This is a genomic window from Curvivirga sp. (assembly GCF_965219885.1).
GTDB lineage: Bacteria > Pseudomonadota > Alphaproteobacteria > UBA8366 > Aestuariispiraceae > Curvivirga.
Window position 1 is genome coordinate 404226 of the sequence record NZ_CBDCOT010000007.1, and the last position, 57182, is coordinate 461407.

Annotated in this window: 58 protein-coding genes, 1 tRNA gene and 1 riboswitch (2 of these 60 cut by a window edge); of the genes, 35 read left to right on the plus strand and 24 right to left on the minus strand. The window is 42.5% G+C overall.

Going from position 1 to position 57182, the window contains the following annotated elements; all coding sequences use genetic code 11:
• The 11 genes from xdhA to ACOQOA_RS02035 all read left to right on the plus strand — a co-directional run.
• Positions 1-391, plus strand: partial view of a xanthine dehydrogenase small subunit gene (gene xdhA, locus ACOQOA_RS01985; RefSeq protein ID WP_420546988.1) — the end only. Its footprint begins 1082 nt before the window's first position; 391 of the gene's 1473 nt are visible here — the last part of the coding sequence; the start codon falls outside the window, past its left edge; the stop codon is at positions 389-391.
• Entirely contained in the window at positions 384-2720 is a 2337-nt protein-coding gene (gene xdhB, locus ACOQOA_RS01990) for a xanthine dehydrogenase molybdopterin binding subunit (protein WP_420546989.1), read from the plus strand. Before xdhA ends, xdhB begins: the two co-directional genes overlap by 8 nt.
• A 31-nt stretch (positions 2721-2751) precedes the next feature.
• Positions 2752-3792, plus strand: coding sequence for a xanthine dehydrogenase accessory protein XdhC (gene xdhC, locus ACOQOA_RS01995; protein WP_420546990.1), 1041 nt, complete (start codon positions 2752-2754; stop codon positions 3790-3792).
• A 3-nt stretch (positions 3793-3795) separates the two neighbouring features.
• On the plus strand, positions 3796-5373 hold the full coding sequence (locus ACOQOA_RS02000) for an ABC transporter ATP-binding protein (RefSeq protein ID WP_420546991.1): 1578 nt from the start codon (positions 3796-3798) through the stop codon (positions 5371-5373).
• Positions 5363-6436: an ABC transporter permease gene (locus ACOQOA_RS02005; protein ID WP_420546992.1), complete on the plus strand. Its 1074-nt coding sequence runs from the start codon at positions 5363-5365 to the stop codon at positions 6434-6436. Before ACOQOA_RS02000 ends, ACOQOA_RS02005 begins: the two co-directional genes overlap by 11 nt.
• Positions 6437-6454: 18 nt before the next feature.
• Positions 6455-7372, plus strand: coding sequence for an ABC transporter permease (locus ACOQOA_RS02010; RefSeq protein ID WP_420546993.1), 918 nt, complete (start codon positions 6455-6457; stop codon positions 7370-7372).
• Positions 7373-7471: 99 nt separating this feature from the next.
• Positions 7472-8548, plus strand: a complete 1077-nt coding sequence (locus ACOQOA_RS02015; RefSeq protein WP_420547110.1) for a BMP family ABC transporter substrate-binding protein — start codon at positions 7472-7474, stop codon at positions 8546-8548.
• A gap of 177 nt (positions 8549-8725) precedes the next feature.
• Positions 8726-10051, plus strand: a complete 1326-nt coding sequence (guaD, locus tag ACOQOA_RS02020) for a guanine deaminase (RefSeq protein WP_420546994.1) — start codon at positions 8726-8728, stop codon at positions 10049-10051.
• 46 nt (positions 10052-10097) lie between these two features.
• Entirely contained in the window at positions 10098-11129 is a 1032-nt protein-coding gene (locus ACOQOA_RS02025; protein WP_420546995.1) for an adenosine deaminase, read from the plus strand.
• Positions 11130-11138: 9 nt separating this feature from the next.
• Positions 11139-11684, plus strand: a complete 546-nt coding sequence (gene sigZ, locus ACOQOA_RS02030; RefSeq protein WP_420546996.1) for an RNA polymerase sigma factor SigZ — start codon at positions 11139-11141, stop codon at positions 11682-11684.
• A 68-nt stretch (positions 11685-11752) separates the two neighbouring features.
• A complete protein-coding gene (locus ACOQOA_RS02035; RefSeq protein WP_420546997.1) occupies positions 11753-12454 on the plus strand; it encodes a glutathione S-transferase family protein in 702 nt (233 codons plus the stop codon).
• A 49-nt stretch (positions 12455-12503) separates the two neighbouring features.
• Here ACOQOA_RS02035 and ACOQOA_RS02040 read toward each other — a convergent pair whose 3' ends face one another.
• A complete protein-coding gene (locus tag ACOQOA_RS02040; protein WP_420546998.1) occupies positions 12504-13493 on the minus strand; it encodes a sensor domain-containing diguanylate cyclase in 990 nt (329 codons plus the stop codon).
• A gap of 93 nt (positions 13494-13586) precedes the next feature.
• Entirely contained in the window at positions 13587-14489 is a 903-nt protein-coding gene (locus ACOQOA_RS02045) for a LysR family transcriptional regulator (protein ID WP_420546999.1), read from the minus strand.
• Between the two features lie 213 nt (positions 14490-14702).
• Here ACOQOA_RS02045 and ACOQOA_RS02050 point away from each other — a divergent pair, with 213 nt between their 5' ends.
• The 6 genes from ACOQOA_RS02050 (at position 14703) to ACOQOA_RS02075 (ending at position 22517) form a co-directional block, all read left to right on the plus strand.
• Positions 14703-15911, plus strand: coding sequence for a urate hydroxylase PuuD (locus ACOQOA_RS02050; RefSeq protein ID WP_420547000.1), 1209 nt, complete (start codon positions 14703-14705; stop codon positions 15909-15911).
• A 110-nt stretch (positions 15912-16021) separates the two neighbouring features.
• The gene (locus ACOQOA_RS02055; RefSeq protein WP_420547001.1) at positions 16022-17776 is read left to right on the plus strand and encodes a sensor histidine kinase; all 1755 of its coding nucleotides are present in this window, start codon (positions 16022-16024) and stop codon (positions 17774-17776) included.
• A gap of 17 nt (positions 17777-17793) precedes the next feature.
• Entirely contained in the window at positions 17794-19158 is a 1365-nt protein-coding gene (locus tag ACOQOA_RS02060) for a sigma-54-dependent transcriptional regulator (RefSeq protein ID WP_420547002.1), read from the plus strand.
• Between the two features lie 301 nt (positions 19159-19459).
• Entirely contained in the window at positions 19460-20467 is a 1008-nt protein-coding gene (locus ACOQOA_RS02065) for a C4-dicarboxylate TRAP transporter substrate-binding protein (RefSeq protein ID WP_420547003.1), read from the plus strand.
• A gap of 86 nt (positions 20468-20553) precedes the next feature.
• Complete coding sequence (locus ACOQOA_RS02070; RefSeq protein ID WP_420547004.1) at positions 20554-21189, plus strand: TRAP transporter small permease subunit; 636 nt, start codon at positions 20554-20556, stop codon at positions 21187-21189.
• Positions 21189-22517 (plus strand): TRAP transporter large permease, encoded by a 1329-nt coding sequence (locus tag ACOQOA_RS02075; protein ID WP_420547005.1) that lies wholly within the window; start codon positions 21189-21191, stop codon positions 22515-22517. The genes ACOQOA_RS02070 and ACOQOA_RS02075 overlap by 1 nt, the downstream gene beginning before the upstream one ends.
• A gap of 59 nt (positions 22518-22576) precedes the next feature.
• On the opposite strand, the gene ACOQOA_RS02080 is transcribed toward ACOQOA_RS02075, so the two are convergent.
• Positions 22577-23284 (minus strand): NAD(P)H-dependent oxidoreductase, encoded by a 708-nt coding sequence (locus tag ACOQOA_RS02080; protein ID WP_420547006.1) that lies wholly within the window; start codon positions 23282-23284, stop codon positions 22577-22579.
• Between the two features lie 117 nt (positions 23285-23401).
• Between ACOQOA_RS02080 and ACOQOA_RS02085 the strand changes: the two genes are divergently transcribed.
• The 3 genes from ACOQOA_RS02085 (at position 23402) to yghU (ending at position 25125) form a co-directional block, all read left to right on the plus strand.
• The gene (locus ACOQOA_RS02085; protein ID WP_420547007.1) at positions 23402-23776 is read left to right on the plus strand and encodes a hypothetical protein; all 375 of its coding nucleotides are present in this window, start codon (positions 23402-23404) and stop codon (positions 23774-23776) included.
• 71 nt (positions 23777-23847) lie between these two features.
• A complete protein-coding gene (locus ACOQOA_RS02090) occupies positions 23848-24198 on the plus strand; it encodes a hypothetical protein (protein ID WP_420547008.1) in 351 nt (116 codons plus the stop codon).
• A gap of 93 nt (positions 24199-24291) precedes the next feature.
• Positions 24292-25125, plus strand: coding sequence for a glutathione-dependent disulfide-bond oxidoreductase (gene yghU, locus ACOQOA_RS02095; protein WP_420547009.1), 834 nt, complete (start codon positions 24292-24294; stop codon positions 25123-25125).
• Positions 25126-25179: 54 nt separating this feature from the next.
• Here the strand turns inward: yghU and ACOQOA_RS02100 are convergent, their stop codons facing one another.
• Complete coding sequence (locus ACOQOA_RS02100; RefSeq protein WP_420547010.1) at positions 25180-25785, minus strand: TetR/AcrR family transcriptional regulator; 606 nt, start codon at positions 25783-25785, stop codon at positions 25180-25182.
• An 88-nt stretch (positions 25786-25873) separates the two neighbouring features.
• On the opposite strand from ACOQOA_RS02100, the gene ACOQOA_RS02105 reads away from it, so the two are divergent.
• Entirely contained in the window at positions 25874-26719 is an 846-nt protein-coding gene (locus ACOQOA_RS02105; RefSeq protein WP_420547011.1) for a sterol desaturase family protein, read from the plus strand.
• A gap of 162 nt (positions 26720-26881) precedes the next feature.
• Complete coding sequence (locus tag ACOQOA_RS02110) at positions 26882-27715, plus strand: prolyl oligopeptidase family serine peptidase (protein WP_420547012.1); 834 nt, start codon at positions 26882-26884, stop codon at positions 27713-27715.
• Between the two features lie 5 nt (positions 27716-27720).
• Here the strand turns inward: ACOQOA_RS02110 and ACOQOA_RS02115 are convergent, their stop codons facing one another.
• Positions 27721-28212: a hypothetical protein gene (locus ACOQOA_RS02115; RefSeq protein ID WP_420547013.1), complete on the minus strand. Its 492-nt coding sequence runs from the start codon at positions 28210-28212 to the stop codon at positions 27721-27723.
• Between the two features lie 144 nt (positions 28213-28356).
• On the opposite strand from ACOQOA_RS02115, the gene ACOQOA_RS02120 reads away from it, so the two are divergent.
• A complete protein-coding gene (locus ACOQOA_RS02120; RefSeq protein WP_420547014.1) occupies positions 28357-28761 on the plus strand; it encodes a DUF1801 domain-containing protein in 405 nt (134 codons plus the stop codon).
• A gap of 9 nt (positions 28762-28770) precedes the next feature.
• On the opposite strand, the gene ACOQOA_RS02125 is transcribed toward ACOQOA_RS02120, so the two are convergent.
• Together ACOQOA_RS02125 and ACOQOA_RS02130 are read right to left on the minus strand one after the other, a co-directional pair.
• On the minus strand, positions 28771-30963 hold the full coding sequence (locus tag ACOQOA_RS02125) for a caspase family protein (RefSeq protein WP_420547015.1): 2193 nt from the start codon (positions 30961-30963) through the stop codon (positions 28771-28773).
• A 256-nt stretch (positions 30964-31219) separates the two neighbouring features.
• Positions 31220-31555 carry a winged helix-turn-helix transcriptional regulator gene (locus ACOQOA_RS02130; RefSeq protein WP_420547016.1) on the minus strand — a complete coding sequence of 112 codons (336 nt, stop codon included), beginning with the start codon at positions 31553-31555 and terminating at the stop codon, positions 31220-31222.
• Positions 31556-31669: 114 nt separating this feature from the next.
• Here ACOQOA_RS02130 and ACOQOA_RS02135 point away from each other — a divergent pair, with 114 nt between their 5' ends.
• Both ACOQOA_RS02135 and ACOQOA_RS02140 read left to right on the plus strand, forming a co-directional pair.
• On the plus strand, positions 31670-32353 hold the full coding sequence (locus ACOQOA_RS02135) for a glutathione S-transferase family protein (protein WP_420547017.1): 684 nt from the start codon (positions 31670-31672) through the stop codon (positions 32351-32353).
• A gap of 10 nt (positions 32354-32363) precedes the next feature.
• Positions 32364-32825 (plus strand): SRPBCC domain-containing protein, encoded by a 462-nt coding sequence (locus ACOQOA_RS02140; protein ID WP_420547018.1) that lies wholly within the window; start codon positions 32364-32366, stop codon positions 32823-32825.
• A 30-nt stretch (positions 32826-32855) separates the two neighbouring features.
• Here ACOQOA_RS02140 and ACOQOA_RS02145 read toward each other — a convergent pair.
• The 4 genes from ACOQOA_RS02145 to ACOQOA_RS02160 all read right to left on the minus strand — a co-directional run bounded on the left by ACOQOA_RS02145 (position 32856) and on the right by ACOQOA_RS02160 (position 34631).
• A tRNA-Thr gene (locus ACOQOA_RS02145) sits at positions 32856-32931 on the minus strand.
• A 129-nt stretch (positions 32932-33060) separates the two neighbouring features.
• Positions 33061-33633, minus strand: coding sequence for a flavodoxin family protein (locus tag ACOQOA_RS02150; RefSeq protein ID WP_420547019.1), 573 nt, complete (start codon positions 33631-33633; stop codon positions 33061-33063).
• A 52-nt stretch (positions 33634-33685) separates the two neighbouring features.
• Positions 33686-34474 carry a GDSL-type esterase/lipase family protein gene (locus tag ACOQOA_RS02155; RefSeq protein ID WP_420547020.1) on the minus strand — a complete coding sequence of 263 codons (789 nt, stop codon included), beginning with the start codon at positions 34472-34474 and terminating at the stop codon, positions 33686-33688.
• Positions 34437-34631, minus strand: a complete 195-nt coding sequence (locus ACOQOA_RS02160) for a hypothetical protein (protein WP_420547021.1) — start codon at positions 34629-34631, stop codon at positions 34437-34439. Before ACOQOA_RS02160 ends, ACOQOA_RS02155 begins: the two co-directional genes overlap by 38 nt.
• Positions 34632-34663: 32 nt before the next feature.
• Here ACOQOA_RS02160 and ACOQOA_RS02165 point away from each other — a divergent pair, with 32 nt between their 5' ends.
• The 6 genes from ACOQOA_RS02165 (at position 34664) to ACOQOA_RS02190 (ending at position 39176) form a co-directional block, all read left to right on the plus strand.
• Positions 34664-35005 carry a winged helix-turn-helix transcriptional regulator gene (locus tag ACOQOA_RS02165; protein ID WP_420547022.1) on the plus strand — a complete coding sequence of 114 codons (342 nt, stop codon included), beginning with the start codon at positions 34664-34666 and terminating at the stop codon, positions 35003-35005.
• Positions 35006-35202: 197 nt separating this feature from the next.
• Positions 35203-35436: riboswitch (cobalamin riboswitch) on the plus strand.
• Positions 35437-35615: 179 nt separating this feature from the next.
• Positions 35616-36410 (plus strand): DUF4198 domain-containing protein, encoded by a 795-nt coding sequence (locus ACOQOA_RS02170; RefSeq protein WP_420547023.1) that lies wholly within the window; start codon positions 35616-35618, stop codon positions 36408-36410.
• A gap of 26 nt (positions 36411-36436) precedes the next feature.
• Positions 36437-37051 (plus strand): cobalt transporter CbiM, encoded by a 615-nt coding sequence (gene cbiM / locus ACOQOA_RS02175; RefSeq protein WP_420547024.1) that lies wholly within the window; start codon positions 36437-36439, stop codon positions 37049-37051.
• A gap of 16 nt (positions 37052-37067) precedes the next feature.
• Complete coding sequence (locus tag ACOQOA_RS02180) at positions 37068-37685, plus strand: cobalt ABC transporter permease (protein WP_420547025.1); 618 nt, start codon at positions 37068-37070, stop codon at positions 37683-37685.
• A 5-nt stretch (positions 37686-37690) separates the two neighbouring features.
• Positions 37691-38488, plus strand: a complete 798-nt coding sequence (cbiQ, locus tag ACOQOA_RS02185) for a cobalt ECF transporter T component CbiQ (RefSeq protein ID WP_420547026.1) — start codon at positions 37691-37693, stop codon at positions 38486-38488.
• Positions 38472-39176 carry an energy-coupling factor ABC transporter ATP-binding protein gene (locus tag ACOQOA_RS02190; protein WP_420547027.1) on the plus strand — a complete coding sequence of 235 codons (705 nt, stop codon included), beginning with the start codon at positions 38472-38474 and terminating at the stop codon, positions 39174-39176. Before cbiQ ends, ACOQOA_RS02190 begins: the two co-directional genes overlap by 17 nt.
• 50 nt (positions 39177-39226) lie before the next feature.
• On the opposite strand, the gene ACOQOA_RS02195 is transcribed toward ACOQOA_RS02190, so the two are convergent.
• From ACOQOA_RS02195 to hemC, 3 genes are read right to left on the minus strand one after another with little or no spacing between them, the layout of a single operon-like run.
• Positions 39227-40441 (minus strand): heme biosynthesis protein HemY, encoded by a 1215-nt coding sequence (locus ACOQOA_RS02195; protein WP_420547028.1) that lies wholly within the window; start codon positions 40439-40441, stop codon positions 39227-39229.
• Complete coding sequence (locus ACOQOA_RS02200) at positions 40438-42672, minus strand: uroporphyrinogen-III synthase (RefSeq protein ID WP_420547029.1); 2235 nt, start codon at positions 42670-42672, stop codon at positions 40438-40440. Before ACOQOA_RS02200 ends, ACOQOA_RS02195 begins: the two co-directional genes overlap by 4 nt.
• Positions 42665-43582, minus strand: a complete 918-nt coding sequence (hemC, locus tag ACOQOA_RS02205) for a hydroxymethylbilane synthase (protein WP_420547030.1) — start codon at positions 43580-43582, stop codon at positions 42665-42667. Before hemC ends, ACOQOA_RS02200 begins: the two co-directional genes overlap by 8 nt.
• A gap of 157 nt (positions 43583-43739) precedes the next feature.
• On the opposite strand from hemC, the gene tsaD reads away from it, so the two are divergent.
• The gene (tsaD, locus tag ACOQOA_RS02210) at positions 43740-44789 is read left to right on the plus strand and encodes a tRNA (adenosine(37)-N6)-threonylcarbamoyltransferase complex transferase subunit TsaD (RefSeq protein WP_420547031.1); all 1050 of its coding nucleotides are present in this window, start codon (positions 43740-43742) and stop codon (positions 44787-44789) included.
• A gap of 12 nt (positions 44790-44801) precedes the next feature.
• Complete coding sequence (locus ACOQOA_RS02215; RefSeq protein WP_420547032.1) at positions 44802-45797, plus strand: NAD(P)H-dependent glycerol-3-phosphate dehydrogenase; 996 nt, start codon at positions 44802-44804, stop codon at positions 45795-45797.
• Positions 45798-45803: 6 nt separating this feature from the next.
• Here ACOQOA_RS02215 and ACOQOA_RS02220 read toward each other — a convergent pair whose 3' ends face one another.
• From ACOQOA_RS02220 to ACOQOA_RS02250, 7 genes are all read right to left on the minus strand, one after another.
• A complete protein-coding gene (locus ACOQOA_RS02220) occupies positions 45804-46388 on the minus strand; it encodes a hypothetical protein (RefSeq protein WP_420547033.1) in 585 nt (194 codons plus the stop codon).
• Positions 46389-46500: 112 nt separating this feature from the next.
• On the minus strand, positions 46501-47424 hold the full coding sequence (locus ACOQOA_RS02225) for an Hsp33 family molecular chaperone HslO (RefSeq protein WP_420547034.1): 924 nt from the start codon (positions 47422-47424) through the stop codon (positions 46501-46503).
• A 147-nt stretch (positions 47425-47571) separates the two neighbouring features.
• Positions 47572-48489, minus strand: a complete 918-nt coding sequence (gene argF / locus ACOQOA_RS02230) for an ornithine carbamoyltransferase (RefSeq protein ID WP_155156886.1) — start codon at positions 48487-48489, stop codon at positions 47572-47574.
• Positions 48490-48493: 4 nt separating this feature from the next.
• Positions 48494-49702: an aspartate aminotransferase family protein gene (locus ACOQOA_RS02235; RefSeq protein WP_420547035.1), complete on the minus strand. Its 1209-nt coding sequence runs from the start codon at positions 49700-49702 to the stop codon at positions 48494-48496.
• Between the two features lie 166 nt (positions 49703-49868).
• Positions 49869-50669 carry an ABC transporter permease gene (locus ACOQOA_RS02240; RefSeq protein WP_420547036.1) on the minus strand — a complete coding sequence of 267 codons (801 nt, stop codon included), beginning with the start codon at positions 50667-50669 and terminating at the stop codon, positions 49869-49871.
• A gap of 17 nt (positions 50670-50686) precedes the next feature.
• Complete coding sequence (locus ACOQOA_RS02245; RefSeq protein WP_420547037.1) at positions 50687-51484, minus strand: ABC transporter permease; 798 nt, start codon at positions 51482-51484, stop codon at positions 50687-50689.
• Between the two features lie 143 nt (positions 51485-51627).
• Positions 51628-52881: a hypothetical protein gene (locus ACOQOA_RS02250; protein WP_420547038.1), complete on the minus strand. Its 1254-nt coding sequence runs from the start codon at positions 52879-52881 to the stop codon at positions 51628-51630.
• Between the two features lie 343 nt (positions 52882-53224).
• Between ACOQOA_RS02250 and ACOQOA_RS02255 the strand changes: the two genes are divergently transcribed.
• On the plus strand, positions 53225-53863 hold the full coding sequence (locus ACOQOA_RS02255) for a regulatory protein RecX (protein WP_420547039.1): 639 nt from the start codon (positions 53225-53227) through the stop codon (positions 53861-53863).
• A 12-nt stretch (positions 53864-53875) separates the two neighbouring features.
• On the opposite strand, the gene ACOQOA_RS02260 is transcribed toward ACOQOA_RS02255, so the two are convergent.
• Positions 53876-54157, minus strand: a complete 282-nt coding sequence (locus ACOQOA_RS02260) for a DUF1674 domain-containing protein (RefSeq protein WP_420547040.1) — start codon at positions 54155-54157, stop codon at positions 53876-53878.
• A gap of 90 nt (positions 54158-54247) precedes the next feature.
• Here ACOQOA_RS02260 and ACOQOA_RS02265 point away from each other — a divergent pair, with 90 nt between their 5' ends.
• The gene (locus tag ACOQOA_RS02265) at positions 54248-55621 is read left to right on the plus strand and encodes an RsmB/NOP family class I SAM-dependent RNA methyltransferase (RefSeq protein ID WP_420547041.1); all 1374 of its coding nucleotides are present in this window, start codon (positions 54248-54250) and stop codon (positions 55619-55621) included.
• On the opposite strand, the gene ACOQOA_RS02270 is transcribed toward ACOQOA_RS02265, so the two are convergent.
• Both ACOQOA_RS02270 and ACOQOA_RS02275 read right to left on the minus strand, forming a co-directional pair.
• Positions 55618-57048, minus strand: coding sequence for a sigma-54-dependent transcriptional regulator (locus ACOQOA_RS02270; RefSeq protein ID WP_420547042.1), 1431 nt, complete (start codon positions 57046-57048; stop codon positions 55618-55620). The genes ACOQOA_RS02265 and ACOQOA_RS02270 overlap by 4 nt on opposite strands.
• A gap of 115 nt (positions 57049-57163) precedes the next feature.
• Positions 57164-57182, minus strand: the final stretch of a protein-coding gene (locus tag ACOQOA_RS02275; protein ID WP_420547043.1) for a sulfatase-like hydrolase/transferase. The gene runs 1547 nt beyond the window's last position; 19 of the gene's 1566 nt are visible here — the last part of the coding sequence; the start codon falls outside the window, past its right edge; the stop codon is at positions 57164-57166.

Consider the following 57182-nt stretch of genomic DNA (forward strand, 5'->3'; position numbering starts at 1 on the left):
ACCGAAGCGCGCTTCAGATGTAATTTTCCGTTCTTACAAAATCTCTAAACGATTTGATCAAGATATCTCCGCTGCTTGTGGTGCTTTTGCACTAAAGCTGGGCGATGGAATAGTGAAAGACATCCGCATTTGTTTTGGTGGGATGGCAGGCACACCTGCAAGATCGAAAAAGGCAGAAACAGCCTTGATCGGTCAAAATTGGTCTGAAGAAAATGTCGAAAAAGCCATGCAGATGATGGAAGGGGATTATACCCCGATGACAGATATGCGTGCGACAGCTGATTACCGCATGATGGTGGCCAAAAACCTGTTGATGAAATTCTATCTGGAGACCACGGATAGCCATATTGAAACACGCGTGGTTGGTGAGAAGGAGTTAGCGCATGTCTAAGTTAATTCCTGATGTTACTAAAGATAAAATTGCTGGTGGCGTACATCAAAACAAATTGCATGATAGTGGTCATAAACATGTGAATGGTCAGGCTGTCTATGTAGATGATATTCCTGAACCGCATGGCATGTTGCATATCTATATGGGGATGAGCACGGTCGCCCATGCAAATATTAAATCCATGGATTTATCAGAAGTGCGCGCCTCCGAAGGTGTCGCCTGTGTTCTGACAGTCGAAGATATCCCGGGTATTAATGATTATAGTCCTGTTAAAGGTGATGATCCGATTTTTGCGGAAGGAAAAGTTGAGTTTATTGGTCAGCCAATCTTTGCCGTCGCTGCGGATACGATTGATCTTGCCCGTGCTGCAGCCAAGAAAGCTGTGATTGAATATGAAGAATTACCCGCTATTCTCACAATTGCAGATGCGATGGAAAAAGGGTCCTATGTTTCTGATCCACATGTGATGGCACGTGGTGATGCAGATGGAACGATTGCAACAGCCAAACATGTGATTAAGAATTCTGTTGAGCTTGGCGGACAAGAACAATTCTACCTTGAAGGCATGATCGCCATGTCTATCCCAGGCGAAGATGATGAGGTTAAGGTATATTCTTCGACCCAACATCCATCCGAAGTACAGCATAATGTGGCAAAAGCTCTGGCCGTGCCGGACCATGCCGTAACGATTGAGACACGCCGTCTAGGTGGCGGCTTCGGCGGTAAAGAATCTCAACCAGCGTTAATGGCATCCGTATCTGCTTTAGTGGCAAAAGCAACGGGACGTGCGGCCAAAATGCGTCTTGATCGTGATGATGATATGGTTATGACGGGGAAACGTCATGACTTCCATTTCGAATATGAAGTGGGCTTCGATGATGATGGTGTGATTGAAGGCGTTAGCATGTTGCATGCATGTCGTGCTGGATATTCCAGTGACTTGACGGATGCTATTGCCGATCGTGCTATGTTCCATTGTGATAATGTATATTGGCTTCCAAATATCAAAGTGGAATCCTATCGCTGTAAAACCAATACAGTATCAAATACAGCTTTCCGTGGCTTTGGTGGACCGCAAGGGGTTTTCTTAATCGAACGTATTATCGATGAAATCGCGGCGAAGTTAGATAAGGACCCATTGGAAGTTCGACAAAAGAATTTCTATGGCGTGGATGATAACAATGTCACACCATATCATATGACGGTGGAAGATAACGTTATTCACGAGATTTTTGAGGAATTGGAAGAAAGCTCCGACTATCAAAAACGCCGTGCTGAAATTCGTGAATTTAACAAACATAGCAAAGTCTTGAAAAAAGGTATTGCCATGACTCCTGTTAAATTCGGTATCTCTTTTACCACCACCTTCCTTAATCAAGCTGGTGCTTTGGTACATATCTATACAGATGGTAGTGTAAAGCTAAACCATGGTGGCATTGAAATGGGCCAAGGCCTATTCACCAAGGTGGCACAAGTTGTCGCCGAAGAATTCCAGATTGATATTGAGCGTGTCAAAATCACTGCGACAGATACAAGTAAAGTACCAAATACATCGGCAACAGCTGCATCCAGTGGGTCTGATATGAATGGGATGGCTGCTCAGGCCGCAGCGCGTACGATTAAACAACGTTTAACGGATTTTGCTGCAACGCAATTTCAGGCATCTGTCGAAGATGTCGAATGGTTACCAAATCGCGTACGCGTGGGATCAGAAGAGATAGCCTTCACTGATTTGGTTAAGCAAGCTTATCTCAATCGAATTTCCTTAAGTTCGACAGGCTATTATGCCACACCGAAAATTCACTATGATCGTGAGAATTGTAAAGGTCGTCCTTTCTTTTATTTCTCTTACGGGGCCGCGGTTACCGAAGTGCTTATTGATACGTTAACAGGTGAAAATAAAATTACCCGTGTGGATATTTTACATGATGTTGGTAAATCCTTGAACCCGACCATCGATCTTGGTCAGGTGGAAGGTGCTTATGTACAGGGGGCAGGTTGGCTGACAACAGAAGAATTATGGTGGGATCAAGCCGGGCGTTTACGTACGCATGCACCAAGTACATACAAGATTCCTGCTTGCAGTGATCGTGCAGATGATATGCGTATATCTCTTTGGGAAAAGGGAAAAAATGCGGAAGAAACCATTTATAGATCCAAAGCGGTTGGGGAGCCGCCATTGGTACTGGGGATTTCTGCATTCCATGCGATTTCAGATGCAATTGCCAGTGTAACTGACTATGAAGTCTATCCTGAACTGGATGCACCAGCGACGGCCGAACGCGTATTGATGGCGGTTGATCGCACAAGGAAAGCCGCGAAGTCGTAAATTTTAAAGCCAACATGATAGGGGAGTAATCGTGAAACACTGGCTTAACGAATTAAGAGAAGAATTACAGCAGCATGACAAAGTTGTGCTGGTGACTGTTGCTCTTATTCGTGGTTCTACTCCGCGTGAAGCTGGTGCGCATATGATTGTATCTGATCATGGCTTCAAAGGTACTATTGGCGGTGGCAACCTAGAATTTAAAGCTATTGATCAAGCGCGTGATCTTTTAAGTGATGGTGATAACGCAACCCTCTATCAAGACTATCCGCTTGGCCCTGCACTTGGGCAATGTTGTGGTGGTGTGGCTTCCCTGCTTTTTGAAACTGTTAAAGCGACTGATCCTTGGGTGCAGCAAGCATCTGAAGGTATGGTGACTGTTTCATCCTTGTCTGGTGAACAGACAAGACAAGTTTATAATTCCGCTTTAGAAAATGTCGAAAATTTGTTGCCAGCGAAAGTTAGGGTTGTAGCAGGGAATATATCAGAACCAACTGAATTAATGGAAGAGGAAGGGTATTTTCTGGAAAGAGTGGAAGATTCCCGAATCCCCCTTTATTTATATGGCGCTGGTCATGTGGCCCATGCACTTGTTTCCATGTTGGTGAATTTACCCTTTAAAGTCACTTGGATAGATAATCGTTCCAATATTTTTGGGACTGACTGTCCTAGTGATGTAGATACTAAGGTTGTGGAAAATCAAGAAGATATGGCATATGCTGCACCGAATGGCGCGTTTCATTTAGTGATGACGCATGATCATGGGATTGATTTGGAAATTACGCATGCGGTTTTAGCTGAAAACCGTTTTGGATATATAGGTGTTATCGGATCTGATACAAAACGGGCTCGGTTTGAGCGACGATTGAATGCACGTGGGATTGATCGTGTTGTTCTTGAGAAATTGAACAGCCCGATTGGTATTCCGGAAATTACCGGGAAACAGCCTGGTGAAGTTGCATTATCAGTCGCGGCGGAAATGACCATCTTGTATCAGCAGATTGCAGAAGAAATGAACGAAACCATAAACGAGGCGGATGGAACTGTTTCCAGAATGCCAAAACAGGGAGAATAAAGGATGAGCAGTGCAGCAACTGAAACTGCGCGTCTCAAACTAACAGGGGTGACCAAACAATATCCAGGTTGTTTGGCCAATGATGATGTCAGTTTGACGATTATGCCCGGCGAAATCCATGCGCTATTAGGGGAGAATGGTGCAGGAAAGTCGACCTTAGTAAAGTTTATTTACGGGGTCGTAAAAGCCGATAAAGGAATGATGGAATGGAATGGTCAACAAGTTGATGTAGCGGATCCGAATGCAGCTCGCCAATTAGGTATTGGCATGGTCTTCCAGCATTTCTCCCTATTTGATTCTTTAACGGTGGCTGAAAATATCGCCCTTGGTATTTCCAAGGAATTGGCTGGTCCGGGACTTGAAGAGCGTATTGAGAAAATTTCTGAAGATTATGGCTTACCTCTAGATCCTCATCGTCATGTACATAGCCTTTCGGTAGGTGAACGCCAACGTATTGAGATCGTACGTTGTTTGTTGCAAGAACCAAAGCTGTTGATTATGGATGAACCGACTTCGGTTCTGACACCTCAAGAAGCTGAACGTTTGTTTGTTACCTTGCGACGCTTATCGGCAGAAGGTGTCTCCATTCTTTATATTTCTCATAAATTAGATGAAATTAAAGCGCTTTGTCATGCTGCAACCATTATGCGCGGTGGACGCGTGACGGGTGAATGTATTCCTGCTGAAGAGACAGCAAAATCTATGGCTGAAATGATGATCGGGACCAATTTAAAGGCACCGGAACGCCATGATGATGTAACGCTAGGTGATGTGCGTTTAAAGATTTCCGGTCTGAATGTACCAACGGATGATCAGTTCGGTGTGTCATTGGAAGATATCAGTTTTGAGGTCCGCGCAGGTGAAATTCTTGGCGTTGCAGGTATTGCTGGTAATGGCCAAACAGAATTAATGGATGCATTATCTGGTGAGGCTTTGGCCTCTAATAATGAGAGTATCTGGATTGAAGGTGAAGCTGTTGGCTTAACAGGGCCGGGTGGCCGTCGTCAGTTAGGTGTTGGTTTTGTGCCAGAAGAACGTCTTGGTCATGGGGCTGTACCGGATATGACCCTATGGGAAAACGCTTTCCTAAGCGGTATGAAACGGATGAACTTGATGAGTAATGGATTTATGAAAATCAAGGAAACAGTGGATTATGCTGAAAGCGTGATTAAGCAATTTACCGTTAAAACACCAGATAGCAGTCATGCGGCAAATAGCTTGTCTGGCGGTAACTTACAGAAATTCATCATGGGTCGTGAAATTATGCAAAGCCCAACTGTGATGATCGCTTTGCAACCAACATGGGGTGTGGATGCAGGCGCGGCGGCATTTATTCACCAAGAATTAATTAATCTAGCGAATAACGGGGCTGCTGTTTTGGTAATTTCACAAGATTTGGACGAACTTTTTGCTATTTCTACACGTATCGCCGTGATCGCAGAAGGGCGTATGTCTGCGGCGAAAAATGTAAGTGATTTAACAGTAGAACAAATTGGTTTGATGATGGGGGGCACACATGATTTGCCCGATGATCCACATGCGCAGCCACATGTTGAAGGAGGCGCAAGCCATGTTTCTTAAACTTGAATCGCGTGGTGAAGCCAATCGCAATATGGTCTATCTAACCCCGGTTTTGGCGGTTGTTTTGACCTTAATCACAGGCTTTTTCCTGTTTTTGGCAATGGGGCATGATCCATTTGAAGCCTTATATACATTCTTCATTTATCCCATTAGCAATAGCTACGGTATTTCCGAACTATTGGTGAAAGCGACTCCTATTATTCTATGTGCTATTGGCCTTTCCATGGGTTTTCGTGCAAATGTTTGGAATATTGGTGCGGAAGGTCAGTTAACCTTGGGAGCCATTTTTGGTGGTACCGTCGCCCTAATGTTTTATGAACAAGAAGGTTGGTATATCATTCCATTAATGATGGTTGCCGGTGTTGTTGGTGGGGCGCTTTGGGGGGCTATTCCCGCATTTTTGAAGACACGTTTTAATGCTAATGAAATTCTTGTTAGCTTGATGTTAACATATGTGGCCTTCCAATTGCTGAGTTATTTGGTGCATGGTCCCTTACGTGATCCTGACGGATATAATTTTCCTGAAAGTCGCTTGTTTTCTGATAGTGCTATTGTTCCTATCCTATGGGAAGGCACACGTTTCCATGTAGGTGGACTATTTGCTTTACTCGCCGTTGTTGCTGGCTGGTTGATGATTTCACGTCACCTTATCGGTTTCCAGATTCGTGTGATTGGTATGGCACCAATGGCTGCAAGTTATGCGGGTTTCAGTGAAAAGAAACTCATCTGGTTCACATTATTACTTTCTGGTGGCTTAGCAGGTCTTGCTGGAATGTTCGAAGTTTCTGGTCCCGTTGGACAGTTAGTGCCGTCCATTTCGCCGGGCTATGGTTTTACAGCTATTATCGTGGCCTTCTTGGGGCGTTTGCACCCGGTTGGCATTATGATGGCAGGATTGCTGGTTGCTTTAACCTATCTTGGTGGCGAAAGTGGACAAATTACACTTGGATTACCAGAGGCTGTTACCGGGGTGTTCCAAGGTATGTTGCTTTTCTATCTTTTAGCATCTGACGTTCTCATCAAATATCGCGTTGTGCCGAATTTTGGCACTGCAAAATCTTAAGGGTAGGGAGTTACGATTATGGATTTATTTGTAGCGATTATGGTGAATGTTGCAGCAGCATCCACCCCTTTGGTTTTTGCAGCAATGGGTGAATTAGTTGTTGAAAAATCTGGGGTATTAAACCTTGGCGTTGAAGGCATGATGTTGATGGGGGCGATCGCAGGGTTCGCTGCTGGATATGCCTCTGGTAGCATGTTGATCGGTATTATTGTTGCTGGTATTGCTGGTGGTCTCTTAGCATTGCTATTTGGTTTTTTAACTCAACATCTTTTAGCAAATCAGGTGGCAACAGGTTTGGCTTTAACGATCTTTGGAATTGGTATTTCAGCCATGGTTGGTCATTCTTTCGTTGGCATTTCTTTAGACCCTATTGCTAAAGGTATCCCGCTTTTGGAAGATATTCCTGTGATTGGGAAATTGTTCTTTGGGCATGATATTCTTGTCTATGCGTCTTTTGTTATGACGGCCCTTGTATTCTATTTCCTGTATAAAACCCGTGCAGGTCTGATTTTACGTGCGGTGGGTACAAACCATGATGCAGCGCACTCAATCGGCTATTCTGTGGTTAAGATTCGTTACATGGCGATTGTTTTTGGCGGCGCAATGGCAGGTATTGGTGGCGCGTATCTATCTATGGCCGTAAACCCGATGTGGGTTGAAGAAATGACTGCAGGCCGCGGCTGGATTGCCTTGGCGCTGGTTGTCTTTGCTACATGGCGTCCAGGTCGTGTACTCGTAGGGGCTTATTTGTTTGGTGGAATTTCTATTCTACAGTTGAACTTACAGGCCATGGGTGTAACTATTGCACCGCAACTTTTAGCAATGCTTCCATATTTGGTAACGATTGCTGTATTGGTGATAATTTCAAGAGACAGCGGGCTGATGAAAAAGCATGCCCCGGCTTGTTTAGGGAAGATTTTCCATGCGTCTTCTTAGGAAGGCGTATTGGAGTTTGATGGTCAAAATATCTTGCCCATAGATATTTTGTGATAGAGTGAAGTAAGAAATTATTTCAGGGATATAAGGGAGAATATGATGTTCAAATCCGTATTGAAAAAAGCAGCTGGTGCGGTTGCTGTTGCAGCGGGCCTTGCTGCGATGTCTGCACAAGCTGCAGATGTTAAAGTTGGTTTCGTTTACATTGGCCCTCCGGGTGACCATGGCTGGACATATCAGCATGACCAAGGTCGTTTGGCTGTGGAAAAAGAATTAGGTGTTGAAACAACATTTGTTGAAAACGTACCAGAAGGTCCAGATGCAGAACGTGTGATCAACCAATTGGCTGCAACAGGTCACAATTTGATTTTCACGACTTCTTTTGGTTACATGAACCCGACTTTGAAAGCGGCGAAGCGTCATAAGAATGTTAAGTTTGAACATGCTACAGGCTATAAACAAGCAGCGAATGTTGCGACATATTCCGGTCGTTTCTATGAAGGCCGTTATGTGGTTGGTCACATCGCCGGTAAGATGACAAAATCCAACGTATTGGGTTACATTGCATCTTTCCCTATTCCTGAAGTTATTCGTGGTATTAACGCAACAATCCGTGGTGCACGTGCTGTAAACCCGGATGCAACAATCAAAGTTGTTTGGGTATCTTCTTGGTTTGATCCAGGTAAGGAATCTGATGCAGCTAAAACGTTGATTGACCAAGGTGCAGACGTGATCTTACAACATACAGACTCCCCAGCACCTGTACAGGTTGCAGAAGAGCGTGGCGTATGGGCCGTTGGTCAAGCATCTGATATGCATAAGTTCGGTGAAAAAGCGCACCTAACAGCAATCATCGATGACTGGGCACCATATTACATTGAGCGTACAAAAGCTGTGATGGATGGCACATGGTCCGGTGGTGGCGACACATGGGGTGGCTTTAAGACAGGCATGGTTAAAATGTCTGATTATAACAAAGCAATTCCAGCTGATGTTGTTGAGCTAGCTGAGAGCATCCGTAAAGGTATCATTGATGGTTCAGTTCATCCATTTGCGGGTCCTCTTGTTAAACAAGATGGCGCAGTGGCTGTACCTGCCGGTGAAACACCAGATGATGGTTTCCTCGCTGGTATGAACTTCTATGTTGAAGGTGTTGATGGCGAGATGCCTCAATAAGGCGGCCTGATACTTCAACTGAGTTGATTTGAAGATGGGCCGATCCAATATAAGGATTGGCCCGTTTTCTTAATATTTAGATTTTAAGAATATCCGTTTTGGAGAATTCCTTCATATCATCGGTGCGATTTTATGCAGAAATCCTTTGAAACACTTGTTTGAAAAGGAATTTGTGACATGCAAACAGCTTCACAGAAAACGGTGCTGCGCGGCAGCTATATAACATTTACAGGCAATCCTTTTGTTGAGGATACCGCTTCTTGTTTTCGTCATGAAAGTGATGGTGCTATCATCCTGAGTGATGGCAAAATTGAAGCCGCAGGAAATGCTGATATAGTCTTGGCGAATTTATCTGAAGAATACGACCTTCATGATTATCGAGGCACAGATAAGTTAATTATGCCGGGGTTTATTGATACCCATGTTCATTACCCGCAAACCCAAGTGATTGGTGCTTATGGGGCACAGCTTTTAGATTGGTTGAATAAGTATACATTCCCTGCTGAAGGTGCGTTTGTTGATAAGAAACATGCTGATAAAGTTGCGGAAGTTTTTCTATCTGAACTAACAAAGGCTGGCACCACAACAGCTGCCATTTATTGTACGGTTCACCCTCAATCAGTGGATGCTTTCTTTGAAGCATCTGAAGAATTAGGGACGCGTATGATTGCGGGTAAAGTTTGCATGGATCGTCATGCGCCTGACTTCCTGACTGATACACCTCAATCTGCTTATGATGATAGTAAGGCGTTAATCGAAAAATGGCATGATAAAGGTCGCAACCTTTATGCAATCACACCTCGTTTCGCACCAACGTCAACCCATGAACAATTAGAAGCATTAGGTGCATTACGGAGCGAATTCCAAGATGTGTATGTTCAGTCGCATCTGTCAGAAAATATGAAAGAGATTGAATGGGTGAAATCTCTTTTCCCGGAACGTGACGGATATCTGGATATCTATGATCATTATAATCTGACAGGCGCGAAATCTATTTACGGTCACTGTATCCATATGGAAGATAGAGAATGGGCCAGCATGAAAGAGCGCGGCACGATTGCTGCCTTCTGCCCGACATCTAATCTCTATATCGGCAGTGGCCTATTTGATTTGGAACGTGCCACATTAGGGAAAGAAGCTGTGCCAACTACAATTGCATCAGATGTAGGTGGAGGGACATCCTTATCCATGCTGCAAACCATGCAGGAAGGCTATAAAATCGCCCAGATGAAGCATTTCTCGTTAAGTGCTATAAGAGCATATTATCTTGCCACAAGAGGTGGTGCAGAGGCACTTGGGCTGAGTGATCAGATTGGTTCTATTGAAACTGGTTTGGAAGCTGATCTAATTGTTATGGATTTGAAATCTACCCCGTTGATTGATTTCCGGATGGAGAATGTGGATAGCATCGAAGATGCGCTCTTTGTACAAATGATTATGGGAGATGACCGTGCGATTCAGGCAACATATGCCAATGGTAAAAAGATTTATCAAAAGGGATAAATTTCGGTAAGCTTGAAACAAGAATAAGAACGATAAGGATTGGGATATGCAACATTCAAAAGCAAGTGAGTTATTCGCAAAGCTTCCAAAAGCAGAATTACATCTTCATATTGAAGGTAGCTTTGAACCTGAATTAATGTTTGAAATAGCACAGCGAAATCAAATCGAACTACCCTATAAATCTGTAGATGAAATTCGGGCAGCTTATGAATTTAATAATCTGCAAGATTTTCTTGATATCTATTATGCGGGTATGTCTGTTCTACAACATACTCAGGATTATTATGATTTAACCATGGCTTATCTCGAAAAATCCCATGCAGATAATGTGAAACATGTTGAGATATTCTTTGACCCACAAGGCCATACAGAGCGTGGTGTTCCCTTTGAAACGGTGATAACAGGTATTCATTCTGCGCTGGAAGATGGGCAAGCAAAGTTTGGTATTAGCTTTAAATTAATTATGAGTTATCTGCGTCATCTGTCTGAAGAAGACGCTTTCAAGACATGGGAAGAGGCGCAGCACCATCTTGCTTTAATTGATGGGATTGGCCTTGATTCCTCCGAAGTTGGGCATCCACCTTCCAAGTTTAAAAATGTTTTCGCGGAAGCTAAAGCGAAAGGGTTGAAACTTGTTGCCCATGCGGGCGAAGAAGGACCACCTGAATATGTTTATGAAGCATTGGATATTCTAGAGATTGATCGTGTTGATCATGGTAACCGGTCTTTGGAAGATACTGATTTGGTACAACGCTTGGTTCATGAACAAAAAACATTGACTGTTTGCCCGTTATCCAACCTGAAATTATGCGTGGTTTCCGACATGAAGGATCATCCATTACGAAAGATGTTAGAGATGGGATTAGCCGCCACAATTAACTCCGATGATCCATCTTATTTTGGTGGATATATGAATGCGAATTTTAATGCAGTTGATAAAGCATTGGACTTAACTGTGGAGGAAGCTGTTTTGTTGGCCCGTAATAGTGTGACCGGTAGCTTTGCTGAATTGGATCGTCAAAAAGAATTACTTCAGGAGATCGAAGCTATTTCTGGTCCCTATTTGCATCAGGTATAGGAAGAGATCATGGATGTTGAACAAATTTGGTATGAGTATAAATCTCATTTAACATCCTTTTTACGTTCAAAAGTGGCTAACCCAGATGATGTCGAGGATTTGTTACAAGATATCCTATTAAAAACGCATGCAAATATTGGAACTATAAAATCTGAAGATAGTTTGAAACCTTGGTTATTCCAGATTGCGAATAACGCTATCATTGATTTCTATCGCAAAAACGGACGTGGTGCTGAACTTATTTCTGATGACCTGTGGTATGGGGATGAAAAAGAAGAAACCGTTCAGCAAGAACTGGCTCAATGTATAGAACCTTTTATCAATGCGCTTGATATGAATGAAGCGAAATTGATGAAAGAGGTGGAGTTAGAAGGTGCATCTCAAAAGGAATATGCAGCAAATCATGATATTGCCTATTCCACCCTGAAGTCCCGTGTGCAAAAAGGACGAAAGGATTTAAAACAATTATTTGTTGATTGCTGCAATTTTTCAAAAGATCATCAGGGAAATATAGCAGATTACTTACCGAAAAAAGATAATTGTAAGAAATGTTAGGCCGTCTTCGTCTTTTTGAAAACTCATCCGTCTTATAGGTGAGTTTAACAATTAGATGAGATGGAAAAATGAAAATCATCAGCTTTAAAATTTGTCCTTTCGTTCAACGTGTAACCGCACGCCTAGAAGCCCAAAATATACCTTATGAGATTGAATTTATTAGTTTAAGCGATAAACCTGACTGGTTTATGGAAATCTCTCCCAATGGGCAGGTGCCTGTATTGGTGACAGATAATGGGACTGCATTATTTGAATCGGATGCTATTGTTGAATATCTAGATGATATTCTGGATCCTTTGGAGGCAGATATTACGCCGGAACAACGTGCTTTGGATCGTGCATGGAATTATCAGGGATCTAAACAATACCTGACTCAGTGTAGCACCATGCGTAGCCCAGATAAGGAAACACTGGTTGAGCGGACAATCAATTTAGGTAAAGCGTTTAGTAAGGCAGAAAAGGAAATATCTGAAGGGCCTTTTTTCAAAGGTGACCAACTAAGTAATATTGATGTGGCTTGGTTACCTTTGTTACATCGTGCTGATATAATCCGAAACCACACGGGGTATGATTTGTTAGAAGGAAATCCCAAAGTGCAAGCTTGGCAAGAAAGGTTGATGAAAACAGGTCTTGCAGAGAAATCTGTACCCGAAGATTTTGAGAAGTTGTTTACGGAATTTTACTTGTCAGAAAAAACATATTTAGGTGGTCGTCGTGTTCCTGTGGAAGAAAATACTGAATGTGGCGCTTCCAATGGCGGATGTTGTTAGAGCATTATAAGTAAAAAGGCCTCAAGGTTTAGTCATCTTGAGGCCTTTTTTAACTTGCTTGAGTTGCCAATTTCTTTTTGTTTTTATTGTCATACATTTTTGCATCTACAATGGTTAGGATATGATCTAGCGAGATGTCATGATCAATTGAAAATAATTGATATCCTGCAGATACGCCCATATTTGAAAATTCAGTTTTATGAGCTAATTTTTCTTTAAATAGCGTTTCAATTCTTTGGCAGTAGGTGACTAAGTGTTCTTCACTTCCATTCGGGAAAAGGATGACAAATTCATCACCACCAACACGGGCGACTACATCTGATGCTCGGGTGGTTTCTTTCATCAAGGCAGCCAAGGTTTGAAGGCCTTCATCGCCAAATTCATGGCCGTGATGATCATTGACGAGTTTCAAATTGTCGATGTCCAAATAAACGAAGCCAAGCTCTTCTTTTTTACGAAGAGCTTCTTTCATAATCTGTTCACCAAGTGTGAAAAGGCCACGACGATTATGGGTTTGTGTTAGCGTATCAGTTACGGAGAGTTGTTTGGCTTGTTCGTAATTATAGATCAAAGCCAGTTCATTGTTAATCAACTCGCTGAATTGTCGTAACACTTGCCTTAAGGTTGTCTGGTAATTGGATGTTTTCGTATCGATGGCACAAATAGTGCCAAAATGACGACCATCCGGCCAATTAATCGGATATCCTAAATAGGATCGAACCGGCCCGTCTGTCACGGGAGGGGCATCGCACCAATCGGGATCTTCCGGTGTATTTGGAACATAAAGATCATGTTCTGTTTCAATAATTCTACGACAAAAACTTTTCAGTTTCCACGGCCAGTTATCGCCACTTTTAAGAAAATTCCCGGGATTTATACTTGCAACGACGGCCGTAAAAGTTTCGTTGTGAAAATGGACGATGGTCCCACATTCACAATCATATAACTCTGCAATTAGATTGACGAGCTGTTGCCACTTATCGATATCTACTTCTGGGTGGGGCTGCGCAGCAAAATCAAAATCTGTATCAAACGCCATCCAAGTCCTCATCAATTTTATTATAATTTTATATTTTCTAATTATAACAAATTTGACGCAGAGAGGTAGCAAAAAACATATATGAAACTAGACTTATTCCCACGGAACCGGATGGCTTATCCGTTCTACTAGAAAATCAATAAACACACGCAGCTTAGGCGGGACGTGCTTGCCTTGTGGATATAGTGCTGCGACCACATTATCCTGAGGTACATATTCTTCTAGGAAGGCTATAAGTTCGCCGGACTTGATATGTTCGCCGACTTCCCATTGTGACTTCATAACAATGCCACAACCAGATAAAGCCCAATCCAATAATACATCACTATTGTTGGTATCTAAATCGCCTTTAACAGCTAGAAAATGTGAAACACCATCTTCGACCAAGCGCCATTTAAATTGACGAGACCCCGGGAAACGCAGCAATAAACAGTTATGGTCTAGCAAGTCTTGTGGGATTTTGGGGGTGCCATGTTTTTCTAAATATTCAGGGCTTGCACATATATAGCGATGATCTTTCGCCAATTTTCGCGCCATCAAACTGGAATCTTCCATTCGTCCGACACGTATTGCCAAGTCAAATCCGTCTTCGACCAAATTAACCAAGCTTTCTGTGAGGTGAAGGCGGGGCTCAACTTCGGGATAAGCTTTCACAAAATCGGGAATGAGAGGTGCCAGATAACGGCGCCCAAATGATACTGGGGCTGTGATTTTCAATAGACCACTAGGGTTTTCACGTGATTCAGTAAGTGCTTGCTCTGCTTTTTCAACTTCTTCCAAGATGCGTAGACAGTGACCGTAATAAATCTCACCTTCTTCAGTCGTATGTACTTTGCGTGTCGTTCGATTTAACAGCCTTACCCCTAAACGTGCTTCTAGGCGTTGTAATCGATGGCTTACAACCGCAGGGGACATACGTAATTCTCGACCCGCTGCAGAAAGGCTGCCTTGGTCAACCACACGAACATAAACTACAAGGTCAGAAATATCAGTCATCGGCAATTGTCTAATTTATTTTGAAAGAGAATAAAGAGTTTAAAGTATTTTTTGTTTAAACATTTTTTGGCATACTATGTCCAGTATTAAGGGGAGTAGTAACGCATCTTATTTTTAAGTTTGCGCAAATTGCTATGTCTCCACAAAAATAACAAATAAACTCATATCCATGTTACGTATGGAAAACTGACTCGGTTCAGTTAGGGGAAATATATGTTTGATATCAATTATGCTGAATGGGCTAATATGTTGGTTCGTTGGCTGCATATCACAGCGGGGATCGCTTGGATCGGATCTTCGTTCTATTTCGTTTTTGCAGATGCAAGTCTTGAACCTGATGAAAATCTACCGAAAAAAGCACATGGTGAAACCTGGCAGGTACATGGTGGTGGTTTCTATCACATTGTAAAGTATCTGGTGGCACCGGATCGTATGCCTGAACGGCTTCATTGGTTTAAATTTGAAGCCTATTTTACCTGGATTTCCGGTTTTGGTATGTTGGCCGTGGTTTATTATTGGGGCGCGGAAGCTTTTTTAATTGATAAAGAAGTCATGGATTTAACGGCTCCGCAAGCCATCTTCTTAAGTATTGTTGGCTTGATTGCTGGTTGGGTTGGTTATGACAGTCTTTGCCGTTCCAAACTTGGAGATAATCTTGGACTGTTATTAGTCTTGGTATTTGCCTTTGCCATTTTTGCTGCTTGGGTTTTTGGTGAGATATTTTCTGGTCGTGCCGCTTTCATCCATGCAGGCGCTTTGATTGGTTCAATAATGGTAGGTAACGTATTCTTCATCATTATTCCGAACCAAAAGAAGGTTGTGAAGATGTTGATGAATGGTGAGACACCGGATGCTTATTACGGTAAGGTAGCCAAGCAACGCTCCATGCATAACAGCTATCTAACCATGCCAGTCTTGCTGACTATGATTTCAAATCATTATGCGTTTCTTTACGGTGGTGAATATGCTTGGATAGTATTTGCCTTTATACTCGTGATTGGGGCCTTGATCCGTCACTATTATATCACTGGGCATCAAGGTGTAACGGCATGGTGGCGCACATGGCTTTATCCTGCAGCAGGTGCTCTAACTGTAGTGTTGGTTATGTGGTTGTCCTATAGTCCTGTGCAGCAAGTTGCAGATGGTGGTGAAGAAATTGATGTGAAACAGGCTTTTACTATCGTGAAGACGCATTGTTCCAGTTGTCATTCTTCCTTACCAATTCATGAAGATTGGGACGAAGCGCCAATCGGTGTTGTTTTAGACGATTTAAAGCAAATGCGTGCGATGGGGAACAAAATTTATTCCCAAGCTGTTGCAGGAACAAATATGCCACTTGGCAATGAAACAGGCATGACAAAAGAAGATCGCGAATTACTTGGTCGATGGATTAAGGCTGGTTTGCCCGGTTTGGAAGATTAGACAATCTTAACTTGATATGAAGAGCCTCTGTATTCAGAGGCTTTTTCTTTTCAGGCTTTCTTTTTTATTATTAGACCCGTTATACTCCGATAAATTTTTTTGGGGTTCCTGTGTTAGATTTCCTACTTCAGCGTAAAGTAATTGTTCGGCTTATAGCCTTATTCATCGCCATGATATTGCTGGTGATGGTATATGGTGTTGCGCGTCAAATTTATTGGACCTCAGAATTTAATCGAGCTTCAGATCGTACTGCTTTATATACATCTACCCTAATTTCCGCGCTGGAACGATACCAGCATTTACCGCATATTTTGGCCCGTGATCATCATGTGATAGCAGGATTGCAGCAAGGTGGTGCGCAAGTCTTGAATTTACGTTTGGAGAGCTTTGCCAAACAAGCGCAGGTCGATGCGCTTTACATCATGAATACCGAAGGATTGACGATTGCCTCTTCCAATTGGCGAGAAAGTCCAACATTCCTTGGCAAAAATTATGGCTTTCGACCTTATTTCAAGGCGGCTCTAGAAGGTGGGAGAGGGGAGTTTTTTGCGATTGGTGTTACGACAGGGACACCGGGTTATTTTGTAGGGGAACCTATCCGTGATCTGGAAGGGGTGATGTTAGGTGTGATGGCCATGAAAGTGGATTTGAGCCCCCTAACTAAATCTTGGGCAGAGGGTGGCGAAAAGCTTTTCGTTGCCAACGATGATGGGATTGTTGTGCTTTCGTCAGATGAAAGTTGGAACTATCGATCCATTCAACCGCTGACATCTGAAGCAAAAGAGGTTATCCGCGCAGAGAAACAATTTGTTGGGAAAGCACTAGATCCTCTTGATGTTCAAATGTTGGGAGATCACGAATTGACTTTGGGGCAGGTGGAATATTTACACCAAATTTCAGATATCCCCTATTTGCGTTGGCAGTTGCATTATTTAGCAGATAAAAACCTTGTCATTCAAGGAAGTCAGACGGCAACTATGATTGCTTTTATCTTCTTAAGCATTTTATTGGCTGTGTATTTGGTGTTGCGTTCTGAACGAATAAAAAGAGAGCTACGTGCATCCGAAGAAGATAGTCGGTCCTTGCGGGCCTTAAACTATAAGTTAGAACAACAGATTGAAGAACGCCAACGCGCGGAAACCCGTTTGGACCGGGCACAGGCAGAATTGCGTAAGACGAGTAAAATGGCTGCTTTAGGGCAGTTAGCGGCATCCGTCTCACATGAGCTGGGACAGCCTATATCAGCGATGCAAAACTATCTTGCTTGGGCAGATTTACCAGACAGTAAAATGGATGAAGAAACCCGCGACGTTATGCAACGATTAAAGCGGGTTGTCGGGCGAATGGGGGAAATTACTAAACAGTTGAAATTTTTTGCGAGACCCGGTGGAAATAGTTTGCAAGATGTAGCCTTACAGGATGTGATTTCCGGTGTGAAGGAAATCATGTCTGCAGATATCCATACAGCCGATGTAGAATTAACTGTCGATGTACCAGAAGAACAAGTAAAAGTGCGTGGGGATCGATTACGCCTTGAACAAGTTTTGATTAACCTCATACGAAACAGTATTGATGCGATGCGTGAAAATGGTGGGCAGTCAATCGATATCACCTTAACGCATGAAGGCGAACTTGCTATGATAAATGTGCTAGATCGTGGCCCAGGTCTTCCCGAAGAGCTAGCAGACCAACTTTTTGAATCCTTTGTAACAACCAAGGCTTCTGGCGAAGGTATGGGGTTAGGACTTGCCATTTCTGCTTCAATCGTGGAAGACCATGGTGGGGAACTTAAGGCGCGCAGCAGAAAGACGGGCGGTGCCGAGTTCTCCATGCGTATTCCAGTGTTATTAGAAGACCAAAAGTAAGAGGTTTAGATATCCAGATGGCGGAAGAAAAATATAAAGTTGCTGTTGTGGATGATGACCGTGAAATGCGGGAATCTCTTGAACATTTTTTGGGCAAGGCAGGCTTTGATGTAGATGTTTTTCCTACAGCCCGACTGGTGTTAGATGGTCTATCAAATACCTTACCGGATGTTTTAGTAACCGATATGCGTATGCCGGGCATGAGTGGCTTTGAATTGCTGGATGAAATTAAAAAGCGCAATGTTGATCTGCCTGTTGTTTTAATTTCGGCTCATGGTGATGTGCCAATGGCGGTAGAAGCTATGCAGAAAGGGGCTTATACATTCCTTGAAAAACCTTTTGATCCTGCACGTCTTGCAAGAGTGTTGCAACATGGAGCGGAAGCACATCGTCTTTCAATTGAAAATTCCAATCTTCGTCAAAAAGTTTCTCAACTTTCCGGCTTGGATCATGTTCTTTTAGGCGATAGTGAATTGATGCATGAATTGAAAGATGACATCCGGAATGTTGCAGATACCGAAGCAACAATTATGGTATTAGGCGAAACAGGTACAGGTAAGGAAGTTGTCGCTAGATCTATTCATGATCTTAGTCCTCGTGTTTCAGGTCCCTTTGTGGCCGTGAATTGTGCAGCCATTCCTGAAAACTTGTTTGAAGCAAGTATGTTTGGTCATGTTGAGGGTGCCTTTACAGGAGCAACATCCGCCTCAAAAGGATATTTTGCATCTGCCAATGGTGGAACATTGTTTTTGGACGAGCTAGGAGCTTGCCCATTAGATCAACAGGCAAAGTTGTTACGTGCATTGGAAAACCGGGAAGTTATGCCCGTAGGGTCTACAAAGGCTGAAAAAATAGATATTCGGGTTGTTTCAGCAACCAACGAAAACCTGGAAGAGGCAGTACAGGAAGGTCGTTTCCGTGAAGATTTGTTTTATCGATTAAATACATTGATTTTGGAATTACCGCCACTTCGTACAATCAAAGAAGATATCGTTTTAATCTTCACACATTTCTTAACAGAATATGCTGCGACTTATGGGACAATGGTACCTACGTTAACCGCAGACGATGTTGCGACATTACAGGGGCATGATTGGCCTGGAAATGTGCGTGAATTGCGTCAGGTAGCTGAGCGTCGTGTGCTCGCTAATCGTCGCGGTAAGGGAACGGTGGCAGAAGCTCTATCATTTTCCTCAGCACAACCTGATGAGCCAGAAACACTTAGGGATGCAATGAATGCGTTTGAACGTCAGTTAATTGTGAAAGCCATGGAAAACCATTCCGGGGATATGGAAACTGTCGCATCCGCTTTAAGTATTGGGCGTAGAACGCTGAATGAAAAACTAGTCAAATACGATATCAATCGAACTGATTATCTATAAATATTCTAGCTGCTTGCAGAAATCTGCAAGGTGGAATCGAGATCGCTTGCGGATTTCCGCAAGGGCATTGCAGTATTAATTGCGATTATTTCTCTAAAGATGAAATTTATATTTGTTAAATAATTGAAATATAATGGTTAATTTGCATTATTAAGAAATATTGCGCTGCACAATAAAAGTTGGCATTCATTATGCCTATACTGTCATGGTTCTGTGATCAGCAATATGTTGAGAACAGATTGATAGGGGAGATCGGATAATAGTTTAGACCGATCCAGTTGAACAAAATAGGGACTTCAAAATGCTAAACAAAAAGTTGAAAGTTTTGACATTGGCAGCAGCGACATTTGCTTTCAGTGCAGAAGCAATGGCAACAGAGTGGAACGTATCTTTATGGGGTAAACGTCGCGCGTTTACAGAACATGTTGAAAAATTGGCTGAATTGGTTTCTGCGAAAACCAATGGCGAGTTCACATTGAATATTTCTTATGGTGGTTTATCCAAAAACAAAGAAAATTTGGATGGTATTTCCATCGGTGCATTTGAAATGGCACAATTCTGTGCTGGTTATCATCGTGATAAAAACCCAACAATTACAGTTATGGAACTTCCTTTCCTTGGTGTACAAAATTTAGATCAAGAAGCTGAAATTGCAAAAGCAGTTTATGCACATCCTGCTGTTAAGAAAGACTTAGCACGCTGGAATGCAACAATCTTGATGCCGACACCAATGCCACAATACAACTTGGCAGGTGTAGGTGCCGCACCAAGCACATTAGCTGATTTTGAAGGTATGCGTGTTCGTGCGACTGGCGGTGTTGGTAAAGCGATGAAAGCTGTTGGCGGTGTGCCGACATCTATGACTGCGACAGAAGTTTATAACGCCCTTGAATCTGGTGTTGTAACTGGTGTTGCTTTCGCGCCCCACGCGCATATGGCGTTCCGTACAGTTGATATCGCTGAATGGTGGACAACAAACTTGAACCCAGGCACAGTGAACTGCCCGGTTGTTGCAAATACAGATGCCTTGGAAGCTTTATCTGATGAGCATCGCGAAGCTTTGATGTCTTCTTTGGACGAAGCTGTGACACATTATATTGCCAACTATAACGGCAAGACAATGGATGCATGGGGTCCAAAATTGGACGAAAAAGGTATCGCACGTGTTACATTCACAGATGCTGAACTTGCAAAATTCAAAGAAACTGTTGCTGGTCCAGCAAAAGATGCTTGGATCAAAGACATGTCTGCAAAAGGCATTCCTGCACAGGAATTATATGACCTTGTAGCTGGCATGGTTGCGAAGTAAGACTTCCAGCACTTTGGGAGGTCGCATTAGATCACGGCGACCTCCCTTTTTTATTTCTTTAAAGTTTTTATGAGAGGGGAACTCTCATGGCGGGAACGTCAATGGTGCATGAGGATAGCTCTACCCTTAGTAAGCTAGACCGCACATTATTTAATATCGAAAGCAAATTAGCCTTAGCAGGTGGTTTGGTTATTCTAGCCTTAATGTTGTTGGCTGTAGCGCAAATTATCGGACGTAAGCTATTCAACCTTCCTGTACCGGGTTTTATCGATTGGGTTGAACAAGCTATGGCAGTTTTTGCCTTTTTAGGGGTGGCTTATTGTCATCGTCTAGGCGGCCATATTCGCATGGATATCCTTGTGGGACGTTTGAAGGGGCGTGCATTATGGGGGGCTGAACTTGTCTCTACCCTTGTGATGTTATTCCTGACCATGGCACTGACTTACGGCTCTTGGTTACACTTTATGCGCGCCTTTACCAATGGGGATAGTTCTATTGATATTGCGCTGCCTTTATGGCCTGCAAAGTTTATGGTGCCATTGGCTTTATCTATTTTGTCATTACGTTTGGTCATTCATACATGGGGATATATCCGCGCGGTTATTTCAGGCGAAGATGAACCAATCGCCGTACCATTGATCGAAGATGCAGCAACACAAGCTGCACATGAAGCAGAATCTGTTTCAGGTGCAAATGTGGATGAAGAAGAGGGGAAAGCATAATGGACGCTTTTGAAATTGGTCTATGGCTTTCAGGCCTTCTCGTAGTCTTGGTATTAGTCGGTGTGCGTGTTGCCTTTGCAGCTGCTTTTATCGGATTTATGGGGCTAGTTGCGATTTTTGCCCAAAAATACGGTATTGAAAAAGGGTTCCTAATTGCCATGAAAATGGCAGGCACCATTCCGCATTCTAAAGCGACTACTTATGCTTTAAGTTTGATTCCAACCTTTATTTTGATCGGTTATCTCGCATATTACGCAGGCTTAACCCGTGCTTTGTTTGAAGCTGCAAAACGTTGGGTTGGCTGGTTGCCAGGTGGCCTTGGTGTTGCAACAGTATTTGCGACAGCTGGTTTTGCAGCTGTATCAGGTGCGTCTGTGGCAACTTCCGCTGTCTTTGCCCGTATCGCAATTCCGGAAATGTTAAAGCTTGGCTATGATAAACGCTTTGCTGCTGGTGTGGTTGCTGCAGGTGGTACCTTGGCAAGTTTGATCCCGCCATCAGCGATTCTGGTGATCTATGCGATTATTGTTGAGCAATCTGTTGGACAGCTTTTGTTAGCTGGTTTTTTGCCGGGTGTTGTTTCTGCGCTGATCTATGGTGGTTTGGTCGTCTTTATGGCGAAGACCCGTAAGGATTTAGGGCCACCGGTAACTGGCTTTACTTGGGGCGAACGCTTTAGTTCTTTACCTGGTGCCATGCCGATCTTTGCCGTGGTCGCGATTATTATCTTCTGTATCTATGGTGGATGGGGAACCCCTACTGAGGCTGGAGCTTTAGGCGCATTTGTTGTTCTTGTGATGGCTTTATTCAAAGGCATGAAATGGGGCGATTTACGTGGTGCTTTGCTTGAATCCGCAAAGCTGACGGTTATGATTTTTACCATTATTTGGGGCGTATTGCTTTATGTGCGCTTCTTAGGCTTTGCTGACCTTCCGGGGGCATTCGCGGAATGGATTTCAGCATTGGATCAACCACCTATCGTGACTTTGTTAATGATCCTGGCTGCCTATGCTGTATTGGGTATGTTTATGGATGCGATTGGGATGTTGTTATTAACCTTGCCAGTTGTTTTCCCTGCCGTTGTTGCTCTTGGTTATGATCCGATCTGGTTTGGTATCATTGTGGTGAAAATGGCAGAGCTATGTCTAATTACACCGCCAATTGGTCTCAACTGTTTTGTTGTGGCCGGGGTCCGGCCAGACATATCGGTTCAGGATGTATTCCGTGGGGCATCGCCATTCTTTATCGCCGATGTCATTACGGTGGCTGTGTTAATTGCCTTCCCACAAATTGTATTGTGGTTACCAAATTTGGTGTTAGGAAATTAAGCACAGATTAATTACTTAAAAGAAAAGCCCGAGAGAATATTTCTCTCGGGCTTTTTTGTTTAATTTTCTAGTTTATGAAAATGGTCATCAAATTTCGATGTATCCACAAAATGAAGAGGTTCTAATCTATCCAGATTTAATAGATATTCCTTATGCTCCTGCATAACCTTTTCACGATCTTCCTGACTGATATAGGGAATATGCCAGCCAATGAATGGTGGCAAAACATCAAAACCGACATAGCCTAATGAGCCACGCAACAGTGGTTTTAACATATCTTCCAAATTGCCATGGATACTGTCATCCCCATCAAACATATGCGTTTGTCCACCAAGGGTCAGATTGACCAAAGCTTTTTTGCCTTTCATCCCGGCTTTGTCATAAATACGTAAGCCACCATAACAGAGACCAGATACAAAGACGCGATCAATCCAACCTTTCATGATCGCGGGCATGGAGAACCAGAATAGTGGGAAGTTGAGGACTAACAAATCACACCATTGTAATTTCTCAATCTCTGCCTGAATGTCAGGGGCTAAGCTCTCAGATTTGAAACCATTACGTTGTTCCAATGCATATACCAGATAATCTTCGTTTTTAGGTGCGCTGAAGTCTTCGCTGGAAGCCACAGGGTTCCAATTCATCTCATAAAGATCCGACACTTTAACTTCATGCCCGGCGGCTTCAAATGTTTCTATCGTTTGCCGTGCCATGGCTGCGTTAAAGGATTGCGGTTCCGGATGGGCGCATACCATAAAGACTTTCATTGTGACTACCCCGTCGTAAATTCTTTAGTATTAATTGGCTCAACTTTATGTGAATTGACTTAAACGAGCTAGCTTTTAATCTGCGCTAAAGTGATATTTTTATAGGGGCTTAGTCGCATGTTACGTCATCTGTCATTCTTGTTGGTTATTGTTGCTTCAATTGCATCCTCATCAGCTCGGACGGAACCTGTAAAGTTAAAAGCAGATGAGATTTTTTCCCTTTTGAATGGTCAAAAGATAAAAGGGGAATGGAATGGTATGTCTTATACCCAGCATTTCTATACCAATGGTGTAACTATTTATATTTCGGGCGATCAAAATGGTACCCGATCTGAACATGGGAAATGGCAAGTAAATAAATATAAAGATGCGTATGAGAGCTCTTGGGGAAGCCCACGTTGGTCTGCATATGATGTGATGCGTGATGGGGATAAATATTACTGGTCAGATATTGTTGGCACCTTACGTGAATTCCGTGTGATCGGTGACTAACACTTTGCAATTAAGATCATTTCCTTCATAGTGATGCCGAAATATAACATATCATGGGGAAGGGAATAAGCTTGAATTTACAAGAAAAGAGCGATGCGGAAATCCTAGCGATTGTTGATCCGATGATGGGCAATATTGTGTCCTCATCTATTAATTTTGACTATGAGGCACATATTAGAGACTTTAGTGACCGGATCAAAACTCACGTTTCCAAAGAAGGCTTTCAGAAGGTTTGCGAAGAATGTCAGTCTGAGCTCGGTCTGTTTGAGGGGCGTGATCTTGTTCGTATCTTCCGTCGACCAGATTCAATCGCTGTCATTTGGGCTCAAAAATTCAGTAAATGTAATGGTGAATATGTAGCTGAGATGGTTGTTAAAGAAGAAAACGACACGATCAAAATTGATCATGTCTATTTTTTCTAAAATATGTTTCTGAAATGATACTTTAAATATGGGCATGGCCTGCACATATTGGTTCTAATGTTGAAACAATACGAATAGTTAAGTGAGATGTAAATGACTCAAGATAATAATTACGAACCACCAAAGGTATGGAAATGGGATGCTGCAAGTGGTGGTGAATGGGCGAGCATCAATCGTCCGATTTCTGGTGCAACCCATGCAGCCGACTTACAACAGGGCGAGCATAACCTGCAACTACATTCTTTAGGCACGCCAAATGGTCAAAAAGTAACCATTATGCTGGAAGAATTATTGGAAGCTGGTGTGAAAGAAGCTGAATATGATGCCTATCTGATCAATATTGGTGAAGGCGCACAGTTCTCCTCTGGCTTTGTGGAATTAAATCCAAACTCAAAAATTCCGGTTCTTTATGATGTAGAAGTGGGACAGCGCGTTTTCGAAACAAGTTCTATTTTGCATTATTTAGCGGAAAAATTTGGTAAGTTTTTGCCAACTGACCCTGCTAAACGGGCAGAGGTGATGAACTGGTTATTCTGGTCACATGGTTCCGCGCCGTTTGTTGGTGGTGGTTTTGGTCATTTCTATTTCTATGCACCAGAGAAAATCGAATATGCAATTGACCGTTACACCATGGAAACCAAACGCCTTTTGGATGTTTTAGACAAGCAGTTGGCGAATAATAAATATATTGCAGGTGATGAATATACGATTGCTGATATGGGCGCATGGCCTTGGTATGGCAATCTTGTTTTACATAATTCCTATGAGGCGTCTGAATTCTTGCAGGTAGATGATTATAAAAATGTTCAACGCTGGGCGAAAGAAATTTTAGCCCGCCCAGCCGTTCAACGTGGACGTATCGTTAATAAGTCCGGTGACGGTAACTTGCCAGAACGTCATGATGCTTCGGATTTTGATAATCTGTAATTATCTAAGATAGTTATGAATTTAAAAGCCTCGCATTCCTGCGGGGCTTTTTGTTTAGAGATTAGCTTTATCGTGCAGGATATAGCTTAGGTTTTCTTCGGTAAGTCTGATTAGTTGTTTTGTATTCAGATCACGAGCAATAAGTGCCATTGTACTGGTTCCATAGATAAAAATCATAATGGTTCGGGCTGTTTCTTCAGGAGAAAGAGCGAGGGTGATTTTTTCTTGTTCTGCGGCCTCCTTGAGAATGGAAGTTAATCCATCTAGAATTTCGCCTTCAGATTTTTCGATGATTTTTGCAATATTTTTATTTCTTGTGCCTTCAGCAAAAATCTCTGTAGAGAGAATATTATCTGGTCGATGACAGGCTTCTTTGATCATTTCGGCGATGAATTCAAATAGAGATTTCTTGAAGTTTTTTGATACGCGTAAAACTTCGAAATAGGCGTTTACTTCGCGCTGTTCCTGTTCCGCAATAGCCTGAATTATTTCATCTTTTCCTTTGAAATAATGATATAGCGCCCCGGGGCTGGTTTTTGCGGCTTTACAAATTTCCGCCATCCCGGTTTGGTGAAAACCATGTTTTCTAAAACATCCAATTGCAGCTTTTAAGATGGCACGAGTTTTGGCTTCGCGCTTCTTTGGATCAACGGTTCTCATATAAAAATCTCCTATGTTCAGTTGACATTAACATGAGTCGATCTAAATATAAATAGAACGTTCATTCTATTAATGAGGATTTTGAACAATGGATCTTGAGAATGCTTTATATGAGTATGGTTATTTGCTGGAATATGCAGATATCTTTTCCTTATTCGTGATTATCTTAATGTTTGCGGAAATTGGATGGGATGTTTTTAAGAAAACGGGCAGGGGGTGGAAAGAAACAGCTGCAAATTTTGCCATTGCGCTTGGAAATATTGCGATTGATCGCATTACCTATGGTTTGGTGTTCATCATCGGATTGGTTCTAATTGCGCCTTACGCATTTTTTGAAATCCCTGTGAATATATGGAGTTGGATTACCGCAATTATTGTGGCGGATTTTACTTATTATTGGATGCATCGGTTTGAGCATGAAATCAGGGTTTTGTGGACCTATCATAGTGTTCATCATTCTTCGCATGAATTTAACTTGTCCACGGGCCTCCGTTTGGCGTGGTGGGAGAGTTTTGTTGAATGGATGTTCTTTATCCCAATGGTCTTGGTCGGATTTGATCTTATCCAAGTTCTTGTCGGTGTGGTTTTTGTCGTTACCTATCAAGGCTGGATACATACGGAAAAGATAGGCAAGTTAGGTTGGCTAGAAGGTATTCTTAATACCCCGTCAGTTCATCGTGTTCATCATGGGACGAATAGAGATTACATTGATAAGAATTACGGGGGAATATTGATTATCTGGGACCGTTTATTTGGTACCTATCAGGTTGAAAAGGAAAAGGTAAAATACGGAGTGTTGCCACAAATAGGAACATCCAACCCAATCAAGATTAATTTTTACGAATTAGGAAAGTTATTCAAAGATGTATGGAGAGCAAAAACGTGGCGTGAAAGGTTACGTATTCTGATTAATCCTCCGGGATGGATGTCTTAAGTTTTCGTAACTATTTGCATAATGATGATAAATATATTTATTTTCAGGGTTGAGTTTGTTCATAAGAAAAACTATCTCCTGTTGTGAGTTCGGATGTATTTGTTCAAATATACATAATACTGACAAATGTATTCTTTAATCACTTATATATCGGGGGAAATAATGAAGATTAAGTTACTTATCAGTTCAATGATCTACGTTTTCTTGTTTTTGTCAGGGGGGGCTGCCTTTGCTAGCGAAAATGTGGACCATTGCGATAAGCAAGATTTTGTAAATCGTATTTCAGCTTATGAACATTGTTTGGTATTGGATACCTATCAATCACCGAATTTTTCTTCTGAACCTACCTTGATTGTATTTGTACATGGTGATTATCTAAAAAACCGTGGAGGGCGATCTTTAAAGGGGATGCGCAGTGTGTTGCCTAAGGTCGATCAAGCAAATGCGGTTCTAGTCGCATTGACACGTCCCGGCTATCAGAATGAAAAAGAACAATCCAGCGGAAATCATTACTATTATGAAGGTGATGCCTATCGTGACCATACAGTGCGTGCTGTATCTCATGCCATTTTGAAATTAAAAGATCATTATCAATCGAGTAAACTGGTTGTTATTGGCCATTCTGGCGGGGCCAGTATTTTGGGGTTAGGTATGGGGATCGTTGATGGTTTTGCACCGGATACTGCCATCTTAATTGGTGGTAACTTTTATGTGGAAGATTGGGCAAAACATATGAATATCAATGCGTGGTATCAGGGTCGTGGCCTCTCACCACATCAACATATTGACAGTGTTAATCCAAATACAAAAATCATTGCTGTTACCGGTGCAAATGATGATGTCGCATTGCCTGTTTATGGAGAGAAATATGTAGCTGAATTACAAAAACTTGGCAAAAACGCATCTTTCCAATCGATCGCGGGCTATGGTCATAATGATATTTTACGGAACCGTGACATGTGGAATAGCTTCAATGACGATATATTTGCCCCATAATAAGGTTAATAAATATATCGGCTTAACATATGTATGCTCATAAAGCAGAAACCGATAAGCACAGATAGCATCACCAAGAGTAAGGTATATCGGTGAAAAGCAGTTTCAACCGGTGACTTGATAGATCGTATATCCTGAAACAGATTTGAAAAACTTTCGGATATTTTAACGATTTTTTTACGTTCAAGAGATTGCAGAAGATGATAGACAAATATCACATAGCCGAAGATAGTCGTTGTAATGGTGGATATGATGATTAACCACGGCGCTATGCCATAAAGCCGATCAGGTGAATATTCACAAAAAACAATAATGGTAAGAAGTATAAAAACGCCCATGGCAAGGGCTTTCCACTGACTAGCCTTTTGAAAACGAATGGATAATGCGGATTCATTATACATCATTAATAATTCTGCATGGGTACGCTCATCTAACTCGCTTGGTATCAGTTCAACGTCATCATCTTTTTCTTCATCACGTTCAAATGCTTCAGACATATTAAGACTTCCCCTTGTTTCATATCTATAAACTCTAATATGAATTGTGAAAATCGTCTAATGGTTAATAAAATGATTTTCAAAGTATCGATTTTGGAAATTGTCTATTAAGATTAAATATAGATAGATTTGAAGAGAGTAAAAATGGACAAGGCTATTGAAACTAAATGGGCAAGTTATTCAGATGAAGTCAGAGAAAAACTGCTTGGTTTAAGAGCTTTGGTCTTTGAAGTGGCTAAAGAGGAAGAACTTGGCCAAGTTCAGGAAAGCTTGAAATGGGGAGAGGCCAGTTACACTGTGGAAGGTGGTAGTCCTTTCCGGTTTGACTGGAAGGAAAAAACACCCGATTTCGTATTCATGTATGTGATTTGTAATTCCCGTTTGGCTGAAACTTATCGTGAATTATACGGATCAAAATTGAACGTAGATGGCAAACGTGCAATTGCATTACCTATGAGTGATGCATTGCCGGTGCGGATATTGAAAGACTGCATTTCAATGGCAATGAAGTATCATAAAATTAAACATTTGCCTCTTTTAGGTAGATGAACAGGTCGTCTATTGCGGTAAACTCACTTGCCATTTACTGTTTCCATGAAACTCAGGCGTTTGTTCTCTGCCAAGATATGCTGCTTCCCGACTAACATTTGATTTGAGAAATGAAATTAACTCAGCGGAACTAATGGATTTATTTTTGTTTGCATCGGCCTCACCTGATATGCCGCGCATTAAGTAATAGCTAAATATCCCATGTTTTACAGGTTTTAAGCCGCTAGCGATCTCTGTATCGGAAGAGGCGGTAAAGATACTAAAATTATCAGGTGTCTTAAGCGAAGGAGAAGAAATGTAGATAGGGCGAGCGTCCTCTAGGAGTTGTTCACCAGTACCGCGAGAAAGACCACTATAACATGTATCTAGAAAGATACTTACACTTCTTGCTCCTGTTCGAGAAAGGTTACCTATTAGGTCTTCCATATTTATTGCTGTATCTTCTAATAGCTCTGGCGCAACATCATAAGGTAAAATATACGCATTTTCTCCGTTAGGGGAGCCTAATCCATGTCCTGCATAAAAGAGAACGATATCTGTCTTTCCTTTTGTGACCATCCTTTTTAATTTACTTTTCAAAGCGAGTTTGATTTCCGTACGGGTCGCATGGTCATTGAGAAGGAGGATTTTGTTAATATCAGCAGCACCCATGATGCTTCCTGCCAAATCATAAAAAAGTTTTGCGTCATTGTTGGCATAAGTTGCCGACGTAATGTTTTTATAGTTTTCGATCCCTATTATGATTGCAACTATGTCTCTTTCGTTTGATCTTATTTTTGGTAAGGAAATAGGCGGTAAGTCATTTCTGATCGCAACATCTGAACCGTAACTACGTTCAACTGGGATAAATTTACTGGAACTATTTCCCCACTCATCAAGGGCGACAATTTCTATACTTGATTTTCCTACCGGAATGTAACGAGTGAGGTTGAATTTATTTTTGGTATCGAATTCGATTGGTTGTCCATCAACAAAAGCGGCGGCAATGAGACTGTCATCTTTGAATGTGCCGGATAGCTTAACTGTATCATCGCCTTCTGATATATCTTTCTCAACTAAAATAACAGGACCGTTCTGATCTTTACTACTCTTTTTAAGTGTGATTTGGGATGTGTATTTCTTAAGTTCTTGGGATGCGTTTTGATCTCCAGATTTTGCTGCAGAAATAAGATATTCAAGTCCTTTAGCATAACTTTGTTCGACATGTTTCCCTGCGAAATATAAGTCGGATAAATTCCTCATTGAGATCGTGAGACCTTGCTCTGCTGCTTGTTGATACAGTTTAATTGCAAGATCAGTATTTTTATCGAAGTTTTTTTCTCCAATCTTTGATGCCAATTCATTGTCCAGCAACAAAGCGGCATAGTTATTAAGGCTTTCTAAATGATTTTGGTTTGCTGCGCGTTTGTACCAATTTGCAGCTGCAATTAAGTCATATTCAACAAGTTCACCGTAGAAATATGCTTTACCTAATTCATATTGTGCATGGGCATATCCAGACTTTGCTGCAAGATAAAGCCATCCCGCAGCAAGTGTTCGGTTTGTTGGCGTTCCTTTTCCGCGCATATGAAGTAGATATAGATTGTACTGCGCAAGGCTGTGACCTGATTTGGAAAAGCTTCTTGTAATACGGAATGCTTTTTCGAAGTTTTGGTTATCATAGGCTTCGATGCTAACGGAAAAATCGCTATCTATCTTAGTTAATGGATCAATATGAAACTCCTCTTTATTAAGAGCTACAATAACTTCTGGCATACTCATTAGTCGCTCTAGGCTCGCTAGGCTTTCATCTCCTTTTAAGGAGCGGGTATACCATTTTGCAGCTTCTACAGGATCAGGTTCAAGTGTGTCAGAACCTTTCTCATAGATATTACCTAACCAATAGGCAGCATTCTTGGACCAAGTTAAATCATTACTTACGGCAACTTCCTTATATAGAATAACAGCCCGTTTTTCGTCTTTTTTGACTCCCATGCCTTTGAAAAGCATGTCAGCAACCGCAAATTTGGCGCTGACATCATCTTCTATTATTTTTGAATATAGACGATAAGCTTTACTATAATCGCCTCTCTCTTGAGCATCACTGGCTTCTACATAAATTGTATTTTGGGCAAAGTTCGAAATGTTCTCAACGGTTTGACATGCAGATATAAGCCCACAAATAACAACAAAAGTAAGTAATTTTGATTTACTGAACGCCATTTGATTTCATCCCCCAATATGCAAGACTTTAGGCAGAGAGAAGGGGGAATGTAAAGATTCTAGTTGCACGTATGGCGATAATTTCTGAATTAAGAAATTGTTGTCTTAGATATAGGGGAATGGGTAGTGATCAGAGTAGGGTCGACACGAGTAAACAATGGAATGTCTTGCCTTCACTCATAAAAAGTATGAGAAAGTGAAGAAGTAAAGGGGAGATACTGCTTCGATTTGAGGTGGTTAGGAAGAGCTCTTTTTATTATTTATTTCCCTTCTCCCACCATGCATGCATGGCATGGAACATTTCCTCAAGATCGTGAGCACGTTGAGTTGCCGTATATTCGACGCGTGGTGGCACTTCCGGATAGATTTTGCGGTTAACTAGGCCATCTTTTTCTAGTGCACGTAACTGATTGGTTAGCATTGTTTGCGTAATCCCATCAATTTGTCGGCGTAACTCATTAAAACGCTTCATTCCCTGAAAAATCAAAATTTGAAGAATTATAAGTTTCCATTTCCCACCAATAAGCTTGGCAATATCAGGCATGGGGCATAGCTCTGTATTAGCTGTTTTATTGATGTTTTTTGGAGACATTTTTTCATTCCTTAGTATCATTTTTGATACTATATACGATAAAATTGCCTACTTGCAAAATTAAACTTGGCTTCTAATCTGTTGTTAAATTCATTGATAACAATAGGTATGAACATGACTATAAAACTTTACACGATAAGCGGAGCGCCCAGAGGATGGCGTGTTTTAATTGGGCTAACCCTGAAAGGGCTCGAATACAAAGTTCAATATTTACAAGCCTCAACAAAAGAACATAAGCAGCCGGAATTCCTAAAAATTAACCCTAGAGGTACGGTGCCTGTCATAGAGTGTGATGGGGTGATTATGAATGACTCTATCGCCATATTGGCGTGGCTCGATCGAGAATATCCAGATAAACCATTATTTGGGCAGACAAATGATGAAGCCGGAGAAATTTGGCAATTGACCATGGAATGCAGCGATTATTTACGCGATGCAATAGACACTCTTTTTCGACCTATCCTAGTTGAAAATATTACTCTCCCTAAGGCAGATAGCGAAGACATGAAAAGTCTACTTGCAGCAAGCAAGAAGGTGCAGGTTGAATGTACTTATCTAGAGAGCTTATTAGGGGCCACCCCCTTTTTTGTTGGCCATGCGCCGAGTGCCGCCGAAGCAGTTATTTTCCCTGAAATTCGACTGATCAAAAGGGCAATAGATCGTAAGCCTGAAATTATGCAGGAACTAGGGTTTGGAAACTTTAATAAGTCCTATCCGAAGCTTTCTGCATGGCGAGATCGTATCGAGGCGCTACCAAACATGGAAAAAGCAATGCCTCATCACTGGAACGAGAAATAAGGAGTTTACAATGAGTACCGAAAATTACAGCAAGAGTATTATGGTTAATGCAACTACAAATGAAGCGTATCGGGCATTAACACGCGGTTATTCGCAATGGTGGACCTCATGTGAGGGTGCATATGGCAAACTAGGAGATCGGATAACATTTAAGTTCCCACCTCAAGTTTCTTATTGGACATTTGAGGCAAGACAACTTGTTCCTGACCAATATGTAGAACTTGAATGTGTCGAAGCGCATCATATCATATTGGACAAACCTGAATCCTCAAAAACTGAATGGCTTGGAACAACTTTACGTTTTAAAATCGAAGCTATTGAAGATCAGGTAAGGGTTGAATTAACCCATGATGGATTAACGCCTCAAAAAGATTGTTATGAGGTTTGCGAGGCTGGCTGGGATCATTTTTTCCTGAATAGCTTGCAAAAATACTTAAATACAGGAACTGGCGAGCCACATAAATTTTCATAGGGGAGGCATATATGACTAATATGCTAAAAATGGTGCCGCTTACGTGACTTGAACACGTGACCCCCTCATTACGAATGAGATGCTCTACCAACTGAGCTAAAGCGGCACGACCAATTTAATTGGTTAACAGACTTCTATAATCTGTCTTCCGATTTGTAAATAACCTTTTACTGCAAACAAGATGATGGGAAATGATGCTCGTTTTGAGAGCATCATTTTGCTGATTATGATTAATTTAAGCTGCGGCTTGAAATTGATGGGCTATCTCTGCAACACGACGACCAAGCATTTTTGCTGTTTGGAGGTCTCCAGCTGTTGGTGTGACTTCAGGTGATGCGTCATCTGATTGTGCTACGGCTCCTAACATTGTGCCGGTACGATTCACTGCGTGAATATGGCCGGATTCACCGGGAGGTGACGTGTTCATTTCTGATTGACCAACCCAAATCATGCCATGTTGTGCGGCAAAGATCGTCAGAGAAATAAGGGTTGTAAGCTTATCACCACTTAGGCTTGTCGAATTTGTAAAGCCGGCTGCGATCTTGTTTTTCCACTTTTGATGAAACCAGATCTGGGAAGTTTCATCCATAAATCTTTTAAACGAAGCGGATACATTACCCAGATAAGTTGGGGAGCCAAAAATGATTGCATCAACTTTATCAAGGAGTTCAAGCTCTTTTCTTGCATCTTCTGCTTTGATCAAAATTGCAGACACACCATCGACGGATAATGCACCTTCAAAAACATGTTTTGCTTGCACTTCGGTATGACCAAAGCCGCTATGATATACAACAGCAATAGTTGTCATTTATTGTATTCTCCAAATAACAGAATTAGTTCTTTTGAGGTTAAAATATCGCTTAGTTATTGAGGGAGGCTGCAAAGTCTTCCGCAATTTTTTCTGATAAAGCTTTTCCTAGGATTTGGTGTGAATTTTCGGTTAAGTGAATGCCATCAATACCGTCTGTTGTTATTACATCGCCAGCAATAAATACATCTTCATTGCGTTTGGATGCTTCTGCTTTAAAGGCAGTGCTTAAGCTTTTTGATGGTTCTTCACCTGCGGCAAATAGACCTGATAGAGGCGTAAGTGACGTATCCCCAAGTGCGGGAGGGGTAATAACCAGAGCTTTAGGAGCTTTATAGAAACTAAAGGTTGGTTTATCTACAGAGCGTGCTAGGTCAGCTAAGTCAAAAGCAGCTTTGGCCACCAGTTCAGCTGGGCGTTCGCGACCGGCCTGCATATCATTAGTGCCAAGCATAATCACTACCAGATCAATGGGAGAGTTGCGGGCAATTGAAGCCGGCAAAGAAGTCTTACCATTGAAATCATTTCCAGATATTGCGCCAACTGCGGTTGCGGAATTTATGTCGGTTGTTCTTCCAACCATACCATCGACGATTACTTCGACAGAATGATCAGTTAGTATTCCTTGTAAGCGGTCTTCAAGAATTCCTGCCCAACGCGTTTCATCCGAATGGCGACCAGCAGGGAAACCTTCTGCTACCGGGTTCCAGCCCCAAGTGTTTGAATCTCCATAGGCAAGAATTCTGAGGTTTTCAGCATAGGCGCTGGTTGTGCTGAAAATTAAGAAAACTAAAGTTAATAATTTAGGATATGTTTTCAGGTGTATCTTTGTCTTCATCATACAGGCTTTCTTCAATCAAATATAAGGTCAAAATTTCGATGTTGATCAGTGAAAGTGTTTCATTCTGATCAAGGGTCCAATTCAGAATGTTTAAAACGATCACGATCAGACGGTTTACGATATATAATTTACAAATAACCGAAGGTGTAGTACGCACCTTTTAGTGCCTATAAGATTTATGGAAATAAGATGACTGATAGACCTGTACCAGATCCCTATAATGCAAATTGCCCTTCCAGATATGTGATTGAAGTTATCGCAAGTAAGTGGTCATTGTTACTTTTACCGGCATTAATGGACGGACCGAAAAGAAATGGACAATTGATGCGCCAAATTCAGGGGATATCGCAAAAAATGTTGACCCAAACTTTGAAAGCCCTTGAAGAGTATAATTTGGTGCAACGGTATGATTATCAAGAAGTACCGCCGAAAGTTGAATATACTCTCACAGAGCAAGGGCGCTCGCTTGTCGGAATTATTGCGGATTTGGATCAGTGGGTCATTGATCATTTTTACGAGTTAAAAAAATAAAATTTCCTGTTATTTAATACTTCCTGTTATTTAATACATCGAATCTAATGGGCTTTTAACTGATGTAATAAGGTGGAAAAGATCTCTGTTGAAGGGGGGTATGTTTTCGTTTCCGTAAGGATAAATGTCGTATTTCAATGCTAGGCAAAGAAAGTGCGTTCGCTAGCGCGATTTTTCATTGACGAAATTTATAAATTCAGTAGGTTGCGGGTGATGGTTCTCTGAAGATAAACTTCTAGGAGATTAAAAGGGAACACGGTGAGGCGTACCCATTAGGGACCAAGACCGTGGCTGCCCCCGCAACTGTAGACGGTGAGTTTTATCCATCAGTACCACTGGATGATGTTTTCCTTGGGGAGGACAATCCGGGAAGGTCGGATAAAAACCAAGACCCGTGAGCCAGGAGACCTGCCATCTGAAAAGGTCACGGGGTGTGTTTCTATATGTCTCAATCCAGTGATTTTTTTATTTTTTGACCTGACGCCGGGGTGAGCGTCTTGGACAAATGTTTTTGATTATTTCGAATTCATTGGTCTGCTTTTTAGCTCCCGAGCGTCTCCTGATCGCATGTCTAATGAGATATGCAAAGAATAAGAATTTGGAGACAGAGATGAAATCTTTATTCCTTGGTGCTGCTGCACTGGTTGCCGCGACATTTTCCGCACAAACTGCATCTGCACATTTTCAATTGGTATATACACCAGAAGTAAATCTTGAGAAAAAAGCTGATGTGCCATTGAAGCTTATTTTCTGGCATCCGTTTGAAAATGGTCATGTGATGGATATGGGCCAGCCAAACGAGTTTTATTACGTTAACAAAGGCAAGAAAACAGATCTTCTTGGTTCTTTGAAACCAATCAAGTTCAAAGGTTTGGAAAATGAAGCTGATGCTTATGAAGCTGTTGTGCCTGTGAAACGCAATGGTGACTATGTATTTGTGATTGACCCAGCACCATATTACGAAGAAAGCGAAGATATCTATATTCAACAAATTACCAAGACTTTCTTGAATAAAGGTGACCTTCCAACTGATTGGAATGAGCCTGTTGGTCTTGAAACAGAGATCGTACCTTTGAACAAGCCAACAAATGTTTTGGCTGGATCTACATTCACAGGTCAGGTTTTGGCAAATGGTAAACCAGTTGCCGGAGCTGAGATTGAGATTGAATACATGGCTGCTGAACCAAACATTGATACAAACAGCCCAAAAGAAGCAACAGCAAACCCAATGCCAGGTGGTGCAGTTGTAGCGATTTCTGATGCCAGTGGTTATTTCACATTTGGTATTCCAAAAGCTGGCTTTTGGGGCTTTGCTGCGCTAGGTTCCGGCCCGGCCACAGAACATGAAGGTAAAGAACTATCCCAAGACGCAGTGATTTGGGTACGTGCATACGACGTTAAATAATACGTCTTTGAAGAAGGGAAACTGAAATGCATATCGTAGATGGTGCATTATCAACTGAGGTTTTGATCGGCGGCGCGGCTATAACAGCTGTTGGTCTTGGTCTTGGTTTAAAGAAACTTAACATTGAAAACATTCCGACTGCGGGTGTTTTAAGTGCAAGTTTCTTTATTGCCTCCCTTATTCATGTGCCATTGGGACCTTCCAGTGTTCACCTTATTTTAAGTGGCTTAGCCGGGTTGGTTCTCGGCTGGGCTGCTTTTCCTGCCCTGTTTGTCGGATTATTGTTGCAGGCCGTGTTCTTCGGCTTTGGGGGATTGACCGTCTTGGGTGTAAATGCGGTGAATATTGCGCTTCCTGCTGTGATCGTTTATTTCATCTGCCGTCGTGGTGTGTTAAGTGAAAATCGCACTGTCGCGGCCCTTTGGGGCGCGTTTGGTGGCGGATTAGCCATCGCCCTGACAACTGTTTTTGTTGCGATTTCGCTTGCGTTAACAGGGGATGAATTCTTTGAGGCTGTGAAGCTGGTTCTTTTTGCACATGTGCCGGTTATGATTATTGAAGGCGTACTTTCGGGTATGGCCGTCTTGTTAATTCATCGTGTGAAGCCTGATTTATTTCAGGTGGCCACACGGGCCGTTTAGGACGGAAAAGATTTACATGTTCAAATATATAAAGAAAAATATGGCAGTTACCGCTTTAGCAGCAACTTTATCTATTGCTGTTGTGGTGCCTGCACATGCGCATAAGGTTTTGGCTGACGCTTATGCCAGTGGTGATATGATTGAAGGGGAAGTTGGTTTCTCTAACGGTGATATGGCTAAGAATGTTCGAATTGAAATCGTCGATGTTGATGGCAATCTTTTGGGTGAAGCAAAAACAGATGAAGATGGTATCTTCTTCTTTAAACCAACTCAAATGGTAGAACATGTATTTCGTGCTGATCTGGGCGCGGGGCATGTGGCAGAATTTTCTGTTGCCGTTGAAGATTTGCCTGAGATTAATGGGCAAACAGTGCCTGTGACAGCAACAAGCTCTTCGGTCACACAAACATTGACTGAATCTTCGGGGCAAGCAGCGTTAGCTGCGCAAGTATCTTCTGCTGATTTACGTAATATCCGTCAGGAAATGAAATTACTTCGTAAAGAGATTGCTGCCTATAAAGAGAAAAATGATTTCCAAACCATTCTTGGTGGATTGGGATACATTTTCGGTCTTTGTGGATTGTATTTATTTTTCCTTGCTCGTAAGGAAAAGAAGAACATGACTAAAGGATAACAGGGATGAGTGAGATTTTAGATGTCGAACAGCAAAGCTGGACCGACTCTCAATCCACAGAACAAGAAAGTTTTCTGCGTTCGCTTGACCCACGTGCGCGCGTGGTTGCGTCTGTCATTTTTTCTGTTACCGTTGTCAGCCTGAATAATTTGGCAGTGCTGACAGCGGCCCTGTTTTTCGCCATTGCTTTGATGATGTCGGCACGTATGCCTGCAAGTAAAACATTAAAGCGTATGGCAGCAATGGACGGCTTTATCATCTTTATGCTCGTGATGCTGCCTTTCACTATGAAAGGCGAAGCCATGTTCGATGTATTCGGTTTTGCTGCATCCTGGGAAGGTTTATGGAAAGCCATAGCGATTGCCTTGAAAGCCAATGCCGCTGTTTTATCTTTGATGGCTTTGGTTGGATCTATGGAATCTGTAACCTTTGGTCATGCGCTACACCGTTTGAAGGTACCCACTAATCTGGTGCATCTATTACTATTCACTGTGCGTTATATTGAGGTTCTCCACGAAGAATATCAACGTCTTCGTAATGCGATGAAAACAAGGGGCTTCCGTCCGCGTAACAGTTGGCATACCTATCAATCTTTTGGCTATTTAATTGGTATGATGTTAGTACGTGCTTTGGAAAGATCTGAACGAATTTTAAAAGCAATGAAATGTCGAGGCTTTGCTGGCCATATTCCGATGTTGAATGATTTTCAATTTAAAACGCGTGATATTTTCTTTAGCCTGTTTTTTGCCAGTGTTTTAATCAGCTTAGTCCTGTTGGAGGTTTTTAATGTCCTCTCTTATTAATTTAAAAGATATTCATTTTGCATATCCGTCTCGTCCACCTGTTTTAAACGGTGTGGATTTGAGCTTATCAGCAGGTGAGCGTCTTTGTCTTACAGGTTCTAACGGCGCTGGAAAAAGCACATTATTTCAAATCATTGTTGGGTTGCTGCATCCGACACAAGGTGACGTTTTTGCCTTTGGGCAATCACGTAAAGTGGAAAAGGATTTCCATGAAGTACGTCGTCTTGCTGGGTTAGTGTTTCAGGATCCAGATGATCAATTATTCTGCCCAACAGTTGCTGAAGATATCGCTTTTGGGCCCATGAATTTGGGAAAAAGCAAAGAAGAAGCCATGGCGATTGTGGATACAGTTTTACAGCAAATCAATATGACCAAGTTAAAGGATCGTATTACGCACAAGCTTTCAGGTGGCGAAAAGCGCCTTGTAACACTTGCAGCTGTACTTGCGATGGGTCCGGAAGTATTATTGTTGGATGAGCCTACCAATGCGGTGGATGAGGCAGGTACAGAACGTCTTGTTGAAATCTTAAATGAATTACCACAGGCGATGATCGTTATTTCCCATGATCCACATTTCCGCCAGAAGGTCGCAACGCGTAGTTTACGTTTGCAAGATGGTAAATTATTCGATCCGACACCTAAATGCGATCATGCGCAAACAGATATGCCTGAGGCGATTGCTGTATAAGTTAGGCGAAGTTTTAGAGATTAAAAAAGGGAAGCATATGCTTCCCTTTTTTAATCGATTTCAACTTCTTCATTATCAGTTGAGGCCAGTTCCAACCAATGATGGGCTTTCGCCATATCGTGATGCTCTTTTTCTTCCAACTCTGCCATGAGACGGCATAGACGAGGGGAAGGTGTTTTATTTTCTTGTGATGCCTTATCTATCAAAGGTGCTGTTTGCTTACGCGCCTCGCCCCATAACGCAGCATCAAGTGCAATACGTGCCATCGCAAAATGACTTTCCGCATGATCCTGATTTGACTGGGTCAGTTTCTCAAATCGTTTGACTTGTTCTAATTCGTTCACAGAAGTGTTCAAATCTTTATAGGTATAAGCAAGTGCCGCATTCGGCTTTAGTTTCCATGCGTCTTCAATCAGTTTTTCTGCTTTACGTAACTTTCCATTCGCTAACAGTAAACGTGCATAAAGCGTAACTGCAGGGGCTAGCGACGGGTCAACACGGACCGAACGTTTTACCAGATTTAAGGCGATGTCTTCGTTACCTTCGTCGCGTGCAATGCGTGCTTTTTGCATCAGAATTTCTGCTTTGCGCTTTTTGCCTTCTTCCAAAGGAAGAGCCTTTGCCTTAATTGCTTCTTCAACTGTTTTAAGCGCACCATCCCAATCTTTGGCATCATCTTGTAGTTCAAGAAGCTCCGTTAGGACCCAAGGCGTATCGGGACGTAAGTCATGCGCTTTTTGAGCAAGTTCCAATGCTTTGTCTTGGTCACCCTCTTTGGCTGCTTGCATCATCAATCCGCGAACACCAAGAAAGGCTGCTTGAGGATGATCCAGCATTGCCTCAAAGAACTTCTCTGCAGCTTTTTCGTCTCCATTTAACTGAGCTGATTGCGCAGAAAGTAACATGGTTAAAGGTGGATCATTTAATAGCGTATTAGCCTTTCGTGACTGACGTTGAGCTTCTAATTTGTCACCTGCTGCGACGGCAACAAGCCCTTGTGTTAGGGCACGATACCCTTTTTCCCGACGGGACAGGGCGCGATTTTCTTGAAATTGTTTGGGGGCTTTGCGTATTGCACGATAAAGACTAACGACAAAATAAAGCGCCACGACCAAGATTAGCAATGCAAGTGCCATGATGCCGATAGAGGCATCCACGCGCCAACCAGCCAGTTCAATTGAGATATGTCCAGGTTGTTCGGCTAACCAGTATCCAATCGCGGCTAGTATCGCTATTTTAGCAAAGATAAAAAGACCACGGATCATTGATCATTCTCCGTCGTATTTGGATTGCTAAGAATGGCATTACTTGCGATTTGACGAATACGAGCAAGGTATGTTTCTGCTTGATCCAGTTTAGTTGCTGCTTGGATCCAATCTGCTACATCCTGACGTTCTGTAGACAAGGGGGATAGAATTGTAATCGCAGCTGATAAGTCTCCGCGTTGTAGTGCAATTTCCGCGCGACTAATTGGTGGTGCATTTTCATCTTCGCCCACACGACGGACGGAGATTAAATTCTGTAAATTGTTTAATGTTGCATCCATCCATGCAGCTTCTCCAGCATCGGTGCGATGGGATTCTGGATTGGCAGCGACCTCACTATAGGTTCTTTGAAGTTGATATAGGGTAGGCACTCCATCTTCAGAAACACGTTGTAGTTCATTCAAATCATTCAGAATTTCGTCCTGTCCCGCAACCTGTGCTCGAAGTGCTGATATATAGCTCTCTAAAGGTCTACCTTTTTGTAAAGCGTCGGACATTTCCATAACACCAATCAGCACAGCAATTGATTGCTGACTGTATTGGGGGGCGGTGATAGCCTGAGAAGGTATATCTGCCAACTCATCAAGCGAAGCTTTATATGATGATAAATCATCTTGAAGTTTTAGTAACTTGTCTTCCAGATTGAGTTGGGTATCTGCAATCAAGTTATTAACCTGATCAACTTGTTTTCGAAGATTTTGTATCTCCTCATTCAAGGGAGAGAGATCAATGCTGGTTCCATCTGCCGTCTCTGTGATGATTGGAATAGCATCTACTTGTTTCTGTAAGCCAGTAATCGCATTTGAAACTGATGATAGCTCTTTACTTATGAGCGCGGAAACGGATTCCTCCGATATAGTATTGTTACTAGATGATTGAATTGCAGTCGATAAGGCTGTCTGAAGCTGTTCAATACGTTCTTGAAGAGGGGCGATAGCTTCTTCAATTTTTCCTTCCACGGCATTTTCATTTTTTGCCGCCGCCAGGTTAGGTGCCAAACTGGACATTAATGGGTTTAAAGCTTTTTCAACCGTTGGCGACCAATAAGGTTGTAAGACCAAGGCGCCAGCCAGTGCGGCAATACTTATCAAGGAAAAGGTCGATACTTGTTTTTTGATAATTACAGGTTCTGCATCGCTGTTATTTGAAGAATGGTTGGAAGCATTGTTGGTATCTTGATCGGATTTATCAATCACTTCCCCTTCGATAATCGGCGAATCTTTCTCTTCATTAACCTTTTCAGATTTATTGAAAGTTGCTTTTTCTTCTATTGCCGCCTTGATGATCTGGTCTTTATGGCTTTCAGGAATGTGATTGCGAGTTTTCCAGCCTTGAACGGTGCTAACTGCCACACCGACCTTACCCGCCATAGGGCGAATGCCACCGAAACCATCGATGATTTCTTCTGCACTATAATCGCTCAGTAGATTATCATAATTGTTGTTTTCTTGATCATCGGTAGCAGGTGTATCTGTCATCAGAGCATCCAGTAAAGTGAGAAGGTCATTCTGAGTAGGTTGTTTAGCAACTTGAATATCAAGCCAGTTTTGATGCTCAATTTTCGTGGCAACGTTCTGGCTAAGGCAAATTGCCGTTACTGTTTTAAGAGTTTCGCCTAAATTAGCTTTTTCTACAAGAGTTGAAAAACTTTCAGCCGTACGAGGGGAATAAAAAAGTACGCATCGTACGCGTGCATGAGCAAGAGCTTCAATAACGTCAATAGACAGCTCTGTCGCTTTGATTGAGTCATATAATGTGGCGCGACAATATGTGAAGCCACCTTTTTCAAGCAGGTTGGAGAGGTCACCTGCAAGCTTGCTACCGGCGATATGAGTTACGGATCCATTTTCCGGATTTAATTTTTTCTTAATTAATTCAGCTAGTTTATCTACATCACCAGCTGCGGTTTCTATCTGCTTGAAACCTGCATCTCTTGCTTCTCGTGCGGTTGCATCGCCAACAGCATATACAGGTAAGCGAATGTATGTATGTTTGTGCTTTTCATTGGATGTGAGCGCACGTACACCATTGGCAGAAGTCAACACCAAGGCTTGTGATTCAGTTAACCAATTAGAGAACTCTGCCGGGGGATCAATATAATTGATTTTCAAAAGCGGGGAAGAGAGTGAGGCGTAACCGCGCGTATCAAGAATTTCCAGCAAGCTTGCTGCATCTTCTTTCGGGCGCGTGACAAGAACAAGACTGTTCGGATGTTCTATCGTGTTATTCACCGAAGAAATTCTCTCCCATCTGTGCTTTTACTTTTTCGCCAATGCGACTACCAAGATCAAATGCATCTTCTGTTGCAGCAAAGTCTTCTTCCAGAATTTGGCGTTCACCATTATAAGATAAGGCCATCCCGCGTAATCGCAAGCGTCCATCGTCCGTAAATTCAGCCAAACCTGCAATTGGTGTGCGGCAAGATCCATCCAATTTTGCTAGAAATGCCCGTTCGGCTGTCACACGGATAGCGGTTTTTTCGCAGTTTAATGGATCAAGCAAAGCTTGGGTTTCATCATCGCCTTTGCGCAAGGTAATGGCAATTGCGCCTTGGGCAACAGCCGGTAAGATGTCATCAACCTCCAAAGCAGATGCCACAACTTCTGTCATATCCAAACGATTAAGCCCTGCCATGGCCAAAAGAGTTGCATCAGCCTGACCTTCCTCCAATTTACGTAGGCGTGTTTGCACATTCCCACGGAAGGTTACGACTTTCAGGTGAGGATACTTTCCAAGTATTTGAGCCTGACGGCGTAAGGAAGAGGTACCAACAACAGCTCCGTCTGGTAGATCAGCTAAAGTTTTTGCCTTTGTACAAATAAACGCATCACGTACATCTTCACGTGGTAAAACAGCGCCAAGTTGTTGGTCGGCAGGAATTTGGGTCTCTAAATCTTTCATGGAATGAACGGAAATATCGGCACGACCATCAGCTAATGCTTCATCCAATTCTTTTGTGAACAAACCTTTACCACCCACTTCGGACAACGGGCGATCCAATATCTTATCACCTGTAGTTTTTAATTCCACGATTTCACATTGAAGATCGGGATGAGCGGCTATTAATTTGTCGCGTGTTTCATAGGCTTGTGCCAATGCAAGTGGAGAGGCACGAGTACCGATTTTTAGAATTTTTGCCATGAAAAACCTATTATTTGAGAAGTTGAAATTTGCCTGTTGTTGAAACAGGTAAAAAATGCAATTTTCTATGAAACAAGCTGTAGCCTATTTGGACCTGATAGGCTACACCCTTCTGGCAAAGTTACAGAAGAATTTTAAAGATTTTTGAGCAATTTGAATGTTAGTCCTAGGTATAGAAACATCTTGTGATGAAACCGCAGCAGCTGTCGTTTCTGCAAAGGACGACCAATCCAGTGGTGAAATCCTTTCAAACATAGTTTTATCGCAGTTGGATGATCATCGTCCTTATGGTGGGGTAGTGCCTGAAATTGCGGCGCGTAGCCATTTAGACCATATGGACAGTATTGTGGATCGTGCTCTAAATGAAGCCAATCTTGAATTAAAGGATTTGGATGCGATCGCAGCAACGACAGGGCCAGGGCTTATCGGTGGTGTGATGGTTGGTATGATGACAGCAAAGGCATTGGCACTAGCTGCTAATAAGCCATTTGTGTCAGTTAATCATTTGGAAGGCCATGCTTTGACTGCACGTCTAAGTGAAGATGTTGCATTTCCATATCTATTGCTCCTCGTATCTGGTGGGCATTGTCAGATCCTTTGTGTTCGTGGTGTCGGGGATTATGAACTTTATGGATCTACTATTGATGATGCTGTTGGTGAAGCATTTGATAAAACAGCCAAATTGCTGGGTTTAGAATATCCAGGCGGGCCAAATGTTGAAAAGGCTGCCATGAATGGTGATCCGTATCGCTTTAAATTGCCGCGCCCCATGGTAGGGCGTCCTGATTGTGATTTTTCTTTTTCCGGGTTGAAAACAGCGGTGCGTCAACAGATTGAGAAACTTTCTGAAGATGAAAGAGATGCACAAGCGCTTGCTGATATTTGTGCAGGCTTTCAATTGGCTGTTGGTGATGTATTTGCTGATCGATGTCGTCGTGCAATGGAACGTTTTCGTGCCGAATGTGGGGAAGGTCATGCACTCGTTGTCGGAGGTGGTGTTGCTGCAAATAAAGCATTACGTGCTGTTTTAACGGATGCTGCAGAAGCTCAAAATATGCGTTTCGTTGCGCCGCCGGTGAAGCTATGCACAGATAATGGCGCTATGATTGCCTGGGCGGGCTTAGAACGTTTCCGCCGTGGATTAACCAGTGATTTAAATGTCGCTGCAAAACCCCGTTGGCCACTTGATAGTTTAAAGATTGACTAAGAGAAGAAAAAAATGACTGCACTCAAAACAGCTGTGATCGGTGGTGGTGCCTGGGGAACTGCTTTGGCTTGTGCATCACGCCGCGCCGGGTCTGATGTGATCTTATGGGCACGTAACGCGCAGGTTGTTGAAGATATCAATGAAGGTCGTGGTAATCCGTTGTATCTGCCAGATACGCGTCTTGACGCAGGCATTCGTGCAACAGGTAATATGGAAGAAGCTCTTACCGCTGCTGAGGTGATTTTGCTAGTTGTACCTAGCCAGCATATGCGGAAGGTAGCTGAAGAGATGGCGCCTTTCGTTGCCGGAAAGGCTATCGCCTTATGTTGTAAAGGGGTGGAGCAATCAACGGGGGCATTGATGCATGAAGTGGCGCAAGAGGTAATGCCTGAGGCACATATGGCCATACTTTCTGGGCCAACCTTCGCTTCCGAAGTTGCCATCGGACTACCAACAGCAGTAACTGTGGCTTCACGTCATGAAGTATCCCGTGATTTAATTATGAAAGCGATTGCTGCCCCTACTTTCCGTCCTTATCCGACAGATGATTTAGTTGGTGCTGAAATTGGTGGGGCTGTTAAGAATGTTTTAGCAATTGCATGTGGCATCGTCACCGGAAGAGAGCTTGGTGAAAATGCGCGTGCCGCACTTGTTACACGGGGATTAGCAGAAGTTATGCGCCTTGGTGAAAAGTTAGGTGCAAAGCCTGAAACGCTTATGAGCCTATGTGGGTTAGGAGATTTAGCGCTTACTTGTAATAGTCCTCAATCCCGCAATATGTCTTTTGGGATTGAATTAGGTAAAGGGCGTAGCGTTGAAACAATTCTTGGGGAACGTCGCGCTGTGACCGAGGGAGTTTGGTCTGCAGCTTCTGTCACTGATCTTGCCCGTAAGTGGGGTGTTGATATGCCAATCTGCGACGCGGTTAATCACATCGTTACTGAAGGCGCTGATATTGGTGAAACGATCCGTCAATTGTTAAACAGACCGTTTCGTGGGCAAGATTAAGCCAGTTTAACGTAGATAGTCTTTTAGGTACTTACTTATCCCATCGCGGATTTTTAGATTCATATCATTAACAGTGTCTTCAATCAGGTCGAACCATACACGTTCACGATCTGTCAAAGATATGTCTTCCGGTACAGTGATGCTGCGACTTACTGTCGCATTTGATGAAGCACTTCCGCCAAAGGCATCTTCAATTCGAATTTCTACAGTTAATTGAGAAATATATTTTTCCGACTGCTCTGTGGTAAATGTGCTTGTAATACTTGCATTATTAGAGAGAGGTTCCTCTATAATCGATGCTTCAGATATTATGATTTTTGCGGTGCCGGAGTGACCTACTGACTTAAAAACGTCCTTTGCCCATGTCGCAGTTGTTCCTAACATGGAGATCGGCGTTTCATGTTCTATATTAGGGTGCTGTAATGGTGGTTGATAGGCTTGCAGAACTTCAATAGCGGCAACGTCTAAATCAACCCTTTGAAGATGCGTGTAGGTAAGATCAGGAAAGTTATGTCTTTCCACTTTTGTTGAACAAGCCGCTATCAGAGTAATGATGCTTATTACAATGAATGATTTGACTGTTTTGTGCATATTATTTCCTCGTCATTACCTTCCAGAAACGCTGAGTTACACTATGAACAAATTCGCCCATAATGGTCAAGAGATCACTATGGGCGTTGACATCACATACTTGAAATGAATATCAGTGTTTGGTTTTCATTTGGGCGATATCTTGATCGTTGAATTCGTAAGTAGTGTTACAAAATTCACAAGTCACTGCGATCTTGTCGTTTTCCATCGCATGTTCTAGGTCATCAGCGTTTAATTGCAAAAGAGCACCCGATACTTTTTCGCGGGAACAACGGCAGTTAATATCTAGCGGTTTCGTATCATAAATACGAACGCCATCTTCATGGAATAGGCGATAGAGAAGGTCACTTGCACCTAATTTTTCATCGGTCATTTCTTCTTCAGTTGCACTTTTCATCAAAGTAACAGCACGCATCCATTCTTCTAAGGCTTCACCTTCCATGGATTTCATAATGTTACCACCTTCTTCTGGCATCTTTTGAAGCATGATACAGCTGGATCGCCAATTGCCATCTTCACCTTTGCCAGCGGCTAAATGCACACGGGACGCTAACTGATCTGATTGCGCAAAGTAATGACCCACAGCCTCTTCCAAAGTCTTACCACGAATTTCCACGATGCCTTGATAGCGTTCCATGTCTTTGCCTTGATCCACTGTGAAGGCCATATAACCTTTCTCCAGTAGAAATAGGACAGGTGCACGCATGCAATCATCGTAATCAGGTAGATCTTTATCAACTTTGATATAGCCACGTACATTACCGTCACTGGTGACATCAGCAACCATCATGGAAACCGGGCCGTCGCCTTTCGCTTGTAATGTAAAGACACCATCATATTTCAATGCAGTCGCCATTGCTGCGCCTAGTGTTAGGAATTGTCCCAATAAGACCTGTGCCGGGTAAGGGACTTCTGGATGACGTTTCAGGATAGTATCAATTGATTTACCCATGCGCACGATACGGCCATTAATACCGGATTCTTCGATCATGAACGGCAATACCATATCGTCGGTGAGTTTTGTTGTATCAGACATTTCGAACCTATTTCTTTTTTTGCTTTTGTAGCTATTTGAAATTTAGTGCCACAAATAAGCAGCTTGGGGCCTTTTTCAAGACCCCAAGCTTTTATTAGCATAAGCCAAGTTTAACCTTAGCTTGTCTCGTTGTAAAATTTGGGCGCCTTATAACGCATCCAAGCAATATGCCAAGACCCCTTTTTGAGCATGAAGGCGATTTTCTGCTTCATCCCAAATTACGGATTGTGGGCCATCAATAACTTCTGCTGTTACTTCATTGCCACGGTAAGCTGGTAAACAATGCATAAAGATAGCATCAGATTTTGCGCGTGCCATTAATCTTTCATCAACTTGGAAAGATTTAAGTAAGTTGTGACGCACAGGCGCATCTTTATCACCCATTGACACCCATGTATCAGTTACAATGCAATCTGCACCTTCAGCTGCGGGTTCCGGACTATGATAAACTTCAATATTGCCACCTTCAGCTTTTGCCCAATCAATAACATCTTGCGGTACAGGTAATTCTTCAGGTGTTGCCAAACGCAAGGTAAAATCAAAACGTACAGCAGCGTGAATAAAGCTTGTTGCCATGTTGTTGCCATCACCAGACCAGGTAATTGTTTTTCCTTTGATGGAACCGCGATGTTGTTCATAAGTCATAACATCAGCCATCAACTGACAAGGATGTGTGCGATCTGTCAGGCCATTAATCACAGGTACGGTTGCATATTCCGCCAATTCCAAAAGTTTATCTTCTGTTGTTGTACGGATCATAATCGCATCTACATAACGGCTTAGAACACGTGCCGTATCGGCGATACTTTCACCATGGCCCAGTTGGGATTCAGATGGTGTGATAACAACGACTTCACCACCCAATTGCTTCATACCAACGTCAAAACTTAAACGCGTACGTGTAGACGGTTTTTCAAAGATGCATGCAAGTACTTTACCTTCTAATGGTTTTTCTGTGCCGCGTGCATTACCCTTACGAAATGCATTGCCAGCATCCAGCATAGAACGTAATTCAGTTTCTTGAAAATGATCAAGATCTAGGAAATGTTTTGGAGAATTTGTCATGACCTTAGCCCTCCAGCTTTTTAGCCGCTGCATCCATAGCAGCATATGCTTCGTCAATATGTTCTTTTTCAATAATCAATGGTGGCAATAGACGGATGATATTATCCGCGGCACCAACAGTTAGTAAGCCTTCATCCTTGAAAGCTGAGATAACTTTGATTGCTTCAATGTTTTCTGCATTGGCCTGAAGCCCGATCATTAAACCTGCGCCACGCCAACTTGTGAAGATCGAAGGATGATCAGAAACGAGTTGATCTAATTTATTTTGTAGATAGCTAGCTACTTCTTGAACATGGTCAAGGAAACCATCTTTCTCAGTCACATCCAAAACAGCATTGGCAGCAGCCATAGCCAATGGATTTCCGCCATATGTTGTGCCATGAACACCAGGTACCAAACCTTTTGCAGCTTCTTCAGTTGCCATAAAACAACCCACAGGGAAGCCACCACCAAGACCTTTTGCCGTTGCAATTGCGTCTGGCTTAATATCAGCCCATTCATGGCCCCACATTTTACCAGTACGTGAATTACCACATTGGATTTCATCGAAGATCAATAGCAGACCGAATTCGTCGGCTGCTTCGCGTAGACCTTTTAGATATTCCATGTTAGCTGGACGGATACCGCCTTCACCTTGGATTGGTTCGATTAAGATCGCAGCAGTTTCTTCTGTAATTGCACTGCGCAATTCATTCAGGTTTCCAAATGGAACATTGTCAAAACCGTCAACGGCTGGACCGAAACCTTCAACATATTTTGGGTTTGCCGCCGCAGAGATTGTCGCAAGTGAACGCCCATGAAAGGCACCTTGAACTGTAATGATCCGCCATTTATTTGGATTGCCATCTACATAGTGATAGCGACGGGCAAGCTTGATCATCCCTTCCATGGCTTCAACGCCAGAATTGGTGAAGAAAACACGATCTGCAAAACTATTTGCAGTTAAGCGTTTCGCCAATCTCTCCTGCTCTGGGATATGATATAAGTTACTGACATGCCAAAGTTTTGTTGCCTGATCTTGCAATGTCTTAACAAGATGTGGGTGACAATGACCTAAACCATTCACTGCGATACCCGCATAAAAGTCCAAGAATCGTCGCTCTTTCTCATCGAAGAGATACACCCCTTCGCCCCGGACCATAGCTTCTGGGAACCGTGCGTAAGTGTTCATCACGGCGCTTGTTTCGTGCGCCAATGTCTCTTGAGATGACATAAAAAACAGACCTTTCTGATTTCTTGGAGTTAAAGATTAATTTTCCATTTTGGAAAGAAGCAGCAATGCCGTTCTTCATGCGTCCTGTCAATTGAAAAGAAAGGAAAAGAGCGGTTTTCAAGCTATTTAAGCTTGTTCGGCTACTTTTATGAGATGAAGAGGGGGGTTATGGTTTGATTTTATATCCAGTGCTCAGAACGACGAGGGTAATTGCCCAAATTACAACCATCCAAATGGATGCCATTCCTAATCCTGCCCAGACGTCTAATTCATGAGCGCCTGTAAAACCATAACGTACGGCTTCTACAAGACGAAATACAGGATTATAGTCTAATAGGAATTGCAATTCTTCGATCACCGCACTTCGTGGAAAAAAGGAGCCTGACAAGAACATCAATGGCATAACAAAGAAGGTTTCTTTTGCAGAAAGCTTGTCCCATTTTTCGGACCAGATGGTGGCAAGTACACCTGCGGACGAAAATAAGAAACACCCAATCAAAATCGCCGCAACAAGCTCAGGTATGTGTATAGGCATTGTTGGTCCTCCCATTAGAAGCAAAACCAACCAAACAGAAATACCGATGGTAGATGCGACAAACATGGAAGAAATTGTGTAACTCAGTAAAATTTCAAACCCACTGAACGGGGCGCCGAGTAAATCTTCAATATTACCTTCAAGCTTATCAAACATCAGAGAGAAGGCTGTCGATTCAAAAGCGCGTTGCAACATGGATGTAATGATGAAACCCGTGGAAAGAAATACAATATAATCCAGACCGTTGGTTTTTGGCATATTTTCACCAACAGCAATTGTAATTATGATCGCGAATAAAGCCGCTTGAAGGGCAGGGCCAATAACAGATACACCAAAAAAGCGCACTTCACGGCGCAGTTCGCGTTCCACCAAGGTGCGAATACCGATGAGGTTTAAATAACTTAATTTTACAGGTGTGATTGTATCTGACATGGTGCAAAAATCCTACCTTAAGCTTTTAATTTATAGCCAGATTTTACCCATCGCCAAGCGCTTAGGAATAATACCGTATTTACACCAAGCATTACAGCAACGCCAATCATGGGAACGGAATCCGATTGGCCAATGAAGCCATAACGGAAACCATCAATCATATAGAAAAATGGGTTGAACTGGGTCAGGGTGTAAAATGGTTCCGGTAAGCGAGTAATAGAATAAAACGTACCGCTTAAGAATGAAAAAGGCATGATTACAAAATTGGTAACAGCAGCAATATGGTCAAATTTCTCTGACCAAAGGCCACCAAGAATACCAAGTAATGATAACATCATAGATGCCATAACAGCATGAAAAATAATAAAGAAAATGTTGTGGATAGACATATCAACAAAGAAAGACATGGCGATCGCTGTAACAAAACCAACAAGCGTTCCGCGTGTTATCCCCCCTAATGTATAGGCCGCTGTAAATTCAAAAGGGCTGATGGGTGGTAATAAAACGTCGACGATATTTCCTTGGATTTTAGAAATCACCAGGGATGAAGATGTATTGGCAAATGCGTTTTGCGCCATGCTCATCATGATCAAGCCGGGTGCCAGGAATGATGCAAAGGCAACGCCATTTACTGTTTCAACAGCCCGGCCTAATGCCAAGGTGAAGATAGCAAGAAACAGAAGGGTAGTGATCACAGGGGCAGCAACCGTCTGCGTGAAGACATTTAGAAAACGTTTTACTTCTTTGACATAAAGATAGCTCGCACCGATCCAATTAATGCGGCCAAAACGTCTAGGCGTAGCAACTTCCGACATAGGAACTCTTTTCTTTCGATAGGAGAATGGTTTTTTGTATTTGTATATGCAATTGATTTGAATTTAGAAGTTCAATTGCATGAATTCAAGAGGGGTAAGGGAAACAGTCTGTCTTTCAACTGCATAATATTTATGAATTTGATTTAATAATCCTTATTATCATCACGTCCAGCGGAACGTTCTGTCTGTCTTTTACTACGACGATCTGAATTAACGACTTCCAACGCAGATTTATTAAATTTACCCGCTTCTACTCGGTTCTTTAATTCCAGATCTTCGCTTTCACTATCCCAGCTATGCATCATGCGAACAGTGCCGGCGCGGCTACCAACACCTGACATATCGTACCCAATGGATACCATCTCAACCTCACGGGTTGGTTGTGGCATGACGCGGAACAATTTGATAATAAAGTCCTCTTTAGTTTCCTGAGAGTCATTTTGTAACTTTTTCCAACCGACATAATGTTGTTCCCAACCATCAAGCGCATAGGCGATATGCATTCGGTTCTCATAAAGCTCTTTTTTCAACTCTTTGAACATATCATCATGCGTGTAGGACCTATCATCCACAATAAGAAGTTGGATAGCGCTGGCTTGTTTCTGGGCAAAATCAAGAAACTTATCTGCATTTTCCTGGATGTTCGTGATGAAGCCCGAGATTTCAATATTTGTCCCTTCGCGAAATTCTTCCAAGCGATCCATTAAATCTTCTAGTGCGCCCAATTGGCGACTGAGATAGCCGATATCTCTTTCTTTGCTATCCTTATCAAGGATTGAGCAGATGGGGGCAGCAAAGGAAGAATAGAAATCAAGGCGCGCAGAAAGGGTTTCCGGGGTTATTTCCCCATGTTCTGCTGCTGCTTTCGTAATTTCGCGGGTGAGACGCAAAACATCTTCCGGATTTTCACGGGCTAACTGTTGCAGGATGCTGCGACTTACATATTTCAGTTCACGATTATCAATTGTAGCGCCGTATTTACGTGCGAAAATAGAAAGAATTTCAAAATATGTATTTTGAGAATCCACTGATTCGATACGTAACTCTTCAACTGCGCGCATCCGCAAGATCGGATCAGCAAAAGCCATATCAGTTTCAAATCGAATTTCTCGCATGGCTTGAGGGTCTATATATCCTTCAGTTTTATATCCATATTGAGAAACGGAAGCATGGAGTGCTTTGTCACGATCAGAAAGTTCAGCCCATTCCATCACATCAAGGAAGGGCATGACCAAATCTCCACCAACACCAAGTGCAGAATCGCCCGCCCAATTACTGATCAGAGCTTCGTATACGCTGCCTTCAACTTTAGAAGGACGACACCGCATACCGCCTAAATTCTTGGTTTCAAAACCAATATAGACGCCTCGATCTTGGAATTTTCCCGGCTTTGCCATGGTTTGTTTAGAGCCTTACACATCATTAAGTTAGAGATATCTGTGAGATACCTCTTTAAGGTATAGTGTTTTTTACCTCGTTTTAAAATAGTGTAACAGCAAATAAAACGGCGCCCAACAAAATTGAGCGCCGTTTTAAATTAGCTGTCGTGCCATGACAGGATGGGAGGGGCAGGATATCTTAGCCAAGGCACTTCAAGCTCGTCTTGGATGAAAAAGGTTTTTGCCTCTTTCTAAATATGACTATAAGGATGTTTAGATGGATTGCCTGTGATGATCATCACAGGAAAGTGTTTTTTATAATTTTATGTTTAATTTTATGTTTTAGGGAAGGAGGGCGAAAATGAATGACGATAACAAGCTTGTTCCTTTTGCGCGCCTTGCCAAGAATGACCCTCAAAAATCAAAAGCTAAAACCAAAACACCAGCCCGAAAAGAGAAGAAGCCCAAGCCAGTAAATGCGGCACGTTTAAATAATATCGCTCTTTACTATTTGGAGCGATTTTCCAGTAGTGCGGAAAATCTACGCCGAGTGTTGATGCGTCGCGTTGATAAATCCCATATACAACTGGGAACGGATCGCGAGGAAGGACGGCAAGCGGTTGATGAAATAGTGGAACGATTTATCGAGGTTGGTTTGTTAAATGATCAGCTTTATGCGCGTTCCGTTGCATTTTCTCAACATCGGCAAGGTAAATCTGTAAAAGCCATTCGAATGAAGCTTATATCGAAAGGCGTTGGGTCATCTGACATTGATGCAGCTCTTTTGGAACTTGAGGAGGAATTAGAAGGTGACAGTGATACAGAAGCCGCGATTTCGTATGCGAAGAAAAGGCGTTTAGGGCCATTTCGGATAAAAGAGAGAGCAGAGAGACGAGATCGCGATATGGCAGCGTTAGCGCGACAAGGCTTTTCATATGATCTCGCCCGTAAGGTTATCGATGCGGAAGATATTAGTGATTTGGATGATTTGCTTTACTGAATAAACTTGTTTTTAGAAATCAATGCAACGACCAGCTTTTTCCCAATCGCCATAACGGGTCGGTTCTAAACCTTTTGGACCACCAATTTCAATTTCAACTTCCCCGTTTTCTTCTGCCATTTTACGCCAGCGTCGACCGGCTTCGTCAGCCTTTATTTCAGCAAGCGTTTTTGAATCATGTCCTTTAACTTCTGGGTCCATGATAGGTGCATCATCATCAGATGTCATTGTGGTAGGCGCTTGTTTTTCAACAGGTGCTTTTGAAGATTTGAACAGGTTTTTTAATTTTTCCATAATGATCTATATATGTGATTACTCTTTATAAAAGTAAAGATTTAATCTTTTCCCTTTCTTTCATGTGTTTTTCGGGTCATAACCCTGCTTATGACAAATACATCCAGAAATTCCAAAAACCGTTCCAAGCCTCCTTATCGCCGTCGTGAGCATGCAGAAATATCTGCACGTCTTGTTGCATTGCGTATGCTGCGTCGTATCCTTGATAAAGGACAGAGTTTTGATCAAGCCCAAATACAACTGGCTGATGATCTCAAGCAATTGGAAGATCGGGATAAAGGGTTTGCCCGCGCAATTGTCTTGAATAGTTTACGTTACAAAGGACAATTGGATGCTTTGGCAGAAGAATTTTTGGAACGTCCGGTAACAGGTGATCAGGGAATGGTTGCACATTTCTTGCGCGTAGGCATGGTGCAATTATTAATACTAGATACGCCACCTCATGCGGCTGTTGGGGAATTACTTTCCTTATTGGATAAAACGTCTGAATTTGCCATTATCCGCAAATTCAAAGGCTTAATTAATGCTATTCTGGGGCGCGCAGATCGAGAAGGGGATGCATTGCTTGCGATTCAAAATGCAGCAAAATTAAACACGCCTGCCTGGATTTGGGATAGCTGGGTCCGTGACTATGGTGAGGAAACCGCGCAAGCAATGGCGGAAGCCAATCTTGAAGAAGCGCCCATTGATGTTTCCCCGCGCCATTTGAAAGATGCTGAAAAATTAACAGATGCTATTGATTTACCTGGCGGTGGGCAGCGTTTGCCGGCTGGATATCATATGCAAAATGTACCAGGGTTTAGTGAAGGCCACTGGTGGGTGCAGGATTTAGCGAGTTCGCTACCGCTTAAGATTGCGGATAAACTCATTGGCGGATTTGATGGTAAAACTGCTTTGGATTTATGTGCAGCTCCCGGTGGAAAAACTATGCAGATGGCCGCAGCTGGTGCGAAGGTAACTGCGGTAGATATTTCCAAGTCACGCTTGGCCCGTTTACATGAGAATTTAGACAGAATGGGTTTGTCCGCAGATATTCATGTGGCGGATGTTGTGAAATGGAAACCAACAGAGCAAGCAGATATTGTATTTGTTGATGCACCATGTGGGGCAACAGGAACCATGCGCCGTCATCCCGATTTGGCTCATATTAAATCGCAGGAAGATGTTGATAAGCTGGTTGCGACACAAGCACGTTTGTTACCTGCGGCATGGGATATGGTGAAATCCGGTGGATATATGATGTATGCAGTTTGCTCTTTGCAAAAAGAAGAGGCTGAACATCAATTTCAAAGCTTTATGAATAGCCTGTCAGATGGCGAATTTATTGCTATTCCAAAAGATGTCGTTAGTGGCGTTGAAGACTGCATTACCGACGAAGGCCTGTTACGTTGCCGTCCAGACATTTTGTCTGAAATAGGCGGTATGGATGGTTTCTTCGCGGGATTGATCCGTAAAAAAGGTTAATCGCCAACAGCCTCGGTTGTGACTACAGCTTTACTTTTCCAACTTTCTATCTTTCGATATAAAGTAGATGGCGCAACTTCAAGTTTTTTAGCAGCTTGCGGGATATTGCCTTCGCATACCTGAATGGCCATTTCGATATAGGATTTTTCAGCGATCCAGAGCGGGGATACCGTAGTTGGGTCTTTCATCGTCATAGCGTGACCTGCTTTGGCGATTTGGGCATCAACAAGTTTTGCTTGTTCTGGCGAAATCTCAATATGACTGAGTGGAGGTGGTAACATTTCCGGTTGAACAATTTCACCGTCATTTAGAACCACAATGTTGCGGATAATATTCTGCAATTCACGTACGTTACCCGGCCATTTATAAGTGGCCAGAATGCGCTCCACTTGTTCACCAAAACCACGGAAATTCTTTTCTTCTTCCAAGGTATAGTCTCTTAAGAATTTACGAGCAATCAGCAAGATATCTTCACCGCGCTCTCTAAGCGGCGGCATCGGAATAGGGATTACATGAAGGCGATAATATAAATCCTCACGGAAGTTACCTTGTTCAACTTCTTCCAAAACATCGCGGTTAGTTGCACAGATGAATCTTACATTCACTTCTTCAACTTGGCTGCCGCCTACCTTTTGGAAGGTGCCTGTTTGAATGAAACGTAATAGTTTGGTTTGTAACTCCATCGGCATTTCACCGATTTCGTCTAGAAATAATGTGCCGCCATTGGCCATTGTTGCCGCGCCGTCGCGGTCCGCAGTCGCACCTGTAAAGGCACCTTTTTTATGGCCGAAAATCTCTGATTCCATCAGGTCGCGCGGAATAGCACCACAGTTGATGGCGATGAATGGGTTTTCCGCACGTTTACTTTGGCGATGAATTGCTTCTGCGCAAACTTCTTTACCTGTACCGGATTCACCGGTGATGAAAACAGTGGCCTTGGATGTTGCAGCAGAATCGATAATGCGATAAACGGCCTGCATGGAAAGGGAAGATCCGACAAATCCTTCAAAATTCGCACGACTGGAATCTTTAATACTTTCTACAAGCTCCGTAAGTTTTAACTGTTCTAGGGCATTGGTGATGGTAACACGCAAGCGATTGGCATTAAAGGGTTTTACGATAAAATCATAAGCCCCTGTACGCATGGCATCTACAGCCACAGCAACAGATCCATGGGCAGTGATCACGACCGTATTAATGGGTAACTCATTTTCTTGAATGACTTTCAGCAGATCAAGACCATTCATATCTGGCAGCTCAATATCAAGCAGCAGAATATTTGGTTTCCATTCTTGAATAAGCTGTAAGCCAAACTTGCCAGTCTCTGCGATTTTCACATCAACGTCGAGTTCAGACATATATTGCTTATAAAGCAAGGATAGGGATGGAGTATCTTCCACCAACAATACGCGTGGTCTTATGGACATTGATTTTAAGGTCCTGAAGTCGTTGCAGCCATATATCACAAATTGAGATTTGCAATTTGCAAATTATGCCTTGAAATAGATAAATCTGCAAGCAAAGAATGGAGGAAGTATCAGGTTACCATTCGCCAAAAATG

Excerpts from the sequence above, each read along its gene's own strand:
- xdhB (WP_420546989.1), top strand. The coding sequence starts at position 384 with ATGTCTAAGTTAATTCCTGATGTTACTAAAGATAAAATTGCTGGTGGC.
- ACOQOA_RS02000 (WP_420546991.1), top strand. The coding sequence starts at position 3,796 with ATGAGCAGTGCAGCAACTGAAACTGCGCGTCTCAAACTAACAGGGGTG.
- ACOQOA_RS02005 (WP_420546992.1), top strand. The coding sequence starts at position 5,363 with ATGTTTCTTAAACTTGAATCGCGTGGTGAAGCCAATCGCAATATGGTC.
- ACOQOA_RS02010 (WP_420546993.1), top strand. The coding sequence starts at position 6,455 with ATGGATTTATTTGTAGCGATTATGGTGAATGTTGCAGCAGCATCCACC.
- ACOQOA_RS02015 (WP_420547110.1), top strand. The coding sequence starts at position 7,472 with ATGTTCAAATCCGTATTGAAAAAAGCAGCTGGTGCGGTTGCTGTTGCA.
- guaD (WP_420546994.1), top strand. The coding sequence starts at position 8,726 with ATGCAAACAGCTTCACAGAAAACGGTGCTGCGCGGCAGCTATATAACA.
- ACOQOA_RS02025 (WP_420546995.1), top strand. The coding sequence starts at position 10,098 with ATGCAACATTCAAAAGCAAGTGAGTTATTCGCAAAGCTTCCAAAAGCA.
- sigZ (WP_420546996.1), top strand. The coding sequence starts at position 11,139 with ATGGATGTTGAACAAATTTGGTATGAGTATAAATCTCATTTAACATCC.
- ACOQOA_RS02035 (WP_420546997.1), top strand. The coding sequence starts at position 11,753 with ATGAAAATCATCAGCTTTAAAATTTGTCCTTTCGTTCAACGTGTAACC.
- ACOQOA_RS02040 (WP_420546998.1), bottom strand. The coding sequence starts at position 13,493 with ATGGCGTTTGATACAGATTTTGATTTTGCTGCGCAGCCCCACCCAGAA.
- ACOQOA_RS02045 (WP_420546999.1), bottom strand. The coding sequence starts at position 14,489 with ATGACTGATATTTCTGACCTTGTAGTTTATGTTCGTGTGGTTGACCAA.
- ACOQOA_RS02050 (WP_420547000.1), top strand. The coding sequence starts at position 14,703 with ATGTTTGATATCAATTATGCTGAATGGGCTAATATGTTGGTTCGTTGG.
- ACOQOA_RS02060 (WP_420547002.1), top strand. The coding sequence starts at position 17,794 with ATGGCGGAAGAAAAATATAAAGTTGCTGTTGTGGATGATGACCGTGAA.
- ACOQOA_RS02065 (WP_420547003.1), top strand. The coding sequence starts at position 19,460 with ATGCTAAACAAAAAGTTGAAAGTTTTGACATTGGCAGCAGCGACATTT.
- ACOQOA_RS02070 (WP_420547004.1), top strand. The coding sequence starts at position 20,554 with ATGGCGGGAACGTCAATGGTGCATGAGGATAGCTCTACCCTTAGTAAG.
- ACOQOA_RS02075 (WP_420547005.1), top strand. The coding sequence starts at position 21,189 with ATGGACGCTTTTGAAATTGGTCTATGGCTTTCAGGCCTTCTCGTAGTC.
- ACOQOA_RS02080 (WP_420547006.1), bottom strand. The coding sequence starts at position 23,284 with ATGAAAGTCTTTATGGTATGCGCCCATCCGGAACCGCAATCCTTTAAC.
- ACOQOA_RS02085 (WP_420547007.1), top strand. The coding sequence starts at position 23,402 with ATGTTACGTCATCTGTCATTCTTGTTGGTTATTGTTGCTTCAATTGCA.
- yghU (WP_420547009.1), top strand. The coding sequence starts at position 24,292 with ATGACTCAAGATAATAATTACGAACCACCAAAGGTATGGAAATGGGAT.
- ACOQOA_RS02100 (WP_420547010.1), bottom strand. The coding sequence starts at position 25,785 with ATGAGAACCGTTGATCCAAAGAAGCGCGAAGCCAAAACTCGTGCCATC.
- ACOQOA_RS02105 (WP_420547011.1), top strand. The coding sequence starts at position 25,874 with ATGGATCTTGAGAATGCTTTATATGAGTATGGTTATTTGCTGGAATAT.
- ACOQOA_RS02110 (WP_420547012.1), top strand. The coding sequence starts at position 26,882 with ATGAAGATTAAGTTACTTATCAGTTCAATGATCTACGTTTTCTTGTTT.
- ACOQOA_RS02115 (WP_420547013.1), bottom strand. The coding sequence starts at position 28,212 with ATGTCTGAAGCATTTGAACGTGATGAAGAAAAAGATGATGACGTTGAA.
- ACOQOA_RS02120 (WP_420547014.1), top strand. The coding sequence starts at position 28,357 with ATGGACAAGGCTATTGAAACTAAATGGGCAAGTTATTCAGATGAAGTC.
- ACOQOA_RS02125 (WP_420547015.1), bottom strand. The coding sequence starts at position 30,963 with ATGGCGTTCAGTAAATCAAAATTACTTACTTTTGTTGTTATTTGTGGG.
- ACOQOA_RS02130 (WP_420547016.1), bottom strand. The coding sequence starts at position 31,555 with ATGTCTCCAAAAAACATCAATAAAACAGCTAATACAGAGCTATGCCCC.
- ACOQOA_RS02135 (WP_420547017.1), top strand. The coding sequence starts at position 31,670 with ATGACTATAAAACTTTACACGATAAGCGGAGCGCCCAGAGGATGGCGT.
- ACOQOA_RS02140 (WP_420547018.1), top strand. The coding sequence starts at position 32,364 with ATGAGTACCGAAAATTACAGCAAGAGTATTATGGTTAATGCAACTACA.
- ACOQOA_RS02150 (WP_420547019.1), bottom strand. The coding sequence starts at position 33,633 with ATGACAACTATTGCTGTTGTATATCATAGCGGCTTTGGTCATACCGAA.
- ACOQOA_RS02155 (WP_420547020.1), bottom strand. The coding sequence starts at position 34,474 with ATGATGAAGACAAAGATACACCTGAAAACATATCCTAAATTATTAACT.
- ACOQOA_RS02165 (WP_420547022.1), top strand. The coding sequence starts at position 34,664 with ATGACTGATAGACCTGTACCAGATCCCTATAATGCAAATTGCCCTTCC.
- ACOQOA_RS02170 (WP_420547023.1), top strand. The coding sequence starts at position 35,616 with ATGAAATCTTTATTCCTTGGTGCTGCTGCACTGGTTGCCGCGACATTT.
- cbiM (WP_420547024.1), top strand. The coding sequence starts at position 36,437 with ATGCATATCGTAGATGGTGCATTATCAACTGAGGTTTTGATCGGCGGC.
- ACOQOA_RS02180 (WP_420547025.1), top strand. The coding sequence starts at position 37,068 with ATGTTCAAATATATAAAGAAAAATATGGCAGTTACCGCTTTAGCAGCA.
- cbiQ (WP_420547026.1), top strand. The coding sequence starts at position 37,691 with ATGAGTGAGATTTTAGATGTCGAACAGCAAAGCTGGACCGACTCTCAA.
- ACOQOA_RS02190 (WP_420547027.1), top strand. The coding sequence starts at position 38,472 with ATGTCCTCTCTTATTAATTTAAAAGATATTCATTTTGCATATCCGTCT.
- ACOQOA_RS02195 (WP_420547028.1), bottom strand. The coding sequence starts at position 40,441 with ATGATCCGTGGTCTTTTTATCTTTGCTAAAATAGCGATACTAGCCGCG.
- hemC (WP_420547030.1), bottom strand. The coding sequence starts at position 43,582 with ATGGCAAAAATTCTAAAAATCGGTACTCGTGCCTCTCCACTTGCATTG.
- tsaD (WP_420547031.1), top strand. The coding sequence starts at position 43,740 with ATGTTAGTCCTAGGTATAGAAACATCTTGTGATGAAACCGCAGCAGCT.
- ACOQOA_RS02215 (WP_420547032.1), top strand. The coding sequence starts at position 44,802 with ATGACTGCACTCAAAACAGCTGTGATCGGTGGTGGTGCCTGGGGAACT.
- ACOQOA_RS02220 (WP_420547033.1), bottom strand. The coding sequence starts at position 46,388 with ATGCACAAAACAGTCAAATCATTCATTGTAATAAGCATCATTACTCTG.
- ACOQOA_RS02225 (WP_420547034.1), bottom strand. The coding sequence starts at position 47,424 with ATGTCTGATACAACAAAACTCACCGACGATATGGTATTGCCGTTCATG.
- argF (WP_155156886.1), bottom strand. The coding sequence starts at position 48,489 with ATGACAAATTCTCCAAAACATTTCCTAGATCTTGATCATTTTCAAGAA.
- ACOQOA_RS02235 (WP_420547035.1), bottom strand. The coding sequence starts at position 49,702 with ATGTCATCTCAAGAGACATTGGCGCACGAAACAAGCGCCGTGATGAAC.
- ACOQOA_RS02240 (WP_420547036.1), bottom strand. The coding sequence starts at position 50,669 with ATGTCAGATACAATCACACCTGTAAAATTAAGTTATTTAAACCTCATC.
- ACOQOA_RS02245 (WP_420547037.1), bottom strand. The coding sequence starts at position 51,484 with ATGTCGGAAGTTGCTACGCCTAGACGTTTTGGCCGCATTAATTGGATC.
- ACOQOA_RS02250 (WP_420547038.1), bottom strand. The coding sequence starts at position 52,881 with ATGGCAAAGCCGGGAAAATTCCAAGATCGAGGCGTCTATATTGGTTTT.
- ACOQOA_RS02255 (WP_420547039.1), top strand. The coding sequence starts at position 53,225 with ATGAATGACGATAACAAGCTTGTTCCTTTTGCGCGCCTTGCCAAGAAT.
- ACOQOA_RS02260 (WP_420547040.1), bottom strand. The coding sequence starts at position 54,157 with ATGGAAAAATTAAAAAACCTGTTCAAATCTTCAAAAGCACCTGTTGAA.
- ACOQOA_RS02265 (WP_420547041.1), top strand. The coding sequence starts at position 54,248 with ATGACAAATACATCCAGAAATTCCAAAAACCGTTCCAAGCCTCCTTAT.
- ACOQOA_RS02270 (WP_420547042.1), bottom strand. The coding sequence starts at position 57,048 with ATGTCCATAAGACCACGCGTATTGTTGGTGGAAGATACTCCATCCCTA.